General features: G+C 72.9%; 47 protein-coding genes and 1 pseudogene (1 of these 48 cut by a window edge). 26 read left to right on the forward strand and 22 right to left on the reverse strand.

Annotated features, from left to right (window positions below; genetic code table 11):
- From ACZ7N4_RS24570 to ACZ7N4_RS24580, 3 genes are all read right to left on the reverse strand, one after another.
- Positions 1-544, reverse strand: partial view of a S1 family peptidase gene (locus ACZ7N4_RS24570; protein ID WP_471361338.1) — the 5' portion only. It extends 248 nt beyond the left edge of the window; the window shows 544 of its 792 coding nt (coding positions 1-544); the start codon lies at positions 542-544; its stop codon lies off the left edge, out of view.
- A 193-nt stretch (positions 545-737) separates the two neighbouring features.
- A complete protein-coding gene (locus tag ACZ7N4_RS24575; protein ID WP_471361341.1) occupies positions 738-3,557 on the reverse strand; it encodes an ATP-binding protein in 2,820 nt (939 codons plus the stop codon).
- A gap of 153 nt (positions 3,558-3,710) precedes the next feature.
- Positions 3,711-4,541, reverse strand: coding sequence for a helix-turn-helix transcriptional regulator (locus ACZ7N4_RS24580; RefSeq protein ID WP_471361344.1), 831 nt, complete (start codon positions 4,539-4,541; stop codon positions 3,711-3,713).
- A gap of 132 nt (positions 4,542-4,673) precedes the next feature.
- On the opposite strand from ACZ7N4_RS24580, the gene ACZ7N4_RS24585 reads away from it, so the two are divergent.
- A complete protein-coding gene (locus ACZ7N4_RS24585; protein ID WP_471361346.1) occupies positions 4,674-6,347 on the forward strand; it encodes an AMP-binding protein in 1,674 nt (557 codons plus the stop codon).
- On the forward strand, positions 6,344-7,936 hold the full coding sequence (locus ACZ7N4_RS24590) for an AMP-binding protein (RefSeq protein ID WP_471361349.1): 1,593 nt from the start codon (positions 6,344-6,346) through the stop codon (positions 7,934-7,936). Before ACZ7N4_RS24585 ends, ACZ7N4_RS24590 begins: the two co-directional genes overlap by 4 nt.
- Before the next feature lie 151 nt (positions 7,937-8,087).
- Here ACZ7N4_RS24590 and ACZ7N4_RS24595 read toward each other — a convergent pair whose 3' ends face one another.
- Positions 8,088-8,825: a hypothetical protein gene (locus ACZ7N4_RS24595; RefSeq protein ID WP_471361352.1), complete on the reverse strand. Its 738-nt coding sequence runs from the start codon at positions 8,823-8,825 to the stop codon at positions 8,088-8,090.
- 234 nt (positions 8,826-9,059) lie between these two features.
- Here ACZ7N4_RS24595 and gcl point away from each other — a divergent pair, with 234 nt between their 5' ends.
- Positions 9,060-10,847 carry a glyoxylate carboligase gene (gene gcl, locus ACZ7N4_RS24600; RefSeq protein WP_471361355.1) on the forward strand — a complete coding sequence of 596 codons (1,788 nt, stop codon included), beginning with the start codon at positions 9,060-9,062 and terminating at the stop codon, positions 10,845-10,847.
- 803 nt (positions 10,848-11,650) lie between these two features.
- Here the strand turns inward: gcl and ACZ7N4_RS24605 are convergent.
- The 4 genes from ACZ7N4_RS24605 to ACZ7N4_RS24620 all read right to left on the reverse strand — a co-directional run bounded on the left by ACZ7N4_RS24605 (position 11,651) and on the right by ACZ7N4_RS24620 (position 15,696).
- Positions 11,651-11,884 carry a hypothetical protein gene (locus tag ACZ7N4_RS24605; protein WP_471361357.1) on the reverse strand — a complete coding sequence of 78 codons (234 nt, stop codon included), beginning with the start codon at positions 11,882-11,884 and terminating at the stop codon, positions 11,651-11,653.
- 403 nt (positions 11,885-12,287) lie between these two features.
- Complete coding sequence (locus ACZ7N4_RS24610) at positions 12,288-13,745, reverse strand: catalase (protein WP_471361360.1); 1,458 nt, start codon at positions 13,743-13,745, stop codon at positions 12,288-12,290.
- A gap of 195 nt (positions 13,746-13,940) precedes the next feature.
- Complete coding sequence (locus tag ACZ7N4_RS24615) at positions 13,941-14,828, reverse strand: 2-hydroxy-3-oxopropionate reductase (protein ID WP_471361363.1); 888 nt, start codon at positions 14,826-14,828, stop codon at positions 13,941-13,943.
- Positions 14,829-14,856: 28 nt separating this feature from the next.
- Complete coding sequence (locus tag ACZ7N4_RS24620; RefSeq protein WP_471361365.1) at positions 14,857-15,696, reverse strand: TIM barrel protein; 840 nt, start codon at positions 15,694-15,696, stop codon at positions 14,857-14,859.
- A gap of 147 nt (positions 15,697-15,843) precedes the next feature.
- Between ACZ7N4_RS24620 and ACZ7N4_RS24625 the strand changes: the two genes are divergently transcribed.
- From ACZ7N4_RS24625 to ACZ7N4_RS24660, 8 genes are all read left to right on the forward strand, one after another.
- The gene (locus tag ACZ7N4_RS24625) at positions 15,844-16,107 is read left to right on the forward strand and encodes a thiamine-binding protein (RefSeq protein WP_471361367.1); all 264 of its coding nucleotides are present in this window, start codon (positions 15,844-15,846) and stop codon (positions 16,105-16,107) included.
- Between the two features lie 47 nt (positions 16,108-16,154).
- A complete protein-coding gene (locus tag ACZ7N4_RS24630) occupies positions 16,155-16,466 on the forward strand; it encodes a helix-turn-helix domain-containing protein (protein ID WP_471361469.1) in 312 nt (103 codons plus the stop codon).
- Positions 16,467-16,659: 193 nt separating this feature from the next.
- Positions 16,660-17,172, forward strand: a complete 513-nt coding sequence (gene uraD, locus ACZ7N4_RS24635) for a 2-oxo-4-hydroxy-4-carboxy-5-ureidoimidazoline decarboxylase (RefSeq protein ID WP_471361369.1) — start codon at positions 16,660-16,662, stop codon at positions 17,170-17,172.
- 4 nt (positions 17,173-17,176) lie between these two features.
- Complete coding sequence (gene uraH, locus ACZ7N4_RS24640) at positions 17,177-17,605, forward strand: hydroxyisourate hydrolase (RefSeq protein WP_471361371.1); 429 nt, start codon at positions 17,177-17,179, stop codon at positions 17,603-17,605.
- Positions 17,606-17,609: 4 nt separating this feature from the next.
- The gene (pucL, locus tag ACZ7N4_RS24645; protein WP_471361374.1) at positions 17,610-18,557 is read left to right on the forward strand and encodes a factor-independent urate hydroxylase; all 948 of its coding nucleotides are present in this window, start codon (positions 17,610-17,612) and stop codon (positions 18,555-18,557) included.
- A gap of 64 nt (positions 18,558-18,621) precedes the next feature.
- Positions 18,622-20,034: a nucleobase:cation symporter-2 family protein gene (locus ACZ7N4_RS24650; RefSeq protein WP_471361377.1), complete on the forward strand. Its 1,413-nt coding sequence runs from the start codon at positions 18,622-18,624 to the stop codon at positions 20,032-20,034.
- 69 nt (positions 20,035-20,103) lie between these two features.
- Positions 20,104-21,489, forward strand: coding sequence for an 8-oxoguanine deaminase (locus tag ACZ7N4_RS24655; protein WP_471361380.1), 1,386 nt, complete (start codon positions 20,104-20,106; stop codon positions 21,487-21,489).
- 305 nt (positions 21,490-21,794) lie between these two features.
- Positions 21,795-23,162 carry a nucleobase:cation symporter-2 family protein gene (locus ACZ7N4_RS24660; RefSeq protein ID WP_471361471.1) on the forward strand — a complete coding sequence of 456 codons (1,368 nt, stop codon included), beginning with the start codon at positions 21,795-21,797 and terminating at the stop codon, positions 23,160-23,162.
- 25 nt (positions 23,163-23,187) lie between these two features.
- On the opposite strand, the gene ACZ7N4_RS24665 is transcribed toward ACZ7N4_RS24660, so the two are convergent.
- A complete protein-coding gene (locus ACZ7N4_RS24665) occupies positions 23,188-23,817 on the reverse strand; it encodes a 3'-5' exonuclease (protein WP_471361381.1) in 630 nt (209 codons plus the stop codon).
- A 91-nt stretch (positions 23,818-23,908) separates the two neighbouring features.
- A complete protein-coding gene (locus ACZ7N4_RS24670) occupies positions 23,909-24,535 on the reverse strand; it encodes a winged helix-turn-helix transcriptional regulator (RefSeq protein WP_471361384.1) in 627 nt (208 codons plus the stop codon).
- An 81-nt stretch (positions 24,536-24,616) separates the two neighbouring features.
- Between ACZ7N4_RS24670 and ACZ7N4_RS24675 the strand changes: the two genes are divergently transcribed.
- The 5 genes from ACZ7N4_RS24675 (at position 24,617) to ACZ7N4_RS24695 (ending at position 30,064) form a co-directional block, all read left to right on the forward strand.
- Positions 24,617-25,825 (forward strand): pyridoxal phosphate-dependent aminotransferase, encoded by a 1,209-nt coding sequence (locus tag ACZ7N4_RS24675; protein ID WP_471361386.1) that lies wholly within the window; start codon positions 24,617-24,619, stop codon positions 25,823-25,825.
- Positions 25,826-26,155: 330 nt separating this feature from the next.
- Positions 26,156-27,865, forward strand: coding sequence for a trypsin-like serine peptidase (locus ACZ7N4_RS24680; protein ID WP_471361389.1), 1,710 nt, complete (start codon positions 26,156-26,158; stop codon positions 27,863-27,865).
- Between the two features lie 315 nt (positions 27,866-28,180).
- Positions 28,181-28,780 (forward strand): histidine phosphatase family protein, encoded by a 600-nt coding sequence (locus ACZ7N4_RS24685; RefSeq protein ID WP_471361392.1) that lies wholly within the window; start codon positions 28,181-28,183, stop codon positions 28,778-28,780.
- 188 nt (positions 28,781-28,968) lie between these two features.
- Positions 28,969-29,589 carry a hypothetical protein gene (locus ACZ7N4_RS24690; protein ID WP_471361395.1) on the forward strand — a complete coding sequence of 207 codons (621 nt, stop codon included), beginning with the start codon at positions 28,969-28,971 and terminating at the stop codon, positions 29,587-29,589.
- Between the two features lie 52 nt (positions 29,590-29,641).
- Positions 29,642-30,064: an acyl-CoA thioesterase gene (locus tag ACZ7N4_RS24695; RefSeq protein WP_471361398.1), complete on the forward strand. Its 423-nt coding sequence runs from the start codon at positions 29,642-29,644 to the stop codon at positions 30,062-30,064.
- Positions 30,065-30,284: 220 nt separating this feature from the next.
- Here the strand turns inward: ACZ7N4_RS24695 and ACZ7N4_RS24700 are convergent, their stop codons facing one another.
- The 5 genes from ACZ7N4_RS24700 to ACZ7N4_RS24720 all read right to left on the reverse strand — a co-directional run bounded on the left by ACZ7N4_RS24700 (position 30,285) and on the right by ACZ7N4_RS24720 (position 36,390).
- Positions 30,285-31,085, reverse strand: coding sequence for a hypothetical protein (locus ACZ7N4_RS24700; RefSeq protein ID WP_471361401.1), 801 nt, complete (start codon positions 31,083-31,085; stop codon positions 30,285-30,287).
- Positions 31,085-32,347: a VWA domain-containing protein gene (locus ACZ7N4_RS24705; protein WP_471361402.1), complete on the reverse strand. Its 1,263-nt coding sequence runs from the start codon at positions 32,345-32,347 to the stop codon at positions 31,085-31,087. The genes ACZ7N4_RS24700 and ACZ7N4_RS24705 overlap by 1 nt, the downstream gene beginning before the upstream one ends.
- 87 nt (positions 32,348-32,434) lie before the next feature.
- Complete coding sequence (locus ACZ7N4_RS24710) at positions 32,435-33,166, reverse strand: NUDIX hydrolase (RefSeq protein WP_471361405.1); 732 nt, start codon at positions 33,164-33,166, stop codon at positions 32,435-32,437.
- A gap of 175 nt (positions 33,167-33,341) precedes the next feature.
- Positions 33,342-34,745, reverse strand: coding sequence for a hypothetical protein (locus tag ACZ7N4_RS24715; RefSeq protein ID WP_471361407.1), 1,404 nt, complete (start codon positions 34,743-34,745; stop codon positions 33,342-33,344).
- Positions 34,746-34,851: 106 nt separating this feature from the next.
- Positions 34,852-36,390 carry an IucA/IucC family protein gene (locus tag ACZ7N4_RS24720; RefSeq protein WP_471361410.1) on the reverse strand — a complete coding sequence of 513 codons (1,539 nt, stop codon included), beginning with the start codon at positions 36,388-36,390 and terminating at the stop codon, positions 34,852-34,854.
- A 128-nt stretch (positions 36,391-36,518) separates the two neighbouring features.
- Between ACZ7N4_RS24720 and ACZ7N4_RS24725 the strand changes: the two genes are divergently transcribed.
- Together ACZ7N4_RS24725 and ACZ7N4_RS24730 are read left to right on the forward strand one after the other, a co-directional pair.
- Positions 36,519-38,042, forward strand: a complete 1,524-nt coding sequence (locus ACZ7N4_RS24725) for an IucA/IucC family protein (protein WP_471361412.1) — start codon at positions 36,519-36,521, stop codon at positions 38,040-38,042.
- Between the two features lie 384 nt (positions 38,043-38,426).
- On the forward strand, positions 38,427-39,347 hold the full coding sequence (locus ACZ7N4_RS24730; protein WP_471361415.1) for a HipA family kinase: 921 nt from the start codon (positions 38,427-38,429) through the stop codon (positions 39,345-39,347).
- A 60-nt stretch (positions 39,348-39,407) separates the two neighbouring features.
- Here the strand turns inward: ACZ7N4_RS24730 and aceB are convergent, their stop codons facing one another.
- Together aceB and ACZ7N4_RS24740 are read right to left on the reverse strand one after the other, a co-directional pair.
- Positions 39,408-41,033, reverse strand: a complete 1,626-nt coding sequence (gene aceB, locus ACZ7N4_RS24735) for a malate synthase A (protein ID WP_471361418.1) — start codon at positions 41,031-41,033, stop codon at positions 39,408-39,410.
- A 184-nt stretch (positions 41,034-41,217) separates the two neighbouring features.
- Entirely contained in the window at positions 41,218-41,826 is a 609-nt protein-coding gene (locus ACZ7N4_RS24740; RefSeq protein WP_471361420.1) for a nucleotidyltransferase family protein, read from the reverse strand.
- Between the two features lie 144 nt (positions 41,827-41,970).
- Between ACZ7N4_RS24740 and ACZ7N4_RS24745 the strand changes: the two genes are divergently transcribed.
- Positions 41,971-42,285 (forward strand): DUF5955 family protein, encoded by a 315-nt coding sequence (locus ACZ7N4_RS24745; protein WP_471361423.1) that lies wholly within the window; start codon positions 41,971-41,973, stop codon positions 42,283-42,285.
- On the opposite strand, the gene ACZ7N4_RS24750 is transcribed toward ACZ7N4_RS24745, so the two are convergent.
- Both ACZ7N4_RS24750 and ACZ7N4_RS24755 read right to left on the reverse strand, forming a co-directional pair.
- The gene (locus ACZ7N4_RS24750) at positions 42,282-42,698 is read right to left on the reverse strand and encodes a DUF6234 family protein (RefSeq protein ID WP_471361426.1); all 417 of its coding nucleotides are present in this window, start codon (positions 42,696-42,698) and stop codon (positions 42,282-42,284) included. The genes ACZ7N4_RS24745 and ACZ7N4_RS24750 overlap by 4 nt on opposite strands.
- A 386-nt stretch (positions 42,699-43,084) precedes the next feature.
- Entirely contained in the window at positions 43,085-43,882 is a 798-nt protein-coding gene (locus ACZ7N4_RS24755; RefSeq protein ID WP_471361429.1) for an IclR family transcriptional regulator, read from the reverse strand.
- A gap of 273 nt (positions 43,883-44,155) precedes the next feature.
- Between ACZ7N4_RS24755 and allB the strand changes: the two genes are divergently transcribed.
- The 4 genes from allB (at position 44,156) to ACZ7N4_RS24775 (ending at position 48,361) form a co-directional block, all read left to right on the forward strand.
- A complete protein-coding gene (allB, locus tag ACZ7N4_RS24760; protein ID WP_471361432.1) occupies positions 44,156-45,493 on the forward strand; it encodes an allantoinase AllB in 1,338 nt (445 codons plus the stop codon).
- A gap of 52 nt (positions 45,494-45,545) precedes the next feature.
- Positions 45,546-46,661, forward strand: coding sequence for an allantoicase (alc, locus tag ACZ7N4_RS24765; protein WP_471361435.1), 1,116 nt, complete (start codon positions 45,546-45,548; stop codon positions 46,659-46,661).
- Positions 46,662-46,818: 157 nt separating this feature from the next.
- Positions 46,819-47,634, forward strand: a complete 816-nt coding sequence (locus ACZ7N4_RS24770; RefSeq protein ID WP_471361438.1) for an AIM24 family protein — start codon at positions 46,819-46,821, stop codon at positions 47,632-47,634.
- Positions 47,635-47,734: 100 nt separating this feature from the next.
- Entirely contained in the window at positions 47,735-48,361 is a 627-nt protein-coding gene (locus ACZ7N4_RS24775) for a dihydrofolate reductase family protein (RefSeq protein ID WP_471361440.1), read from the forward strand.
- 83 nt (positions 48,362-48,444) lie between these two features.
- On the opposite strand, the gene ACZ7N4_RS24780 is transcribed toward ACZ7N4_RS24775, so the two are convergent.
- The gene (locus tag ACZ7N4_RS24780) at positions 48,445-48,831 is read right to left on the reverse strand and encodes a guanyl-specific ribonuclease (RefSeq protein ID WP_471361443.1); all 387 of its coding nucleotides are present in this window, start codon (positions 48,829-48,831) and stop codon (positions 48,445-48,447) included.
- 136 nt (positions 48,832-48,967) lie between these two features.
- On the reverse strand, positions 48,968-49,171 hold the full coding sequence (locus ACZ7N4_RS24785) for a hypothetical protein (protein ID WP_471361445.1): 204 nt from the start codon (positions 49,169-49,171) through the stop codon (positions 48,968-48,970).
- Between the two features lie 199 nt (positions 49,172-49,370).
- Here ACZ7N4_RS24785 and ACZ7N4_RS24790 point away from each other — a divergent pair, with 199 nt between their 5' ends.
- From ACZ7N4_RS24790 to ACZ7N4_RS24800, 3 genes are all read left to right on the forward strand, one after another.
- Positions 49,371-50,624 carry a sensor histidine kinase gene (locus ACZ7N4_RS24790; RefSeq protein ID WP_471361448.1) on the forward strand — a complete coding sequence of 418 codons (1,254 nt, stop codon included), beginning with the start codon at positions 49,371-49,373 and terminating at the stop codon, positions 50,622-50,624.
- 156 nt (positions 50,625-50,780) lie between these two features.
- The gene (locus ACZ7N4_RS24795) at positions 50,781-51,461 is read left to right on the forward strand and encodes a response regulator (RefSeq protein ID WP_471361451.1); all 681 of its coding nucleotides are present in this window, start codon (positions 50,781-50,783) and stop codon (positions 51,459-51,461) included.
- A gap of 72 nt (positions 51,462-51,533) precedes the next feature.
- Positions 51,534-52,718: a cytochrome P450 family protein gene (locus tag ACZ7N4_RS24800; RefSeq protein ID WP_471361454.1), complete on the forward strand. Its 1,185-nt coding sequence runs from the start codon at positions 51,534-51,536 to the stop codon at positions 52,716-52,718.
- A gap of 705 nt (positions 52,719-53,423) precedes the next feature.
- On the opposite strand, the pseudogene ACZ7N4_RS24805 reads toward ACZ7N4_RS24800, so the two are convergent.
- Positions 53,424-53,633, reverse strand: a pseudogene (locus tag ACZ7N4_RS24805) (IS110 family transposase); the annotation flags it as partial.

Here is a 53,633-nt window from a genome sequence, read left to right on the forward strand (position 1 = left end):
TCGGTACGGTCGCGGTCCGCAGCTGGTTGGAGGAGCTGCCGTTCTCCGAGGTGGTTCCCCAGCCGAGGATGCGGGCCGTGGTGCCGGCCGCGTACACGCTCGTCTGGGAGGAGGTGACGTACTTCGCCGCGGTGTACGGCATCGACGTCGAGAGGGTCAGTACGGCCACGTCGTCGCCGTTGGTGGCGTCCGTGTACGTCGGGTTGACCCAGATCCTGCCGACCCGGCTCACCGTGCCGTTGGTGCCGTTCAGATACGTCCGGCCGCCCACCACCCGGACGCTGCCGGTGGTCTCGCCGACCATGCAGTGCGCGGCCGTCACCACCTTGGTGGCGGACACCAGGGTGCCGCCGCAGAACTGGTTCCCGGACGCGTCCGTGATCTGCATCATGAACGGGTACGCGGTCGTCGTGGTGGTCGTACCGCCGACGACGGGCTGGGGTGCGGCGCTCGCAGTGGGGGAGGCGAGCAGCGCGGTCGCCGCCGCGGCGGCGGTGGCCACCAGGGTCGCAACGGTCTGTCTTGCACGTGTGAGCCCGAACATGAGTCTCCTCAGTGGGGTTGCACCGGTGGGGGGTCGCGCGGGTATGGGGGTCGCGGGACCGACCCCCGTATGCCCGGGCGAGCGGCACGCCCTTTACGCTAGGACCCGGAACCCTCGGCTCCCAATGAGGGAACCCCCTAGGGGGTTGGGTGAGGGAAAACCCTCGGTCCGGTTCAGTTAACAAGAGCGTCCTTCACGGCGCGCGGCGACCTGCCGCCAATCGGACGATGTCGACCCGCGATCGGATCCCCAGCTTGCGGTAGACCCGGGTCAGGGTCGCCTCCACCGTCTTCACGCTGATGAACAGCCGGGCCGCGATCTCCCGGTTGGTGGCGCCCTCCATGACGAGTGCGGCGACCTGACGCTCCATCGCGGCAAGTACGCCCAGGGTGGCCGGCGCGTCGGGCGCGGCCGGTGCCCGCGACGGCTCGGGGGCGGTACGGGATTCCTCCACCTGGCGCAGCCAGGGCACCGCCCGGCAGCGCCGGAACATCCGGGCGGCCTCGTCGTAGGCCGCGGAGGCGGGGCAACCGCCGCGCAGCCCGGCCAGCGCGAACGCCGCCCGCGCCTCCTCCAGGCCGTAGCCGAGCTTGCCGAGCCGGTCCTGAGCGGACGTCAGCTGGGCGAGTGCGGCCTCCAGGTCGCCGTGGGCGGCCCGCACCAGCGCCTCGGACCGGTCCAGCACGGCGAGGACGCTCTCCCGGCCCAGCCGCAGCGCGTGGTCCCGGCTGACGTCGATGACGTCCTGCGCCTCGGCCGGTTCACCGGTCCGGACCAGTGCCTCGGCGAGGTCGCCCTGCCAGCGGCCCCGGGCCGGGTCGGTGATGCCGAGCCCCAGCTCCAGGCTGCGCACCCGGCGCAGCGAGCGCACGGTGCCCGCCGGGTCCCCGGCCACCAGCTGGGCGTACCCCAGCGCGCCCAGCGCCCGGGACAGGTACATCTGGTCGCCGTCCTCCTCGGCGTGGTCCACCGCCTCCCGGGCGAGCACCAGCGCCCGGCCGACATCGCCGCCGGAGGCCTCCGCGAGGGAGGTGAGCATCGCCGAGGCCGTCTCGCCTATCCCCGAGTCCCGGGCCAGCCGCAGGCTGTCGCGGGCCAGGTCGAGGGCGCGCCCGCAGTGCCCGGCGCGCAGTTCGGTCTCGGCGAGGCCGCGCAGGAAGTGCACCTCGCTCTCCACCGAGCCGCGCCGCCGGACCTCGCTCAGCAGCGCGGTGACGGTGGTCCGGGCCTCGGCCAGCTGGTCGCCCATGACCAGCCAGCGGAACCGGGCGCTGCCCGCACCGTTGTGATGCCAGGCCACCCGGGGGTCCTGGGGTTCGCGCAGGGCCCGTTTGATGGTGCGGGGCGCCTCCGGATGACCCATCAGGGTCTCGGTCTGCGCCTGGAAGGCGAGGGCGAGCAGCTCGGTGCGCCGGTCCTGGCCGCGCGCGGCCAGTTCGGCGGCGTGCGCGGCGGCCTCCCGGGCCTCGGTGAAGTCGCCCTCCACGATCAGCGCCCGCCAGGCCAGCTGGTAGTGGACGAGGGAGAGCAGCCGGGGGTCGTCGCCGGCGTCGGCGAGGGCCTGCGGGAAGACGGCGTCGACCTCGGCCATGGTGTGGCCGGCGGTGTCGATGACGACGATCCAGGCCCGTACCCGGTCGGCCGGTACGGTCGCCCGGGCCAGCACCTCCCGGGCGATGTCCCGGGCCAGGTCCACCTCGCCGGCGGTGATGGCGTCCTCGGCGGCCGTCAGCCGGCGCTCCTCCGGGCTCGGGGTGCCGTCGGCGGGGGTGTGCCGGGCGGCGAGCAGGCCCAGCTGGGCGGCGACCGAGGGCGCCCCCCGGTCCCGGGCGAGGGCGGCGGCCCCGGCGAGCCGGGCGGCGACCTCCGGGTCGGTGCCGGTGGTGGCGAGGGCCAGGTGCCGGGCCCGCTCTATCGGGTCGGAGGCGGCGGTGGACAGCGCCGCGTGCGCGGCCCGCCGTTCGTGCGCGGGGGCCTCCGCGTACAGCGCGGCGGAGATCAGCGGGTGGGCGAACCGTACGGCGGGCGCGTCGGGCTCGGGGGCCAGCAGCCCGAGTTCGGCGGCCTGGGCGCACTCGGCCTCGGCGTTCTCCCGGCCGGCCGCGTGCAGCAGCGCGAGGGTGGGGCGGGCGCCGGCGCTGGCCACCAGCAGGGTGCGGCGGGCCTCCACCGACAGCATGTCGAGGCGGCTGAGGACCAGGGCGCGCAGCGAGGTCGGGACGGGCAGCGGCTCGCCGGGCCGGGGCGGGGTGGGGCTGTCGGCGAGGGCGCGGCCCAGCTCCAGCGCGAACAGCGGGTTGCCGCCGCTGGTGCGGTGGATCTCGCGGAGCGTGGAGCGGGACAGGCCGCCGTGGCCGCGGTGGTCGAGCAGCTGGGCGACCTGGGTGCGGGTGAGCGGGCCCAGCCGGACCGCGAGGGTGCCCGGCGGGCAGGCGCGCAGCTGACGGTCGTACTCCTGGCTCTCCTGTCCCTCCGTGCGGACCGCGCACAGCAGTTGCACCGGGGTGCCCTCCAGGCGGCGGGCGGCGAAACCGAGGAGTTCGGCGCTGGCCGGGTCCAGCCACTGCAGGTCATCGGCGACGACCAGGACCGGGCCGTCGACGGCGAGGGCACGCAGCGCGGAGAGCACCGCGAGGCGCAGGGCGAGGCCGTCGCGCTGGAGGCTGGACTCGCCGCGGCCGGTGAGCGCCGACTCCAGGGCGGTGCGCTGGGCGGCGGGCAGCCGGGGGGAGACCTGGTCGAGGACGAGACCGAGGAGGTCGGCGAGGGCGAGGAACGGAAGGTGGGATTCGGACTCGGTGGCCGAGCAGCGCAGGACCGTGCGCGCGGTGGCGCCGTATTCCTCGGCCAATGCCCGCAGGACCGTGGATTTCCCTATTCCGGCGGGGCCGTGGAGCAGCACGCTGCCGCCCGAGGCGAGTTGCTCGCGAGCGCCGGCGAACAGCTCCTCGCGGCCGATGACCAGGTCGGGGCGGCACCTGGCAGGCTCCTGGAAGTCCCGTCGCACGGTCACCGCTCCCCTCGTGTGTCGTGTCCGGGCCAAATTCTAGGCAACGATCCTTGAAATTCGGACGGAAGCCGTGGTGAGGGAAATAACAAACGGTCAAGCAGAGGGAAATTCAAAGCGACGCCGGATGAATGGGCAGGTTTCCTTACCGCCTTCGCGCTACGGCAGCAGCCCCGCCCTGCGGGCCGCGGTCACCGCCTCCCCTCGTGTGTGCGCGCCCAGCTTCCGCATCGCCGAACGCAGATAACCCTTCACCGTCTCCGGGCGCAGCCCCAGCCGCTCGGCCACCGCCGCGTTGGTGGCCCCCGCCGCCACCCAGGACAACACGTCCAGCTCCCGTGGCGCCAGGGTCACGCCCCCGGCTTGTGGCGGCGCGGTCAGCAGGCCGCACGCGGCCAGCAGTTCGGCCCGCAGCCCCGGGTCGGCGATCCGCGGCGCCAGCGCCCGCAGCGCCGCGTGCGCCTCGCGCACCTGTTCCCACGCTCCCCCCTGCCCGGCGCCGGTCCGCTCCGGCCGGGCCGCGGCCAGCAGCCCCCCGGCCTCGTCCCGCACCACCAGCGCCTGCTCCACGTCCCGCGCCGCCGCCACCGCGGCGCCCAGCGTGCGGTCGCCGAGCGGCTGGGCCGAGCGCAGCGCGCCGTACAGCACCCCGCGCACCCGCCGTCGCACCACCACCGGCACCGCGAGCACCGCGCGGATGCCCTCGGCGGCCACCGGCACGTCGTACTCGTGGCTGATCTGCCGGGAACTGGAGTAGTCGGTCACCGCGCACGGCCGGGCCAGCGCCACCGCCTTGCCGCCGAGCCCGCTGCCGGAGGTCACCGCGAGCGAGCGCAGCGCGACCGTGGTCGTGCCGCTCAGCTCGCTGATCCGGATCTGCGGCCGGCCGGACTCCACCAGGCCGCCGAAGGCGACGGGAAGCCCCGTCGCGCGCCGCAGCCGGGCCAGCGCGCCCCCGATCTCCACCGCCCCCACCGCGTCTGCCGTCACGAAAACGCCCCTTCGGCCGCCCACACCCCCGTTCGGGGGTAGTGAGACCTGCATCACGGATTAGACGATGCCAGAGAGCCGCCCGGCAATGGTCCGGAAGAGCCGGAGTGAACCGTCAGCAAGGAGTGTGCGATGACCACGGCGACCGAGTCGTTCCGCAGGGCCCGGGACTTCCTGCTGGAGCACCGCGAGGACTACGCCACGGCCTACGAGGGCTTCCGCTGGCCCCGGCCCGGCCACTTCAACTGGGCGCTGGACTGGTTCGACGTGATCGCCGACGGCAACGACCGCACCGCGCTGCACATCGTCGAGGAGGACGGCACCGAGACCCGGCTGTCCTTCGCCGAGCTGGCCGAACGGTCCAACCGTCTCGCCCGGTGGCTGCGCGAGCGGGGGGTCGCCGCGGAGGACCGCGTCCTCGTCATGCTCGGCAACCAGGCCGAGCTGTGGGAGACCGCGCTGGCCGCGATGAAGCTGCGCGCGGTGGTCATCCCGGCCACGGTCCTGCTCGGCCCGGCCGACCTGCGCGACCGCGTGGAGCGCGGCCGGGTGAAGCATGTGATCGCGCGCGCCGAGGACACGGCGAAGTTCGCCGACGTGCCCGGCACCTACACCCGGATCTCGGTCGGCGGCCTGCCGGAGGAGGGCTGGGAGCCGTACGAGGACGCGTACACGGCCCCCGCCGAGTTCCTCCCCGACGGCCCGACGCTGGCCGACGACCCCCTGATGCTCTACTTCACCTCCGGTACGACCGCCCACCCCAAGCTGGTCGAGCACACCCACACCTCGTACCCGGTCGGGCACCTGGCCACCATGTACTGGATCGGCCTCAAGCCCGGCGATGTCCACCTGAACATCTCCTCGCCCGGCTGGGCCAAGCACGCCTGGTCCAACCTGTTCGCACCGTGGAACGCGGAGGCGACCGTCTTCGTCTTCAACTACACCCGCTTCGACGCGGCCCGGCTGATGGCCGAGATGGACCGGGCGGGCGTGACCACGTTCTGCGCACCGCCGACCGTGTGGCGGATGCTCATCCAGGCCGACCTGGGTCAGCTGCGCACCCCGCCCCGCGAGATCGTGGCCGCCGGCGAGCCGCTCAACCCGGAGGTCATCGAGCAGGTCCGGCGGGCCTGGGGGGTGACCGTCCGGGACGGGTTCGGGCAGACCGAGACCGCCGTGCAGGTCTCCAACAGCCCAGGCCAGCCGCTGAAGACCGGCTCCATGGGCCGCCCCAGCCCCGGTTTCCGGGTGGAGCTCCTCGACCCGGTCTCCGGCGCGCCCGGCGCCGACGAGGGCGAGATCGCGCTCGACCTCGCCGAGCGCCCGGTCGGCCTGATGACCTGCTACCACGGCGACCCCGACCGCACCGCGGAGGCCATGGCGGGCGGCTACTACCGCACCGGGGACATCGCCACCCGGGACGAGGAGGGATATCTCACCTATATCGGGCGCAGTGACGACGTGTTCAAGTCCTCGGATTACAAGGTGAGTCCGTTCGAGCTGGAGAGCGCGCTGCTGGAGCACGAGGCGGTGGCCGAGGCGGCCGTCGTGCCCGCCCCGGACGAGCTGCGGCTCTCCGTGCCCAAGGCGTACGTCGTCCTCGCCGAGGGCTGGCAGCCCGGCCCCGACACCGCGAAGGCCGTCTTCGAGCACTCGCGCGAGGTGCTCGCGCCGTACAAGCGCATCCGCCGGCTGGAGTTCGGCGCGCTGCCCAAGACCGTCTCCGGCAAGATCCGCCGGATCGAGCTGCGCGAGGCCACGGCGGCCGGCTCGCGGAACGAGTACCGCGAGGAGGACTTCCGGTGACCGCACCGCTGTCGTACACGCACGGGACGAGCCCGACGGCCCTGCTCGGCGACACCATCGGCGCCAGCCTGGACCGGGCGGTGGCGGCCTGGCCGGACCGGGAGGCCCTGGTCGACGTGCCCTCCGGACGGCGCTGGACGTACGCGGAGTTCGGCGCGGCCGTCGAGGAGCTGGCGCGGGCGCTGGCCGTGAGCGGCGTCGCCAAGGGCGACCGGGTGGGCATCTGGGCGGTCAACTGCCCGGAGTGGGTCCTGGTCCAGTACGCCACCGCCCGCATCGGCGCGATCATGGTCAACATCAACCCGGCCTACCGCACCCACGAGGTCGAGTACGTCCTCAAGCAGTCGGGTGTCTCCCTGCTGGTGGCCTCCCTGAGCCACAAGACGAGCGACTACCGGGCGATGGCCGAGCAGGTGCGCGGCAACTGCCCCGAGCTGCGCGAGATCGTGTACATCGGCGACCCGGGCTGGGAGGCGCTGCTCCGCCGCGCGCGGCCCGACGTGTCGTACGAGGACCTGTCCTGCGACGACCCCATCAACATCCAGTACACCTCCGGTACGACCGGCTTCCCGAAGGGCGCCACGCTCTCCCACCACAACATCCTGAACAACGGTTACTTCGTGGGGGAGTTGATCGACTACAGCGAGCAGGACCGGGTCTGCGTCCCGGTGCCCTTCTACCACTGCTTCGGCATGGTGATGGGCAATCTGGCGGCCACTTCCCACGGCGCCTGCGTGGTCATCCCGGCGCCCTCCTTCGACCCGAAGGCCACGCTGGAGGCGGTGCAGCGGGAGCGGTGCACGTCCCTGTACGGCGTCCCGACCATGTTCATCGCGGAACTGAACCTCCCGGACTTCGCCGACCACGACCTGTCCTCCCTGCGCACCGGCATCATGGCGGGCTCGCCGTGTCCGGTGGAGGTGATGAAGCGGGTGGTGGCCGAGATGCACATGGAGCAGGTCTCCATCTGCTACGGCATGACGGAGACGTCCCCGGTGTCCCTGCAGACGCGGATCGAGGACGACCTGGAGCACCGCACCGCCACGGTCGGGCGGGTCCTGCCCCACCTGGAGGTCAAGGTCGTCGACCCGGCCACCGGGGCGACCCGGCCGCGGGGCACGGCGGGCGAGCTGTGCACCCGCGGCTACAGCGTGATGCTCGGCTACTGGAACGAGCCGGACAGGACGGCCGAGGTGATCGACGCGGGCCGCTGGATGCACACCGGGGACCTGGCGGTGATGCGCGAGGACGGGTACGTCGAGATCGTCGGCCGGATCAAGGACATGATCATCCGGGGCGGCGAGAACATCTACCCGCGCGAGATCGAGGAGTTCCTCCACGCCCACCCGAAGATCCGGGACGTCCAGGTCGTCGGGGTGCCGCACGAGCGCTACGGCGAGGAGGTCCTGGCCTGTGTCATCCCGGACGACCCGGCGGACCCGCTCACCCTGGAGGAGGTGCGGGAGTTCTGCGCGGGCCGGCTCGCGCACTACAAGATCCCCAGTCGGCTCCGCGTCCTCGACTCCTTCCCGATGACGGTGTCCGGAAAGGTCCGCAAGGTGGAACTGCGGGAGAAGTACGCCGTGTGAAACGGCGGCGGCCGAGCATCCGCTGAAGGGTGTAGGCGGTCCCGGGCCGAGCGCGCTGTCGGCGGCGTACCCGGCCCGGGACTCGTCCGGCGGGCGCGGAGGCCGGGGCGGCCCGTTCCGCGTCCGGAGCCGGGTCTGATCGGTCCTCCCGTCAGGCGTGCCCGTCCCGGGTCCTCGTCGCCGGTTGGGGGGCGCCCGTGGTGTGCAGGGTCCCGGCGGGGCCGTTCACCGGCTGCGGGGCGCCCGCGAGGTCGAGCACGAACAGCGGGACGCCGAGCGCGTCGGCGCCGGCGCGGGCGGCGCCGGTGTAGCCGGCGAGGGAGAAGTACACACACCGCGCGGACTCGGTCATCGCCGTCAGCCACAGGCACTCCACGTCCCTCGGCCCGGCCGGCCGCACGGTGGGGTCCACTTGGGCGAGCAGTCCGCGGGCGGCGAGCCCGATGCCGTTCGGGGGCCGCTGGTCGGCGCGGCGGACGTCACCGTAGCCGAGCCAGCCCAGATAGAGCGCGGCGGTCGTGACGGCGTCGCGGGCGGTGCGGATGGCGCGGGGCCGGAAGGGCGGACGCCGCCGTTCGGGTCCCCGGGTGCCGTCGGCGCCGGCCGGGCCCGGCTCCGGTGCCGTCGGGCCCTCGGCCACCGGGACGCGCAGGACCGTGCCGCACGGGCAGCCCAGTTCCGGGCGGGGCCAGTGGTTGCCGCGTCCGCAGGCGGCGCACGGCACGGTGAGCCACTCGTCGTCCCAGGCGCGGTGCGGCGCCACGGCCGGCTCGGCCGCCGGATCCGGTCGCGGCGCGGTCGGCGCTCCGCACGCGCACGGATATGCCGGCGCGGTGTAGAGGTGCGTGCGCCGGCAGACCGGACAGCGCACCGGAACGCTCTCGGGCATGGCCCACCCCCAGGCGTCGCGTAGGCGTCGCGCCCATGGTCCTCCTCTCCGGCCGTTCCTGTCCGGCGCTTTCCGCTGTCCGGACCACTCTTGACGACCTTGCCCCTCCCACTTACATTGCTTCCAGATAGTAGAAGTCAGTTTCCGTAATGCGGAAAAAATTGCGGAAGATGTTGGTGCTCACCGCGGGGCGCGACGGGAGTACGCATCCGACAGCCGAAGCAGGAGTACTCGATGGCTCGTATGACCGCTGCCCGCGCGGCAGTTGAGATCCTCAAGCGCGAGGGCGTCACCGACGCCTTCGGTGTGCCGGGCGCGGCGATCAACCCGTTCTACAAGGCACTCGAAGAGGGTGGCGGCATCCACCACACCCTCGCCCGCCACGTCGAGGGTGCCTCGCACATGGCCGAGGGCTACACCCGCACCAAGCCGGGCAACATCGGTGTCTGCATCGGCACCTCCGGTCCGGCCGGCACCGACATGATCACCGGCCTGTACTCCGCCATCGGCGACTCCGTCCCGATCCTGTGCATCACCGGACAGGCGCCCACGAGCGTCATCCACAAGGAGGACTTCCAGGCCGTCGACATCGCCTCGATCGCCGGACCGGTCACCAAGATGGCGGTCACCGTCCTGGAGGCCGCGCAGGTGCCCGGCGTCTTCCAGCAGGCGTTCCACCTGATGCGCTCCGGCCGGCCCGGCCCGGTCCTGATCGACCTGCCGATCGACGTGCAGCTCACCGAGATCGAGTTCGATCCGGAGACCTACGAGCCGCTCCCGGTCTACAAGCCGGCCGCGACCCGCGCGCAGATCGAGAAGGCGCTCTCCTTCCTGCTCGCCGCCGAGCGCCCGGTCATCGTGGCCGGCGGCGGCATCATCGGCGCCGACGCCTCCGACCTGTTGGTGGAGTTCGCCGAGCTGACCCGGACCCCGGTCGTCCCGACGCTGATGGGCTGGGGCGCGCTCCCCGACGACCACGAGCTGAACGCCGGCATGGTCGGCGTCCAGACCTCGCACCGGTACGGCAACGCCAACTTCCTGGAGTCGGACGTCGTCCTCGGCATCGGCAACCGCTGGGCCAACCGCCACACCGGCTACAAGCTCGACGTCTACCGGGGCGAGCGCAAGTTCGTCCACGTCGACATCGAACCCACCCAGATCGGCAAGATCTTCCCGCCGGACTACGGGGTCGTCTCCGACGCCAAGGCCGCGCTGGAGCTGTTCGTCGAGGTCGCGAAGGAGCTGAAGGCCGCCGGCAGGCTCCCCGACCGCTCCGGCTGGGTGGCCTCGACGCAGGAGCGCAAGGCGACCCTTCTGCGCCGTACGCACTTCGACAACGTGCCCATGAAGCCGCAGCGCGTGTACGAGGAGATGAACAAGGCCTTCGGCCCGGACACCCGGTACGTCACCACGATCGGCCTCTCCCAGATCGCCGGCGCGCAGATGCTGCACGTCTACAAGCCCCGCCACTGGATCAACTGCGGCCAGGCCGGCCCGCTCGGCTGGACCATCCCGGCCGCGATCGGCGTGGCCAAGGCCGACCCGGACGCCCCGGTCGTCGCGCTCTCCGGCGACTACGACTTCCAGTTCCTGATCGAGGAACTGGCGGTCGCCGCCCAGCACCGGATCCCCTACGTCCACGTGCTGGTGAACAACGCCTACCTGGGCCTCATCCGCCAGGCGCAGATCGGCCTGGACATCAACTTCCAGGTCAACCTGGAGTTCGAGAACATCAACAGTCCCGAGCTGGGCGTCTACGGCGTGGACCACGTCAAGGTCGCCGAGGGCCTCGGCTGCAAGGCGATCCGGGTCACCGAGCCGGACCAGCTGGGCGCCGCCTTCGAGCAGGCGAAGAAGCTGGCCGCCGAGTACCGGGTGCCGGTCGTCGTGGAGGCGATCCTGGAGCGGATCACCAACATCTCGATGAGCCGCACGATGGACATCAGCGACATCAGCGAGTTCGAGGACCTGGCCACCGAGCCCGGCCACGCGCCGACGTCGATCAGGCCGCTGAAGGTCTGACACGTCCGGCACACACACGAGGGGCGGCCCGTCCAGGGGAGACGGGCCGCCCCTTCGCCGTACCCGCCGGCCGACGCTCAGTCGAAGCCCTCACCCCGCAGCCCCCGCCCCCGTAGTCGTGCCCGCCGTGACCGTGCCCGCCGTGGCCGTGACCACCCGTGCGTTCCGCCGCTCCGGTCCTCGCCGCCCCGGTCGTCCAGGTCGCCGTACGGACCCCCGTCAGCGGCGACGTGGCGCAGGCCGGCGCCTCGGCCGGACGGGCGGCGGCTCTCGTCCGCGAGGGCGCCCCGCCCGTCAGCCCGGCCTCGCGGACGAACCGCGGCACGAGCACGGTCAGGGGCCGCTCGCCGTACAGCGCCACCGCGAGCAGCACCTCCTCCTCCGGCAGCCCGCCGGGGCCCTCGGGCAGCGGACGGCGCTCGCGCAGCTCCGCCGGCAGACGGCAGACGGCGGGCGCGTCCGGGCGGCTCCCGCACTCCGGCGGGCCGGTGGAGGCCGGTATGGACGGCCTTCTCCCGGGAATACCGGAAGGCGTCGGCGCCGCCCGCCCCGGTCCTGCGCAGCGTGCCCGGCCGGCCCGCGCGGCAGCGCGACCGCGTACGGATCCGGCCCGGCCGTCGGAGTCGATGTCGTACGGCCGCCCACGAGACACCCCCCGACCGGGGCCCGCCGCCCCCGTGCCGGCGGGCCCCTGTGCTCTGATGTGCCCTGGCCCAGGGGTGGTTGAAGCCTCCGCCGCGGTCTTCAGAGGTTCATTTGAGGGTTGCGCACCCGGCCTACGACCCTTGCCGTACGCGCCGCCGTCACCGTTCGTGCTCCGACAGCCCCGGCCAGTCGTCCGGGCCGCCGCCCTGCCATTCGATCAGGTCGCTCTCCTCCACCTCGATCCGGTCCAGGTCGGCCAGCCGCAGGATCTCCACGACGTCGTCCAGATGCGAGGCGATCCCCAGCGTCACGTCCCCCTCGGTCACCCGCCGGGAGCCGTCCAGAGCCGGGGCATGCACCACGATGTGCGGAAAGTGAGTCGCGTTCGCCATGCCTTCAGCCTGCTGCGGAAGCGGTGCGGGCGCACGCCGGGCCGGAACGCGCGAGAGCGCCCCCTGGAGCAGGGGGCGCTCTCGGCACCGTGTGGTTGCCGTCCGACGGCGCGAGGCTGGGCGCGACAGGTCGTTCGCGCCGCCGGACGGGGTGGGCGGGCCCCGGAGACGGGGCTGGGTGGGACCGCGGTGACTGCGACGGAGCCGGGTGCCCTTCCCTCTGGTCGAGAAGGGGACTCGGTCCTTCACCACCGCACTGGCTCGCAGGCCGCCGCGGTCCTCGCCCTGCCCGCGCCCTCCGCCCGCGGCCACCCCTCATCCGGGCCGCCGGGCGTACTGCGCGGGCCGCGTACGGGACCATGACCTCCCGTCAGGTCCCGTACGCCGCTTGTGTTCCTGGTGCTCAGTCCTCGCGCAGGGCGCGGACCGCCTCCTCCACGCGCTTGCCGTACTCGGGGTCGGCGGCGTGGAAGTGGGCCAGGTTCTTCTCGATCACGTCGTCGCGGGAGACCTGCGAGAGGCCGCCGGCGATGTTCGCGATCAGGCGGGACTTCTCCTCCTCCGACATCAGCCGGTACAGCTCGCCGGCCTGGAAGAAGTCGTCGTCCTTGGTGTGGAGCGGGGCCTCGTGGGTGCCCGTGTGGCCGTGCACCGCGAGCGGGGCCGCGAGCGGACGGCCGGTCTCGGCCGGGCCGTCGTAGGAGTTCGGCTCGTAGTTCTTGGCGTGGCGGCCCTGGGCGTTGGTGGCCATGAGGCCGTCGCGGCCGTAGTTCTGCACGGTCGTCGCCTTCGGGGCGTTGACCGGCAGCTGGGTGTGGTTGACGCCGAGGCGGTAGCGGTGGGCGTCGGCGTAGGCGAACAGGCGGCCCTGGAGCATCTTGTCCGGGGACGGGCCGATGCCGGGCACGAAGTTGTTCGGGGAGAACGCGGCCTGTTCGACCTCGGCGAACACGTTGTCCGGGTTGCGGTCGAGGACCAGGCGGCCCACGCGCCGCAGCGGGTAGTCCCGGTGCGGCCAGACCTTGGTCAGGTCGAACGGGTTGAAGCGGTATTCGGCCGCCTCGGCCGCCGGCATGATCTGGACGTAGAGGGTCCAGGACGGGTGGACGCCCCGCTCGATGGCCTGGAGCAGGTCCGTCTGGTGGGAGTCGGGGTCCTTGCCGGCCAGCTCCTGCGCCTGCTCGGTGGACAGGCAGCGGATGCCCTGGTTCGTCTTGAAGTGGTACTTGACGAAGAAGGCCTCGCCCTGGTCGTTCGTCCACTGGTAGGTGTGCGAGCCGAAACCGTTCATGTGCCGGTACGACGCCGGGATGCCGCGGTCGCCCATCAGCCAGGTGATCTGGTGCGTGGCCTCGGGGGAGTGCGCCCAGAAGTCCCAGACGTTGTCCGGCTCCTGCTTGCCGGTGAACGGGTCCCGCTTCTGCGAGTGGATGAAGTCGGGGAACTTGATCGGGTCCTTGATGAAGAACACCGGGGTGTTGTTGCCGACGAGGTCGTAGTTGCCCTCCTCGGTGTAGAACTTCACCGCGAAGCCGCGCGGGTCACGGACCGCGTCGGCGCCGCCGAGGGAGTCGGCGACCGTGGAGAAGCGCAGGAAGACCTCGGTGCGCTTGCCGATCTCGCCCAGGAAGGCGGCGTGGGTGTAGCCGGTGACGTCGTCCGTCACCTCGAAGTGGCCGTACGCGCCGGAGCCACGGGCGTGCACCACGCGCTCCGGGATCCGCTCGCGGTTGAAGCGCGCGAGCTTCTCCAGGAGGTGCTGGTCCTGGATCAGGAGCGGGCCGCCGACGCCGGCGGAGGCGGAATTCTGGTTGTCGGCGACCGGGGCGCCGGACTCTGTGGTGAGCACGCGCTGCGACATCGTGGACCTTCCGTGCGGGTGTCAGCGGAAACCTGTTTCCGCTTTGTGGAGCCTAGAAGTGGGGCATCTGGGCGTCAACAGTTTGTTGAAGAGAAATCAACGACTTGTTGAAGGCGATTCCGGGCCGCGGCGCCGCCTGGGCGCGACAGGACAGGTGTCAGCGGCGCCGCGGCCCGGAAGTCCGGGGGAGGGCGGTCAGACCTGGGCGCCGGAGAGGCGCTCCACCGCCCGCAGCAGCGCCGAGTGGTCCAGGCCGCCGTCGCCCTGGGCGCGCAGCGAGGCGACCAGCTGGGCCACCACGGCACCGACCGGGAGGGCGGCGCCGACGTTGCGGGCGGCGTCGGTGACGATGCCCATGTCCTTGTGGTGCAGGTCGATGCGGAAGCCCGGCTTGAAGTCGCGCTTCAGGAAGTTGTCCTTCTTGCGCGTCAGCACGGTGGAACCCGCGAGGCCGCCGTTGAGTACGTCCAGCGCGGCCGCCAGGTCCACGCCCGACTTCTCCAGGAAGACCACGGCCTCGGCGCACGCCTGGATGTTCACGGCGACGATCAGCTGGTTGGCGGCCTTCACGGTCTGACCGGAGCCGTGCGGACCGCACAGCACGATGGTCTTGCCGAGGGCCTCGAAGATCGGCTTGGCCTGCTCGAAGTCGGCCCGCTCACCGCCGACCATGATCGACAGTACGGCCTCGACGGCGCCGGCCTCGCCGCCGGACACCGGGGCGTCCAGCACCCGGACGCCCTTGTCCTTGGCGGCCTTGGCCAGGTCCACGGAGGTCTGCGGGGTGATCGAGGACATGTCGATCAGCAGGGCGCCCTGCTTGGCGTTCTCCAGGATGCCGTCCGGCCCGTAGGCGATGGCCTCGACCTGCGGGGAGGCGGGGACCATGGTGATCACCACGTCGGCGTCCCGCACGGCCTCGGCGATCGAGGCGGCGGCCGTACCGCCGGCGGCGGCCAGCCGGTCCAGCTTCTCCTGCTCCAGCGTGAAGCCGGTGACCTGGTAACCCGCCTTGATCAGGTTCTCGGACATGGGGGAGCCCATGATGCCGAGGCCGATCCAGGCGATCTTGGGAAGACTCATCGGGGGTGCCTTTCTCAGTACAGGATGATCAGCGGGCCGCGCGGGCCTCGGCGGGCAGCCAGTCGAAGGCCTCGGCGCTCGGGCGGTCGCCGGGCTTGTACTCCAGGCCGACCCAGCCGTCGTAACCGGCCTTGCGGAGCTGGTCGAGCAGCTCCTCCACGGGGAGCGAGCCCGTGCCCGGGGCGCCGCGGCCGGGGTTGTCGGCGATCTGGACGTGGCCGGTCCTCGCCGCGTACCGCTCGATGACCGAGGGCAGGTCCTCGCCGTTCATGGACAGGTGGTACAGGTCCATGAGGAACTTGGCGTTGCCGAGTCCCGTCGCCGCGTTCACCTTGTCGACGATCCCGATCGCGGCCGGCGCCGACACCAGCGGGTACAGCGGCGACTCGGGCCGGTTGAGGGCCTCGATCAGGAGGATCGCGCCGATCCGGTCGGCCGCCCGGGCCGCGAGGGCCAGGTTCTCCAGGGCGAGCGCGTCCTGCTCGGCCGGGTCCGTGCCGTCGACGCGGTTGCCGTAGAGCGCGTTGAGCGCCGTGCAGCCGAGCGAGGCCGCGAAGTCCGCGGCGACGTCGATGTTGGCGCGGAACCGTTCCGACTCCTCACCGGGGACCGAGAGGGCGCCGCGGTCGGGGCCGGGCAGCTGCCCGGCGTAGAAGTTCAGGCCCGTGAGCTGGACTCCGGCGTCCTCGACGGCCTTCTTGAGGGCGTCCAGCTCCGACTGGGCGGGGGTGGGCGAGTCGATCCAGGGCCACCACAGCTCGACCGCGGAGAAGCCCGCCGCGGCAGCGGCCGCGGGGCGCTCCAGGAGCGGGAGTTCCGTGAAGAGGATCGACAGGTTGACGTTGAAGCGCTGGTCTGCGAATCCCATTCGGGCCGCGCTCCCTTCCGTGTCGTTATTCCGTATTACGGAAGTTCGTTTCTGCGTAATGGAAGATTGCCGTCGTGTGTCGCCGCTTGTCAAGGGGGGTCCGCCACCGGCCGCCCCAAAGGCCCGGCCGGGCGTTAGGTTGAGCGCGTGCGATTGAGAGTGGAGTTCACGACCGAACCCTTCGACCTGGACGAGGCCCCCGCGCACGCCCTGGTGGCGCGGGAGGTCATCGAGGCGGCGGAGCTGGACGCCGTCGACGTCGGTCCGTTCGGCAACACGGCCGAGGGCGGTGCCGACCGTGTGCTGTCCGCGGTGGGCGCGCTGCTGCGCAAGACCCTGGAGGCCGGTGCCACGCGGGTCTCGATGCAGGTCAACGTGATCGACGACGGGATCGGGGAGGGCGATAGGTGACCGGGGAAGAGCCCTTCATCGCGGCCGTGAAGCCGCTGGTCGACGCGATGGGCGCGGCGCTGCTGCCGCCCGACGAGGCCGGCCCCGAGGACGTCGTCCTCGCCTGGGAGGGTGTCGACGTCGTCGCCGTGCGCCTGCCCCAGCTCGCCGACTCCCTCGACCACATCCTCGCCGCCATGGAGCGCAGGCAGGGCCGGCCGCTGGCCGACCTGGACCGCCGGGCCAAGCAGGAACTCGTACGGAGCCTGGAGGCGCGCGGCGCGTTCGCCGTGCGCCACGGCGTGGAGACCGTGGCGAGCGCGCTCGGCGTCAGCCGCTTCACGGTCTACAACTACCTCAACCGGGAGAAGGGGGCGTAGCGCCCGGCGCGGGGTCCGGCGCCGGGGATGCCGTGGCTGTCATCGCGGCTGGTCGCGCGGTTCCCCGCGCCGTTGCGGGGCACTCTGCTTGTTACGCGGAATTTTCAACAAAGTGTTGACGTGATGTTTCCGAGGGCGTTAGCTATCGGCAGCCCGTTCAGCACGACGGCCCATCGTGGCCACGGAGGCTCCCGTGACGTCGACTTCCACGCCCCCGGGCCTGGCCCGGTTCAACGATCTCGGGGAGAGCGCGGCCCTCGCCGCCCTCCACGAGGCGTGCGCCTCCACCGAGTGGGCCCGGCGGCTGCTCGCCGGCCGCCCGTACGCCACCGTGGAGGCCCTGTACACCGCCAGCGACGCCGCCATGGCCGAGCTGACCACCGTGGACCTCCGGGAGGCGATGGCCGGCCACCCGCCGATCGGGCGCCCCAAGCCCGGCGACCCGGCCTCCGCCCGCGAACAGCGCGGCATGGCCGGAGCCTCCGAGACACTCAAGGCCGAGATGCTCGAACTCAACCTGGCCTACCAGGAGAAGTTCGGCCATGTCTTCCTCATCTGCGCCACCGGCCGGACCGGCGAGCAGATGCGGGACGCGGTCAAGGAGCGGATCGGGAACGCGCCGGAGCAGGAGCGGGAGATCGTCCGCACCGAGCTGGGCAAGATCAACCGCATCCGACTGGCCCGACTCGTCGAAGAGGACGCCTGACACCATGAGCACCAGCACCACCGCCTCCGTGTCCACGCACATCCTGGACACCTCGATCGGCCGCCCCGCCGAGGGCGTCGCCGTCCACCTCTCCGCCCGAGGCGGCGGGTCCGCCCCGTACGGGCAGGGAGGGGACTGGCAGGCGCTGGGCGGCTCCGCGACCGACGCCGACGGCCGGTGCAAGGACCTGCCGGCACTGCCGGAGGGGACCACCCACGTACGGCTCGACTTCGCCGTGGAGCCGTACTTCGAAGGAAAAACTGCGAAGAAGCAAGCCGATGCGCAGCAGGACGCCCCCGCGACTCGGGACAGCGGTGCGTCGTCCGTGTTCTTCCCGGAGGTGGCGATCACGTTCGCCGTCGTACCGGGCGAGCACTACCACGTGCCGCTGCTGCTCAACCCGTTCGGCTACTCCGTTTACCGAGGGAGCTAGCTAAATGACCGTCAATTCCCGCCCTGCCCGCCCGGTCATCCTGGGACAGAACCAGTACGGCAAGGCCGAGAACCGAGTCGTCAAGATCACGCGGGACGGCGCCACCCACCACATCAAGGACCTCAACGTCTCCGTCGCGCTGAGCGGCGACATGGAGGAGGTCCACTACTCCGGCTCCAACGCCAACGTCCTGCCGACCGACACCACCAAGAACACGGTGTTCGCGTTCGCCAAGGAGCACGGCATCGAGTCCGCCGAGCAGTTCGGCATCCACCTCGCCCGGCACTTCGTCACCAGCCAGGAGCCGATCCACCAGGCGCGCATCCGGATCGAGGAGTACTCCTGGGAGCGGATCGAGACCTCCGACGCCAACAGCAGGTTCATCGGCGCCGACGAGGTCAAGCACTCCTTCGTCCGCAAGGGCCAGGAGACCCGCCTCACCCAGATCACCTACGACGGTGAGAAGTGGGAGGTCGTCTCGGGCCTGAAGGACCTGGTCGTCATGAACTCGACCAACTCCGAGTTCTGGGGCTACGTCAAGGACAAGTACACCACCCTCCAGGAGGCGTACGACCGCATCCTGGCCACCCAGGTCTCCGGCCGCTGGCGGTTCAACTGGACCGACGACGAGCAGAAGATGCCCAACTGGGAGAAGTCCTACGAGCAGACCAGGAAGCACATGCTCCAGGCCTTCGCCGAGACCTACTCCCTCTCGCTGCAGCAGACGCTGTACCAGATGGGCGCGCGCATCATCAACAACCGCAGCGAGATCGACGAGGTCCGCTTCTCGCTGCCGAACAAGCACCACTTCCTGGTGGACCTGGAACCGTTCGGTCTCAAGAACGACAACGAGGTCTACTTCGCCGCCGACCGCCCCTACGGCCTCATCGAGGGCACGATCCTGCGGGACGGCTGTGAGGCCCGTATCCCGGTCGACATGACCAACCTCTGACGCGGGACGCGCGCCCCCGGCCCCGCCACCCGGGCCGGGGGCCCGCGACACCGGAGGGAACAAAATGGCACAGCCTGCGAAGGGGCCCGACACAGCCCCCTGTTCCACCCCGCCGGAGCACACCGAGGACGCCGTCACGTCCGTGCACCCGGTCGACGAGAAGCTCCACCTCTCGCGGCTCGTCCCCGCCGCGCTCCAGCACATCGCCGCGATGTACGCGGGCGTTGTCACTCCTCCGCTCATCATCGGCCAGGCCTGCGGACTCGACATCGCGGCCCGCACCCGGCTCATCGCGGCGAGCCTGCTCATCGCGGGCGTCGCGACCGTCCTGCAGACCATCGGCGTCAGGGGCCTCGTCGGCAACCGGCTGCCCTTCGTCAACGCCGCCTCCTCCGCCGGCATCGCCCCGATCCTCGCGATCGCCGAGACCAACGGCCGGGGCCACCAACTCCCCGCCGTCTACGGTGCGGTGATGGTCGCCGGCGCCTTCTGCCTGGCCCTCGGCCCGTTCTTCGGCCGGCTGCTGCGCTTCTTCCCGCCCCTGGTCACCGGCGTCGTCATCACCCTGATCGGCGTCACCCTGATGCCCGTCCCGGTCGGCTGGGCACAGGGCGGCGACACGACCGCCGCCGACTTCGGCGCCATGCGGCACCTCGCGCTCGCCGGGTTCACCCTCGCCGTCATCCTGCTGATCCAGCGCTTCGGCAAGGGCTTCGTCAAGCAGATCGCCCTGCTGTTCGGACTGCTCGTCGGCACCCTCGCCGCGATCCCCTTCGGCATGGCCGACTTCAGCGGCCTGAAGTCCGCGCCCGTCGCCGCCCTGCCCGCCCCCTTCGCCTTCGGCGCCCCCGAGTTCCAGCCCGCGGCCATCCTCTCGCTGTGCATCGTGATGCTGGTGCTGATGACCGAGTCCAGCGCCGGCATGCTCGCCCTCGGCGAGATCTGCGGCCGCCGCGCCGACGCCCGGACCATCACCCGCGGCCTGCGCACCGACGGCATCGCCACCCTGTTCGGTCCCGTCTTCGGCGGCTTCCCCACCTCGGCCTTCGCCCAGAACGTCGGCGTCGTCTCCCTCACCCGGGTGCGCAGCCGGTACGTCGTCGCCGTCGCCGGTGCCACCCTGCTGGTCCTCGGTGCCTTCCCGGTCCTCGGCGCGGTCGTCTCCCTGGTCCCCATGCCGGTCCTCGGCGGCGCGGGCATCGTCCTCTTCGGCTCCATCGCGGTCAGCGGCATCCGTACGCTGTCCGAGGCGGGCCTGGACGACAGCTCCAACATCATCCTGGTGGCCGTGGCGCTCGGTGCCGGCATCATCCCGCTGGCCGCGCCGACCTTCTACGCGGGCTTCCCGGCGTGGGCGCAGACCGTGCTCGGCTCCGGCATCAGCGCGGGCGCGCTCGTCGCGGTCCTGCTGAACCTGTTCTTCCACCATCTCGGCACCCGGAGCGGTCAACCGGCTCCGGCACTCAAATCCTCCTAGGGTCCTGCCGTGCCCTCCCCGTGGACACCCTCCCGTTCGCGGGCCGCCACTGAAAGACAAGGAAGCACCATGGCGCCATCGGCAGCCGAGCGCATCGTCATCGAGAACTGTGCCATCGCCACGGTGGACGCGGGCGACACGGAGTACGCCTCCGGACACCTCGTCCTCGCCGGCAACCGCATCGAGTCGGTCGGCGCGGGCAAGGCCCCCGAGGGCCTGGAGAACGTGGTGCGCCGGATCGACGCGAGCGGCCATCTGGCCACCCCCGGTCTGGTCAACACCCACCATCACTTCTACCAGTGGATCACCCGGGGCCTGGCCACCGACCACAACCTGTTCAACTGGCTGGTCGCGCTCTACCCCACCTGGGCGCGCATCGACGAGCGGATGACGTACGCCGCCGCGCAGGGGTCCCTCGCCATGATGGCCCGCGGCGGCGTCACCACCGCCATGGACCACCACTACGTCTACCCGCACGGCTCCGGCGACCTGTCCGGCTCCATCATCCGGGCCGCCGCCGAGACGGGCGTGCGCTTCACGCTGGCCCGCGGCTCGATGGACCGCAGCGAGAAGGACGGCGGCCTGCCCCCGGACTTCGCCGTCGAGACGCTGGACGGCGCCCTCGCCGCCACCGAGGAGACCGTCCGCAAGCACCACGACGCCTCCTTCGACGCGATGACCCAGGTGGCCGTCGCGCCCTGTTCGCCGTTCTCGGTCTCCACCGAACTCATGCGCCAGGGGGCCGAGCTGGCCCGCCGCCTCGGCGTCCGGCTGCACACCCACGGCTCGGAGACCGTGGAGGAGGAGAAGTTCTGCCACGAGCTGTTCGGCATGGGCCCGACCGACTACTTCGAGTCCACCGGCTGGCTCGGTGAGGACGTGTGGATGGCGCACTGCGTCCACATGAACGACTCCGACATCGCCGCCTTCGCCCGCACGAAGACCGGTGTCGCCCACTGCCCGTCCTCCAACGCCCGCCTCGCCGCCGGCATCGCCCGCGTCCCCGACATGCTGAAGTCGGGCGTCCCGGTCGGTCTCGGCGTCGACGGCACCGCCTCCAACGAGTCCGGTGAACTCCACACCGAGCTGCGCAACGCCCTGCTGATCAACCGCCTCGGCGCCCACCGCGAGGCCGCCCTGAACGCCCGCCAGGCGCTCAGGCTCGGCACCCACGGCGGCGCCCGGGTCCTCGGCCGGGCGGAGCAGATCGGCTCGCTGGAGCCCGGGAAGCTCGCCGACCTGGTGCTGTGGAAGATGGACACCCTCGCCCACGCCTCCATCGCCGACCCGGTGACCGCGCTGGTCTTCGGCGCGGCGGCCCCGGTCACCGCGTCCTTCGTGAACGGCCGGCAGATCGTCGAGAACGGCCGCCTGCTCACCGTCGACGAGGACGCCGTCGCCGCCTCCACCCGCGCGGAGGCCCAGCGCCTGGCCCGGATCACCGCACAGGCCTGACCCCGGGTACCCACAGACTCCGGCCGGGAGGGACGGCTCACGGCCGGGACCGTGGATCCGAGCGGGATCCGCGGCACGCCGTCTCCGGGTCGCGTGTGGACGCACGCGGCCCGGAGACGGTCACCCCCACACCGTCCGGTCAACCGCTCGACCGTTCAGCGCTCAACCGTTCAGCTGCCACCCCCCGACGGTCCCTCCCCCGAGCTCTCGGCCTCGCCCGAGCAGGGAGGTGCCCCATGCCCACACGCACCACCTCCATGAAACCCACGTCGAAGACGACGTGTTACCCGTCCGGAGGACCCGCCGTGGCCGCCCATCCCGTAGACGAGAAACTCCCCGCCCTGAAAATGGCGACCAGCGGCCTGCAGCACGTGGCCGCCATGTACGCGGGAGTCGTCGCCCCACCCCTGATCGTCGGCGCGGCCATCGGCCTGAGCGCGACCGATCTGACCTTTCTCACCGGTGCCTGCCTGTTCACCGCGGGCCTCGCCACCTTCCTCCAGACGCTCGGCGTCTGGAAGATCGGCGCCCGCCTGCCCTTCGTCAACGGCGTCACCTTCGCCGGTGTCGCCCCCATGACCGCGGTCGTCGCCTCCACCGAGGACAAGTCCGACGCCCTGCCGGTCATCTTCGGCGCGGTCATCGTCGCCGGCCTCCTCGGCTTCCTCGCCGCCCCGGTCTTCTGCAAGGCGGTCCGCTTCTTCCCGCCCGTCGTCACCGGCTCGGTCATCACCCTGATCGGCGTCTCCCTCCTCCCGGTCGCGTTCGGCTGGGCGCAGGGCCCCGACCCCCGGGCGGACGACTACGGATCGACCACCTACCTCACCCTCGCCGGCATCACCCTGCTGATCGTCCTGCTGCTGCGCCGCTTCACCCGCGGCTTCGTCAAGCAGATCGCCGTCCTGCTCGGCCTGATCGCGGGCACGCTCATCGCCATGCCGTTCGGCGTCACGGACTTCAGCCCCGTCGGCGAGGCCGACGTCGTGGGCTTCCCGACCCCGTTCCACTTCGGCGCCCCCCAGTTCCAGCTCGCCGCGATCCTCTCCCTGTGCGTGGTGATGGTGGTGTCGATGACCGAGTCGACCGCCGACATGCTGGCCCTCGGCGAGATCGTGGAGCGCCCGGCGGACGAGCGGACCATCGCGGCGGGCCTGCGCGCCGACACCCTTGGCTCGGCGATCAGCCCGCTGTTCAACGGCTTCATGTGCAGCGCCTTCGCCCAGAACATCGGTCTGGTCGCGATGACGAGGATCCGCAGCCGCTATGTCGTCGCGACAGGCGGCGGCTTCCTGGTCCTGATGGGCCTGTGCCCGATGGCGGCCTCGCTCATCGCCGTCGTGCCCCGCCCGGTCCTCGGCGGCGCCGGTGTCGTGCTCTTCGGCTCGGTCGCCGCGAGCGGCATCCAGACGCTGGTCCGGGCCGGCCTCGACAAGGACAACAACGTCCTGATCGTCGCCGTGTCGCTCGCGGTCGGCATCATCCCGATCACCGCGCCGGAGTTCTACCACGCGTTCCCCGAGACCGCGAGGATCGTCCTGGACTCGGGCATCTCCACGGGCTGCGTCACCGCCGTGGTGCTCAACCTGCTCTTCAACCACCTCGGCAGGGGACACGAGGCCCAGGACGTCACCCACCCGATGGAGTCGGGTGAGGAGATCGCCGCCGTGCACTGAGACCGACGGCCGGGGCGTGACCGGCTCAACCGGCCGGGGGAGACGGGGGCACCGTCACCCCCGGCCAGCGCATGAGGTGGGCGAACAGCTCGGCCTGCTCGATCGCGTCGTCCAAGGCGTGGTGCGTGTGCCGGCGCCGGGACAGCAGCTCGCGCGGCATGGTGCCCTTGGCCACCGCCCGCAGCGGAAGCCGGGCCTTCGTCGCGTACAGCGTCTTCATGTCCAGGCAGCCGGAGTGCCCGAAGGGGCTGGAGCCGGTGAAGCGGATCAGGTACCAGTACAGGAACATCCAGTCGTACGACGCCGGGTAGCCGCACATCACCGGCTGCGCGCCCGCGCTCACCTCCCGCACCCACGCGGCGAACTCCGCGAGGGCCACCTCCGGTGCGGCGCCCTCGGCGATCAGCCGGTCCCGGTCCAGTCCGCTCACCGCCAGCGCCTCCGGCACGAACGCCTCGCCGACCGGCCGCAGTTCACGGTAGAAGGTCCGCTCCTCCGGGTCGGCGGCCGTGAAGCCGGCACCGTCCTGCACCCCGGCGACCGCGGCCCCGAGGCTGAGCATGGAGTACGGCCCGGGGATCGGGCCGTCGGCCTCGATGTCGACGGAGATGTACACACTGGGCTTGACGCGGCGAGCGGACACGACCGGCAGCATCCCACCCGCACCGCGCACCCGCACCCGCATTACGGCGGCACCGGCCCGCCTGACGCGGCGCCGGCCGCGGCGGAGGCCGTGCGGGAGCGGTTCAGGCCTCGCGCAGCGCCTTCGCCAGGGTCCCGTCGCCGGTCACCGTCACCCGCCCGGCCCGTACCGCGTCCGGCAGGCGGGTCTCGCCGCGGGCGATGGCCTCGCAGGTCGCCGCGTCCATCACCAGCCGGGCGTCCGCCTCGCCGGGCGCGGGGCCGTCACCGTAGACCGGGCCGTCCTCGGTGCCCACGTGGAGGTGGAAGTCGCCTTCCTCCAGGGCGACTTCCACGATGCCCTCCCCGTCCAGCGCCCGCAGCAGCGGCAGGGCGAACCAGTGGGCGCGGACGGCGTCCGTGGGACGGCGCCCGCCCAGCTCCCCCTCGCCCCAGGTGCCCAGTGCCTGGAGGACCGGGAGCAGTCCGCGTCCGCGTGCGGTGAGTTCGTAGACGTAGGCCGCGCCCGGCGGGGGGAGCCGGCGCCTGGTGGTGAGGCCGTCGCGTTCCATGTCCTTCAGCCGTGAGGCGAGTACGTCCGTGCTGACGCCGGGCAGGTCCGCGTGCAGGTCCGTGTAGCGGCGGGGGCCGGCCAGCAGCTCCCGGACGATCAGCAGGGTCCAGCGGTCGCCGACGAGGTCGAGCGCGCGGGCTGCGGAGCAGTACTGGTCGTAGCTTCGGCGAGGTGACATGCGACGCAGTGTAGACGCGTTGTTGGACTTTCCAAGCTCGCACTTGGTAAAACCAAGTAACACGAGTTTCCGGAGGGGCGCATGGAGTTCCGGCAGTCCAACAAGCTCAGCGAGGTGTGCTACGAGATCCGCGGCCCGGTGATCGAGCACGCGAACGCGCTGGAGGAGGCGGGGCACAGCGTGCTGCGCCTGAACACCGGCAATCCCGCGGCCTTCGGGTTCGAGGCGCCGGAGGAGATCCTCCAGGACATGATCCGGATGCTTCCGCGGGCGCACGGCTACACGGACTCCCGTGGCGTCCTCTCCGCCCGCCGCGCGGTCGCCCAGCGCTACCAGAACCTCGGTCTCGACGTCACCGTGGACGACGTCTTCCTGGGCAACGGCGTCTCGGAGCTGGTCTCCATGGCCGTACAGGCGCTGGTCGAGGACGGTGACGAGATCCTCATCCCGGCACCGGACTTCCCCCTCTGGACGGCCGTCACCACGCTGGCCGGCGGCAAGGCCGTCCACTACCTGTGTGACGAGCAGGCCGACTGGACCCCGGACCTGGCCGACATGGCGTCGAAGATCACCGACCGCACCAAGGCCGTGGTCATCATCAACCCCAACAACCCCACGGGCGCGGTGTATCCGAAGGAGGTCGTCGAGGGCATCCTCGACCTGGCCCGCCGGCACGGCCTGATGGTCTTCGCCGACGAGATCTACGACCAGATCCTCTACGACGACGCCGTCCACCACTCGGCCGCCTCGCTCGCCCCCGACCTGGTCGTCCTCACCTTCTGCGGCCTGTCCAAGACCTACCGGGTGGCGGGTTTCCGCTCCGGCTGGCTGGTGGTCACCGGTCCGAAGCAGCACGCCAGGAACTACCTGGAGGGCCTGACCATGCTGGCCTCCATGCGGCTGTGCGCCAACGCGCCCGCCCAGTACGCCATCCAGGCCGCGCTCGGCGGACGCCAGTCCATCCGCGACCTCACCCTGCCCGGCGGCCGGCTGCACGAGCAGCGGAACGTCGCCTGGGAGAAGCTCAACGAGATCCCCGGGGTGACCTGCGTCAAACCCAAGGGCGCGCTCTACGCCTTCCCGCGCATCGACCCCAAGGTGCACCCGATCCACGACGACGAGAAGTTCGTCCTGGACCTGCTGCTGCGCGAGAAGATCCAGGTGGTCCAGGGCACCGGCTTCAACTGGCCCGCCCCCGACCACTTCCGCATCCTGACCCTGCCGCACGCGGACGACCTGGAGGCGGCGATCGGCCGGATCGGCAGGTTCCTCAGCGGGTACCGGCAGTAGGCGCCTGGCCCGTTTCGCTCGTCTGTGCGAAGATCACCCCCGTTGCCGACCGGGGGCCACGCGCGAAACGGGCCCGACCGCCGTGGTGTGCGCGCCCGACCAGCGCCATGCACCGCCCGCCCCTTGGTCCGGTTCCGGCAGACCACGAGATCAGGGGGACCAGCAGTGTTCTCGTACGGACCACGCCGTACGCCCGGAAGCGGCACTACGCCCAGCAGCCCCCGTACCCCCGCGAGACGCCGTACGCCCGCGGGGCGCCGCCCCGCCGTCGCCCTGCTGTGCGCGGCGCTGTTCGGCGTCGCCGTCCCGGCCGCGGGGCCCGCTCACGCCGTGCCGTCCGCATCCGCCGCCGGGCAGGAGGCACGGCAGGCCGCGCGGTTCTGGACCGCACAGCGCATGGCCGACGCACGGCCGCTGGACGCGGCACGCCAGACCCCGGCGGCGCCGGGCGCGTCGGCCGCCGCGGCGGCCCGGCCGAAGGGCACCCTCTTCAAGGGAACCCGGTTGGTCGGCACGTTCTTCGGCTCCGACGGGCCGGGCGGCACCACCTGGCACTGCACCGGCAGCGTGATCGACACCAAGGCCCGGAACGTCGTCCTCACCGCGGCCCACTGCGCGCTGAACATGAAGAGCGACTACGTCTTCGTCCCCAAGTTCGTGAAGGGCGCCGCCCCCGACCGGCAGCCGTACGGCATCTTCCACATCCGGCGGGTCTTCATCGACCCCCGCTACGTCCCCGACCGGGGCTCGGCCACCAGCAAGAAGGCCGCGTCCGACCTGGACACCGCCTTCGCCCGGGTCTCGGCCAACCAGTGGGGCACGTCCCTCCAGGACGCGGTCGGCGGCGGGCTCACCTTCACCCGTCCGGCCGGCTACAGCCTGCGGAACGTCACCGTCACCGGATACCCCTCCTACCGGCACAACAGCGCCGGACGCGCCGTCAAGTGCACGGTCCCCACCCGGCAACTGCGCGGTTACCGGCAGCTGGCGATGACCTGCGGCGGCTACTACGGCGGCGTGTCCGGCAGCCCCTGGATCACCGACTACAAGGACGACGCCCGCACCGGACACGTCATCGGCAACCTCGGCGGCTACAACGGCGGCGGCAACGACGCCAACGTCGACTACATCAGCTACGGCACCGCGTTCGGCGCCGACGCCGCCAACCTCCTCGCCGACGCCGTCGCCGACCAGGCCCCGCCCACCGACCTGCCCCCGTACCGGGGCCTGAAGGGCACCCTGCCCGGCGGCGCGGCACGCTGGCGGGGGGCCGCGCTCATGGCCTGCGGCGACTACACGGGCGACCGGCACGGGGACCTGCTCGTGGTCTGGTCCGACGGCGGGGTCACCCTGCACCCGGGCGACGGCAAGGGCGGGTTCGGCGCCGAGAAGCGCCTGCGGCAGGCCAACTCCACGTGGACCCACGCCCGGACCGTGGCGGGCGGCACCTTCACCGGCGACCGGTCCGGGCTGCTGGTCCGCTGGTCCGACGGCGAGGTCACCCTCTACCCGCAGCCCGGCCCCTCCGGCCTGGGCCGGGAGATCCGGATGGCGGCGCCCGGCCCCGCATGGAAGAACGCCGTCCAGTTCACCACCGGGGCGTTCGCGGACGGAGGCCGCACCGGACTGCTGGTGCGCCGGGCCGACGGCTCCCTCACCCTCCACCCCACGATCGGGACCGGCGGCCTCGGCACCGGCACAAAGATCCTCGCGGCGAACGGCACCTGGACCAAGGCCGCCCTGCTGGCCGGCGGCGACTTCGACGGCACGGCCGGCGGGGACCTGCTGGTGCGCTGGGCGGACGGCACCCTCGACACGTACGCCGGCACCTCGGCCGCCGGGCTCGGCACCAGAACCAGGATGCGCGGCCCGAACGGCCTGTGGACACACGCGCGGGTGCTCACCGCCGGCGCCTTCCGTCACGGCCGCACCGGTAACGACCTGGTCGTGCGCTGGTCCGACGGGGAGACCACGCTCTACGCCGACACCGGCACCAAGTCCCTGGGCACCGAACACACGCTGGTCCACCCCGGCACCTGACCGCGGCGGCCTCCGCGTGCCTCCGGTCCGGCGCGCGGCGCCCGCCGTCCAAAGCGGGCGCGCGGTGCACGACACGCTCCCCTCACGCCGCGACGCGCCCGGCATCGGCGCCGGGCCGCAGCCGCCGGGCCGGCGCCGTCACCGTACGGCAGATCTGCGGGGGCGTGTGCGGGCCGGTGACGACCCCGTGACCGGCCCGCAGCCCCGGCCCCTGCTCTTCGTGACGTGACGGCGCACGCCCCGCGTGTTCACCGCCGACGCCGTATGGCGCAGTCCGTCCTGCGGGTGGGGACGGCGGTGTGCCACCGTGCCGTCATGGGTGACCTCCTTCTCGTCCGGCACGGTGAGACCGAGTGGTCGCGGTCCGGGCGGCACACCGGCTGCACCGACGTCCCTCTCACCGAGCACGGCCGGGAGGAGGCGCGCCGGCTGGTGCCGCTGATCCGTTCGCACCGGATCGGCGCGGCCTTCGTCAGCCCCCTCCGGCGGGCCCGGGAGACCGCCCGGCTCATCGGGATCCCGGACGCGCGGGTCGACGCCGACCTGCGCGAGTGGGACTACGGCGGGTACGAGGGCGTGACCACCCCGGAGATCCAGCGGAGCCGGCCCGGCTGGTTCCTCTTCACGGACGGCGTCGCACCCGGGCCGCCGGACCACCCGGGCGAGACTCCGGAACAGGTCGGGGAGCGCGCCGACCGGGTGCTGGCCAGGGTCGACGCCGCACTCGCCGACACCGAGGGCGTCGTCGTGCTGATCGCCCACGGTCACTTCCTCCGCGTCCTCACCGCCCGCCGTCTGGGTCTGCCGCCCCGGCACGGGGCCCTCTTCCAACTGGCGACGGGCACGCTGTGCCGCCTCGGCACGGAGCACGGACGCCCGGTGGTGGCGGGCTGGAACATCCGGCCCCCGCGGTAGCGACGCGCACCGGCGCCGGCCCGCCGGGCGACACCGCGACCGGCGCCCGGGTTCGCGCCCGCGGTGACACCGGGTGGTCCGCCGTGGCCCCGCCGCGGGCCGGGGCGTTGTCAGACCCGGGTCGTACTCTGCGAAGTGGCCGCTCTCCCGGCGGCCCGCGCAGCGACGGCGCCGGAAGGAGCAGTCCCGTGACCCGACCGCCGACCGCCGCGCAACGGCGGGTGATCGAGGGCGCCGACCCGGTCACCGGCCGGCTGCGCGGTACGGAGGCCCAGCTCGCGGCGCTGGTGAAGCGGGGGCTGGCCTTCCGGCACCCGCGGCCGCCGCACGACCACTTCCTCACTCCGGCGGGCCACCGGATACGGGAGGCGGTGCCCGAGGCGCCCGCGCGGAGCGCGCCGGACACCGGGGTGTTCGCGGCCCGTGTCGGCGGCGAGGAGGAGCCGCCCGCCTCCGGTCCGGCCCGCCGGCGCGAGGTGCACAGCGCCTGGCAGGGCCTGGTGGAGCTGCGCCGGATGACGAACCCCGACGGTGCCGTGGACCGGCCCTGCGGATGGGAGCGGACGCATCTCGTGCGGGCCGCGGCGCTCGCGCTGGAGGCGGCCGGGCACCCTCCGGCCGGCGGGGACGCGGACGGGTACCGGGTGCGGGCCACCCCGCAGCCGGAGGCGGTCGCGGTGTACGCACCGGACGCGCCGACCCTGGCGGCCTGCGCGGCCACGCTGGAGCGGGCCGGCTGGCAGGCGGGCGAGTACACCGAGCCCCGGACGAGGGCCCGGTATCTGCTCGCCTCCCCCCGCCGGGTGTGAACGGCGTGTCAAGATCGGGCGACCGCAGATCCGTACACGAGGAGGGCATGCAGTGGCCGAACCGTTTTCCGTCCGGGTGACCGTCCGCGGCTACGAGACGGACACCCAGGGCCATCTCAACCAGGCGGTGTACCTCAACTACGCCGAGCACGCCCGCTGGTCCCTCCTCCAGGCGGCCGGGATCAGCCAGACCCGGCTCGTGGGCCGGGGTGTGGGGCCGGTGGCGCTGGAGACGAACATCCGCTACCTGCGGGAGCTCCTCGCCGGTGACGAGACCGACGTGACCTGCGCGTTCGAGTGGGGCGAGGGCAAGACCTTCCGGATCCGGCAGGAGATCCGCAAGACCGACGGCACGCTCGCCGCCGAGGTCACCGCGGTGGGCGGCCTGCTCGACCTCGAACGGCGCAAGCTGATAGCCGATCCGCGGGAGGTGTTCAAGGAACTGGCCGTGGATCCCGGCCTGTTCGGCCTGTAGGCGGCCCTGTCCGGTGGGTGGGCGTCCCGTGGCCGGAGCACGGCGCGCGCTCGGGGCCGTCGGCGTGCGGGCCCCTGACGGGTGCCCGGCCGCGGCTCGTTCACGCCCGGCCGGGGGCCCTGGCCCGCACGACGCGGGGCCCGGCCGAGGAAACCGCCCCGGCCGGGCCCCGCGCTGTTTCTTTCGCGGCGTCGGCCCGCTCAGGGGCCCCCGTTGCCGCTCAGGCGCCCGGCGGCACCCGCGACGGCCGTCCCGAGCCGCGCGTCAGGGCGTATCCGCCGATGCCGGCGAGGGCGGCCAGGATGCCGCCGATGCCCGTCCACACCCAGCGGTCGGACCACCAGCCGGACGACCAGCCGTCGTCCTGGCCGAAGCTGGAGAGCACGGCCTGCTTCGAACCGCTGTCGGCAGTCTCCGACTTGGCGGCGATGCCGGGGACGAGCGGCTTGCCCAGGGAGCCGTCGACCGCCGCCGCGCCGCCGATGTCCTTGGAGTCGACGCGCACCTCGGCGTTCACCGGCTGCCCGAGGTCGGCGGCGGCGAGGTCCACCACCGTCAGCCGGACGTAGTAGGTGCCCGGCAGCGGGTCGTTCGCCCACGGCTCCGACCAGCCGCGCACCGTGCGCAGCACACAGGCCAGTTCGACCGAGGAGGCGCCCTGCGCGGCGGTGCGGGTCTGGGCGCCGTACTGGCAGGCCTGGCGGCGCCGCAGGCCGTCGTACACGTCGAGCTGCCAGGTCTCCCTGCCGTGCGTGCCGGGGAGCTTCACCGTCGCCTTGACGGTGGGGCGCTGCCCGGTGTCGGCGGGGAACGACCAGTACAGGTAGTCGCCGGTGGAGCCGGAGGCGGTGGCCTGCTGCCCCTGCTCGATCTCGGTCGCCGTACGGAAGGAGGTGCCCGCCTGGGTGGGCGCGTCACCGTCGGCGGAGGCGCTCGGGGAGGGCGAGGAGTCGGCGGCGGCCGGCCCGGCGGCCAGTCCCAGCGCCAGCAGCGCGGCGCCCAGCACACGTGTGATCCGCATCAGTTCGTCCTCCAGACGGCGACCCGCCAGCGCGACAGCCAGCCCCACAGCAGACCGGCGAGGAAGCCGACCAGCACCAGCAGACCGAGCAGCCACCAGCCGCGGCCGAGACCGAAGGCGGCCACGTCATGGTGGCCCGACGGGCCGTCCACGACGTCGACGGTCAGCTCCAGCGGCAGGCCGGGGCTGGTCTTGACGCCGGCGGCGGCCGAGAAGGAGCTGGTGACCTGGAGGCACACCGTCTCCGCGGGCGCCGCGTCGTCGTCGCTGTCCGGCTTGGGATAGCGCAGGCCGGTGGAGACGACGTCGGTACGGCCGGTGCCGGCGGCCTCACCGCGCACGATCTCCCGGCCGTGCACGGTCACCGCCCGCAGCAGCACACCGTAGTCCGGCCGGACGGCCCGGTCGTCCGCGACGCTCACCGAGGCCCGCAGCTCCTGGCCGGGCTCGACGTCCACCTTGTACCAGCGCTGCTGCCCGAACTCCGCGCGGTCGGTGTACAGCCCCGACTTCAGCGCCGGCGCCTTCTCGCACCGGTCCGCGCCCTCGGTGGCCACCGGTGTCACCACCGGATCGGCCGCCCGCTCGACCAACTGGCCGACCCGGTCGGACAGTTCCTCCTTGTGCCGTACGTCGGTGTACGTACCGCCGGTCGCGTCCGCGATGCAGCTGAGCTGGTCGCGGGTCTTGGCGTCCGGCACCAGGCCGAGGGTGTCGATGGTCAGCCCGATGCCCTTGGCGGCTATCTCCCGGGCCACCTCGCACGGGTCGAGCGGCTGGCAGGTGTCCTCGCCGTCGCTGATCAGGACGATGCGGCGGGTGCCGTCACCGCCGTTCAGGTCGTCCGCCGCCTTCAGCAGCGCGGGCCCGATCGGGGTCCAGCCGGTCGGCGCCAGCGTGGCCACGGCCGTCTTCGCGTCGGTCCGGTCCAGTGGGCCGACCGGGTAGAGCTGCTCGGTGTCCTTGCAGCCCTCCTTGCGGTCGTTGCCGCGGTAGTTGGCGCCCAGCGTGCGGATACCGAGCCGGACCTCCTCCGGTGTCGCGTCCAGCACCTCGTTGAACGCCTGTTTCGCCGCGGCCATCCGGGTGCCGCCGTCCATGTCGCGGGTGCGCATGGAACCGCTGACGTCCAGCACCAGTTCGACCTTCGGAGCGGCCTGCTCCGTCTCGTCGGCGACCGCTCCGGCGGGGAACGCGATCCCGGCCGTCAGGGCGGCGAGCAGCGCACACACGCCCGCCGCCAGCCGTTGTCTTCTGATCATCGCCGGATCTTATTGATCAGACGGGCCGTCCTCCAAAACGACCGTCGCCCGCCGGCCCGGGGCGCCGGGACCGGACCTCACGTGTCGTCACCCGGCGCCGGGGTCGCGAACAGGCCCGCCAGGCGGGCCCGGTACAGCGCGGCGACGGTGAAGCCGTCGGTGATCCGTCCGTCGGCCACCATCTCCTGCCTCGGCCGGCGTCACCGTGATGGCCCGGTCGATCGCCTCGCCCCTCTCCACCGCGCCGATGCCGTCCACGCACGCCGCGTAGAGGAGGACCTTGTGGGCGAGCAGACCGGTGTCGGGGTGCAACTCGCCGAGCGGGACCACCGTCGACGGCGTGGCCGCGATCTCCTCCCGCAGCTCCCGGGTGACGTTCTCGGTGGGCGTGGCACCCGGGTCCCCGGAGCCGCGTACCACCTCCCAGTGCCGGCTCCGGGTGGCGTGCCGGTGGTGCTCGATCAGGACCACTCTGCGCTCGGGACCGAGCAGCGGCAGGACGACCACGCCGGGGGAGGCGGCCGGGGGCGGCAGGATCCGGTCGTACAGGCCCAGACGGCCGTCGGGGAAGCGCACCGGGTCGCGCAGGTACCACAGGTAGCGGCCGGCCGACACCACACCCGCCGGGACCGGCCGCAGCACGGCCCGCAGCCGTGCCCACAGGCCTCCGAACGGGCCGCCGCGGCCGCGTCGCCCGGCCGCGGCCGCCTGGCGGCGCGCGTCGCGGACCAGCGCCGGGTCCGTGAGGATCCGGATGCCCCCCGGATCGTCGCGGAACCACTCCGGGACGATGCGGCGCAGCGCCTCGTAACGGTTCATCGGGGCCTCGGCGGGGTCGGCACAGGTGTACTCCGGCTCATCGGTCGATCAGTAGTCGGGCAGGTCTTCGTTGTCCTGGGTGGTCGTCGAGGCCGTGCCCGTCGGAGCCCGGCCCGCCGTGTCCCGGTAGCCGGGCAGGCGGCGTACCAGGTCGTGGAACTGCGACCATTCTCGTTCACTGGCCAGTCGTACCGCGGCGATCTCGCGGGCGAACCTCTGTTCCTGGCGTCCGGCGACGTGGTTGCGGAGCACCAGTTGCACCGAGCCGGTCAGTGAGCCGCTCACCGTGAGCGGCAGGACCGCACCGGCCACCTGCCAGACGTCGTTGCCGCTGACGGCGGTGAACACGGCCGCGCCTACGGTGACGACGACCTCGACCACCGGGCGCCAGGGGGCCGGCCGGGCCCGCCGGCGTTCCCGGGCGAGCCGGAGGATCTCCGCGTTGAGCCGGACGTAGGAGTCGAAGACCTGCCCGACACCGTCGCGGAACGCCTCCGGTGCGGCGGTCAGAGCCCCGAAGGCCTTGATGTAGGAGTTCCAGGCGGGGGTCTGCCGCAGCCGCCAGCGTCAGGTCGTTCACCGCCTGCGGGGTCAGATGGTCCTGCACGGCGGCGAAGGTCTGCCGCCGCAGGAACGTCAGCAGCTGTTCCGGGTCCTGTACGACACCCACGATGGCGGACGTGGCCTCGCGGGCCTCCTGCAACACCACGCGCCGCAGGCTGCCGACCGGTGTGAGGGGGTAACGCCCCAGCGCGTCGGCCAGGTTGACGTTGTAGATGAGGTCGAGGAGCTGCTTTATCTCCGCCGCGAAGGGCTTGCCGCGGTCGTACCTGCCCTCGGCCACGTTCGTGCCCGGGACGGTCACGAACTCCTCGTACAGGGTGTTGCGCACGACCGGCTGTCTGCGCACGCTGAGACCGTTGCTGAACGCGACCACTTCGCCGAGCCGTTCGCCGAACCGGTCCGTGTCCTCGCGCGCCACACCGACCTGCGCGGCGAGGATGTCGATGTCCTTGGCCGTGAGTCCCTGGACCTTCTCGGTGAACGGCTGGTAGAGGCGTATCCGGGTGCGGTCCCTGTTCTCCTGGTCGCCCCCGGAGTCGTCCCAGGACATGCGCACACAGCGCACCCGGTCGCTCGCGGCCATGCCGGCCAGCGTCTCCTGCCAGGCGGTGAACCCGTCGCGCCGCAGGTGAAGATGGCCGGGCGGTTCCTCCGCCGGGTGGCGTTCGCGCAGCAGGAAGGGGACGATCGCGCCCGAGGCGAGCAGCTTCCGGTGTGCCTCGCGGGTCTCGCCCTCCTCGACGAGATCACGGCTGATCGCGTCGTTGTTGTAGAAGTAGGCACGGTTGATCACGACTTGGCTGGCGTTGATGAGGCTGCGGAAGTACTCGGCCCGCACCTCCCGCACGCGTCGGCGGTCGACCTGGTCCAGGGACTCGCCGCGCTCGATCATCTCCCTGGTGAGCTGCGCGGGCACCCATTGGTTGTCCAGCGACTGGGCGATCACGGCCCCCGGATCCAGCTGTTCGGGCCGGATCGGCGACATCAGGCTGTCACTGCGGTCGTCGTCAGTCATCTGCTGCTCTCGGAGGTCTCGTGTCCTGGCTGGCTCATCAGGGGTACACCGCCGGACGGCGACACGGACGGCAACGGTGTTTTCGGCCAGGGAACATGACGCGAAATCAGCTCTGGGCCGGGGACGGTACGGCGCAGGGGTGGGGAAGACACGTCCACAGGTCCCCGCTCCGGCCGGGCGACAGGCGCATCAGCGTCAGCGCCTTCGCCGGGAGCGGTCCCTCGCGCAGCGCGTCCAGGTCCGGGCCGGGCGGCAGAGCGGGCAGCGCGGCCCGCAGCGCCGCGGCCAGCGCCGGCCCCGAGCCCGCCGTGGCCCCCAGCGCCCCCGCCACCAGGGAGCCGAACAGCTTGCGGCGCAGGTCGGTCACGTCGTCGGTGACCAGGCGGCCCGAGAGGGCGGGCGGGGTGATGCCGTGGCGGGCCAGACGCGCGGGGCTGATACGGATGTCGGCCAGATCGCGGTAGACCAGGCGCAGCGGGGTGCCGTCGGCCGACAGCACGGCCAGGAGGTTCTGGCCGTGGGCCTCCAGGGCCACACCGAGGTTCAGCAGGCGCAGGCCCACGGTGAGCGCCAGCCGGGTGAACGCGGCCAGCCAGGCGGGGGAGCCGGGCAGGGAGGTGGTGGCGAGGGCGGCCACGGGCACGACGTGCTCGTCCGGTCCCGCGTACACCTCCGGCGGCTCCCGCAGCAGGGCGGCCAGGTCGGGGGAGTCGGCCGTGGCCGCGCCCAGGGTGCGGGTGACGTGCAGCAGGCCGTCGGTGCGCGCCGCCAGTTCCCTGGCGAAGTCGGACAGGGTCGCGGCGGATCGTACCGAGTACACGGAGATGTCCCGCACGGAGGAGGTCAGCCGGGCGCTGAGCGCCGTCTTCACGTGCGGACCGCCGGGCAGCGCCAGGGTGCGCAGGGACATCAGCGGACGGGCCGCGCGCCAGGGGTCGGACGCGTGCCTCAGCACGTGCTCGGCCTGCCAGGGGTGGACCGGCAGCAGGAGGCGGTCGCCGTCACGGAGCTCGGCCGGCCAGTCGCCGGTCAGCAGGCAGCCGGCCGCCGGCACCGGTACGGTCCGCAGCTCCACCACCGGGCCGTGCTCGGGGCCGTACGCCAGTTGGTCCGCGACCGAGAAGCCGGGCCTGGAGCGGCAGTTCGGGTGGTACGGGTGCCCGTCGGCCACCCGCTGCTCCCACTCCCAGTCCGTCCGCCGGCCTTCGGCCGGGGAGCCCCCCACCGGCCACTCCTTCGGGTGATCCGCGCCGGCCCGGGACAGCGCCAGCGAGGCCGTGCTGTGCGCCAGTTCCGCCGCGAAGGCGGACCCGTGCGGCACCCCGAGCGCCGTCATCAGCCGCGCCGGGTCGTCGTACCGTTCCCGGTCCAGTCGTACGGTGGTGACGTAGGCGCTCGTGGCGTACGGGTCCGCGTGCGGACCGTGCAGGGTCCGGCCGTCGGCCAGGCGCAGGGCGAGGGAGTGCGCCCCGGGCACGCGGCCGGTGAGCCAGGGCAGCGGCTCATGGGCCAGCGCCCGCCACAGCCGGGTCAGTACGGCGGCGCGGGCACCGGGCAGCTCGGCCGTGTACCGGGACAGCATTCCGGGCCGGACGGCGGCCAGTTCCTCGGCGATCTCGGCCTCGGCGGCGGGGGGACGGTGCACGGTCGGCTCCTCGGGTACACGGGGACGACACGATTGTCCGGGACGGCAGCCATACTGATCGTCACCGGCTCCCGCGGAGCGCACCCGGTGTGCGCGGGGAAGACCGCGGGCCCCTGGACGAAGAACGAATGGATCGCGTGGACCTCACACCCCCCACCGGCGCCGGCCGCGCCCCTTCCACCGGCGCGGTCGGCCGCCGCGCCGACGCCTACGCGGCCGCCCCCCTGCTCAACTGCCTCCTGCGGGAGGTGGCCGAGCCGCTCCCGGACACCGGGGACCGCCGCGTCCACCGGCTGCCGGACGGCCGGCTGCTGCGGGTGCGCGCCGGGCGGCGCCCCACCGACCCGGAGGTGTACACGGACGGCGCCTGGCGCCGGATCGGCCACCCGGAGCTGGTGAAACTGGTCGCCGAGGAGCTGCGCCGGCACACCGGGCTGCCCGGCGGCGACCTGCCCGCCGAGATGATCGACAGCAGGGAGGCGATCGCCGCCCTGCTCACCGCCCGCGCCCGCGCCACCGCACCCGACGACCCGTACCTGCGCTCCGAGCAGTCCCTGCTCACGGGCCACCCCCACCACCCGGCCCCCAAGGCACGCGGCGGCGGCCCGGCCGCGTCCTGGCTCCCGTACGCCCCCGAGGCGCACGCCCGCTTCCCGCTGGTGCTGCTCGGCGTCCGCGAGGACCAGGTGGCCGAGGAGGGCGACACCCGGGCCCTGGACGCCCTCGGCACCGCCCCGCCCGGCTACCGGCTGCTGCCCGCCCACCCCTGGCAGCTCGATCTCGTCGCTCGCGACCTCGCGCCCGCGTTCGCCGACGGCCGGCTGCTGCGGCTCGGTACGACCGGGTTCGACACCTGGCCGACGGCCGCCGTCCGCACGGTGTACGAGCCGCGCCGCGACCTGTTCCTGAAGTTCAGCCTGGACGTCCGCATCACCAACGACATCCGCCGGCTCTGGCGGCACGACCTGCGCAGACTCCGCCGTACCGACACGGCCGCCGCAGCCGCCTTCGCCGCGATGGGGCCGGCCGCGGGCTGGCTCAGCGACCGGGGCTACCGCACCGCCGCCTTCGCCTTCGAGGAACTGGCGGTCCTGGTCCGCGACGGCCTGCGCGGCCACCTGCTGCCGGGCGCCACCCCGCTGCTCGCCGCGGGGCTCGCCGAGGGCTTCGAGGGCAGCCCGCTGTCCGCCGCGACCGACCCGGCCGGCTGGTGGGAGGCGTACCTGCGGCAGGTCGTGCCGCCCGCCCTGACCGCGTTCGACGCCCACGGGGTGGTGCTGGAGGCCCACCTGCAGAACACCCTCGTCGCGGTGGACGCGGCCGGTACGCCCGTCCAGGCGCTGTTCCGGGACGCCGAAGGCGCCAAGCTGCTCCCGGACGTGACCCGGGCCGCCGGCTGGGAGCGGCTGGTGTACTGCCTGGTCGTCAACCACCTCACCGAGATCGCCGGCGCCCTCGCCGACCACCACCCCGGGCTGGACCCGTGGCCCGCCGCCCGCCGTGAACTCGCCCGGCACGAGCTGCCCGAGATCCCCGCGCTGCTCGGCGCGCCCACCCTGCCCGGCAAGACCAACCTGCTGCTGCGCTGGACCGGGGCGGACGGTGCGGACGCGCGCTACCTCCCGCTGCCGAACCCGCTGGCCGGAGCCTGAGCCGTACGCCGGGTGGCATGGACACGGGTGCGGACCGGGCGTGGACGGCGGGCGGCCTCAGGGTGCCGCGGCGGCCGTCCCGGACCGGCTCGTGGACGAACTCCTCGTTCACGGCAGACCGCCGGTGCCCTGGTCGGGCGGCCCGCCGTCTCGCCCGCCCGGCGTCGCCTACTTCGTCCCCACGGAGCAGCACGGGCTCATCGCCGCCGCGCAGGCCGCGGTGGCGCGGGTGAACGCCGGGCTCGGCCCGGGGCGGACGCCACCGGCCCCGGCGGCCCGTGGTGACCCCGGCCCCAAGGCCCGCGCGCCCCGCGCACCCCGCGACCGTCGTCACACGCGGTTACTATGCTCACTTGGGGCTGCTCGGAAGGGACGGGGATCGGCATGGCACCGCTGAGGGAGGTCACCGCGGTCCGCTACGTCGCCCCCCTGCACTCCGGCGGCTCCGTCCCGGGCGTCGTCGAGGCCGACGACCTGGGCACGTACGTCGTCAAGTTCACGGGCTCGGCGCAGGGCCACAAGGCACTGGTCGCCGAGATCATCGTCGGGGAACTCGCCCGCGCGCTCGGCCTGCGCTTCCCGGAACTGGTCCTGGTCCACTTCGACCCGGACATCGCCGCCGCCGAACCGCACCAGGAGGTGCGCGAGCTGCACGGCGCCAGCGCGGGCGTCAACCTCGGCATGGACCACCTGCCCGGCGCCCGGGACTTCACTCCGGAGATCGCCCGGGTCTTCCCGGTGGACCCGCTGGAGGCCGGCCGGATCGTCTGGCTGGACGCGCTGACCGTCAACGTCGACCGTACGGTGCACAGCTCCAACCTGATGGTCTGGCCCACGTTCGGCACCGCGCCGCCGCGGCTGTGGCTGATCGACCACGGCGCCGCCCTCGTCTTCCACCACCGCTGGGACACCACGGCCCCGGGCCGCAGGTACGACTTCCGGCACCACGCCCTCGGTCACTACGGCCCCGACGTGCGCGCCGCCGACGCGGAACTCGCGCCCCGGGTGACGGAGGAGCTGCTGCGCGCGATCGTCGCCGAGGTGCCGGACGCCTGGCTGGCCGAGGACGCCGCCTTCGCCACCCCCGACGACGTCCGGGACGCCTACGTCGGCTATCTGCTGGACCGGCTGCGGCTCTCGGCCGAGTGGCTGCCCACCGACTTCCCGAGCCGTGAGCAGCTCGCGGACGAGGAGGCCGCCCGCGCGGCGAAGACCCGGGCGGGCCGCCCGGACTGGCTCAAGCGGGTCCCCGACCTGCACGGCAAGCCGGCGGCGGAACAGGACTGGTCGGCGCACCTGGGCTGAACGCGCGAGCGGCCCCGGGGCGCTCCCCGGAGCCGCTCGGCGCCCTGTGCGCCCGGTGGGTCAGCCCTTGAGCTGCTCGTACGCCGGCAGCGTGAGGAAGTCGGCGTAGTCCTCGTCCAGGGACACCCTCAGCAGCAGGTCGTGCGCCTCCTGCCAGTGCCCGGCCGCGAAGGCCTCCTCGCCGATCTCCTTGCGGATGGCGTCCAGTTCCTCGGCGGCGACCTTGCGGGCCAGCTCCGGCGTGGCCTTGTCGCCGTTCTCGAACGCGACACCGGCGTTGATCCACTGCCAGATCTGCGAGCGGGAGATCTCGGCGGTGGCCGCGTCCTCCATCAGGTTGAAGATGGCGACCGCGCCGAGCCCGCGCAGCCAGGCCTCGATGTAACGGATGCCGACCTGGACGGCGTTGACGAGACCGTTGTACGTCGGCTTCGCGTCCAGCGAGTCGACCGCGATCAGGTCGGCCGCCTCGACGTGGACGTCCTCGCGCAGCCGGTCCTTCTGGTTGGGCTTGTCGCCGAGGACCTTGTCGAAGGACTCCATGGCGATCGGCACGAGGTCGGGGTGGGCGACCCAGGAGCCGTCGAAGCCGTCGTTCGCCTCGCGGTCCTTGTCGGCGCGGACCTTCTCGAAGGCGACCTTGTTGACCTCGGCGTCCTTGCGGGACGGGATGAAGGCCGCCATGCCGCCGATGGCGTGCGCGCCGCGCTTGTGACAGGTGCGGACGAGGAGTTCGGTGTACGCCCGCATGAACGGGGCCGTCATCGTGACCGCGTTGCGGTCCGGGAGGACGAACCTGGCACCGCCGTCACGGAAGTTCTTGACGATGGAGAACAGGTAGTCCCAGCGTCCGGCGTTCAGCCCGGCGGCGTGGTCGCGCAGTTCGTAGAGGATCTCCTCCATCTCGTACGCGGCCGTGATGGTCTCGATCAGGACGGTGGCGCGGATGGTGCCCTGCGGGATGCCGACGTGGTCCTGGGCGAAGACGAACACCTCGTTCCACAGGCGGGCTTCGAGGTGGGACTCGGTCTTCGGCAGGTAGAAGTAGGGGCCCTTGCCGAGGTCGAGCAGCCGCTGGGCGTTGTGGAAGAAGTACAGGCCGAAGTCGACGAGGGCACCGGGGACGGCCCGGCCGTCGGTGTCGGTGAGGTGCCGCTCGTCCAAGTGCCAGCCGCGCGGGCGCATGACGACGGTCGCCAGCTCCTCGTTCGGCCGCAGGGCGTACGACTTGCCGGTGCGCTCGTCGGTGAAGTCGATGTTCCGGGTGTAGGCGTCGATCAGGTTGAGCTGGCCGAGGACCACGTTCTCCCAGGTGGGCGCGGAGGCGTCCTCGAAGTCGGCGAGCCAGACGCGCGCGCCCGAGTTGAGCGCGTTGATGGTCATCTTGCGGTCGGTGGGGCCGGTGATCTCGACGCGCCGGTCGTTCAGCGCGGCCGGGGCCGGGGCGACCTTCCAGGACTCGTCCGCGCGGATCGCGGCCGTCTCGGGCAGGAAGTCGAGCGTGGAGGTGCGGGCGATCTCGGCGCGGCGCTCGGCCCGGCGGGCCAGGAGTTCGTCACGGCGCGGGGTGAACCGCCGGTGCAGCTCCGCCACGAAGGCGAGCGCCGCGTCCGTGAGGACCTCTTCCTGCCGGGGCAGGGGCTCGGCGTCGACGATGGCCAGCGGGGACGGCGCTGGTGCGGACATGAGCTGTCACTTCCTTCAGCGGTGGCACCTAGTGCCAAGTGGCACGAATAGGACAGTGAGCGCCCACTGTGCGGTCGGACGCTTCTGATCAGTGGATAGTAGTTTCCTCATCGTGGAAGTTCAATGGTTTGTTGATGTCGAGATTCTCTGGTTCGAGGCAAGGTGGCGCTCGGTGCCACCCCGTTCACTCAAGGTGGCTCAGGTCGGCCTCGGTGTCGATGTCGTACGGCTCGGCGACGTCCGCGCACTCCACGAGCCGGATCCGCCCGGCGTGCGCCTTCAGGTAGTCCCGCGCCCCGCGGTCCCCGGTGGCCGTTGCGGCGATGCCCGCCCAGTGCGCCGACCCGAACAGCACCGGATGCCCGCGCACCCCGTCGTAGGCGGCCGAGACGAGCGATGTCCCGTCCTCGTACGCGCCCAGCACGCGGGCCGCCGCGGCCGGTCCGATGCCGGGCTGGTCGACCAGGCTCACCAGGGCCGCCCGCGCCCCCGTACCGGCCAGTGAGGCGAGGCCCGCGCGCAGCGAGGAGCCCATCCCCTCCGCCCAGTCCGGGTTGTCCACCAGCACGCAGCCGCCCAGCTCGGCGCGGGCCCGTACCTCGGCCGCCGAGGCGCCCAGCACCACGTGGACCCGCCCGCACCCGGCCGCGCGCAGCACCCCGACCGCGTGCTCGACCAGGGGGCGTCCCCGGTACGGCAGCAGTGCCTTGGGGCGTCCGCCGAGCCGTCTGCCGCCGCCGGCGGCGAGCAGCAGCCCGGCGACCTCCCCCTGAAGATCCCTGTTGTCCGTCATGGGTCCTGCATACCCGACGACGCCGGAGCCGGCCGGTTTTCCCGGCGCCGATGCCGATGGGCTGAATTTCGGTGCGCGCTGTGGCGCTCCCGCACCCGGTGGCGTTTACTGGCCCGCGCACGAGGGCGTGCCAGGGGGAGGGCTGTGTTGCGGAGCTTGGGGCAGAGGCCAGTGACCGGCAGCGACGAGGACGCGAGGGTGGCGGAACTGCGGACCGCGGTGTCCCGGCTGCGCCGCCAACTCGCCGCGTTACCGGCGGACTTCCCCGACCGGGCGATAGCCGAGGACGAACTCGCGGCCCTGGCGGCGATGGCCGCGGGCGGCCTGCCGGAGATCCCGCGCCTGCGCAGCTCCCTGTTGCTGGTCGCCGGCGCGATCGGCTCGATGAGCGCCCTGGCCCGGGGTCTGTCGCAGGTGCGCGACGCCGTCGACCTGTTCGGCGAGCCGCCCCGGACCTAACGCTCCGCCGGGCAGCCCGACGCCGACGGGGTCTCCCGGCACACGCCGTCCTGGTGGGACTGGGCCGCCGCCCCGCCGAAGACGAGGAGGCAGACCAGAACCGCCACGACGGTCTGGCCGACGACGGTCACGAAGGCCCCGGCCCGCGCGGCGACCACCGCCGCGGTGACGGCGAGGACCCCGACCGCGCCGGCCGCGGTCAGATAACCCCACAGCGAGTCGGCGCGGACGGTCCCGGCCGGATCGAGGCCGAACCCGGACCGCCACCAGAGCCCGAAGACCACCACCAGGGCGATCAGCTCCAGCACCACCAGTGCGCACCCGGCCCCGATGTCGGCCCCCAGGTCGGCGCGGCGGTGCGGCCCGGGACCCTCGGTGGCGTCGAAGGCCGGCGGCGCGGCGGGCAGATCCATACCCGCCACCTTGCCCACGCGGGCGTGACGGGCGCATGAGTACGGGTACTTAGTTGGGTCGGGGGACCCGAAGCCCTCCGGGGCCGGGCGGTCGCCCGGGTTCCGGTCCCCGCGGGCCCGGATCGGTCACCAGGGATGCCGATCTCCTGGGACCCGGGCCCCGGGCCGATCAGCCGGGGCTCTGCCCCAGGGGGCCGGACCGGCCGCCAGGGGCACCGGTCCCCGGGGATCCGAACCGTCACCCGGGATCGCGGCGTCCCGGGGGTGCGATGCCGTCACCCGGGATGACGGCCCTGTCGGGGGTGCGAAGCCGTCACCCGGGATCGTGGTTGCCCGGAGGCGAAGCCGTCACCCGGAGTTCTGTCGCTCCCGGGGACCCGGGCCGGTCACCCGGGGTTCTGGCTGGCCAGTGCCGCGGAGAGTTCGCGGGCGATCTGCTGGAGCATCGGCACGATCTTCTCCGTGGCCGCCTCCGTGACCCGTCCCGCAGGGCCGGAGATGGAGATCGCCGCGGCGGTGGGGGAGTCGGGCACGCAGACCGCGAGGCAGCGCACCCCGATCTCCTGCTCGTTGTCGTCGACGGCGTACCCCAGCTGTCGTACGTCCTTCAGCGCCGCCAGGAAGCCCTCCGGCGTGGTGATCGTCTTCTCCGTGGCGGCCGGCATGCCCGTCCGGGCCAGCAGTGCCCGCACCTCGTCGTCCGGCACGTCGGCCAGCAGCGCCTTGCCCACGCCGGTGGAGTGCGGCAGCACCCGCCGCCCGACCTCGGTGAACATCCGCATCGAGTGCTTCGAGGGCACCTGTGCCACGTACACGATCTCGTCCCCGTCGAGCAGCGCCATGTTCGCCGTCTCGCCGGTCTCCTCCACCAGCCGGGCCAGATACGGCCGCGCCCAGGTGCCGAGCAGTCGGGACGCGGACTCGCCGAGCCGGATCAGCCGGGGGCCGAGCGCGTACCGCCGGTTGGTCTGCTGGCGGACGTAGCCACAGGCGACCAGGGTGCGCATCAGCCGGTGGATGGTGGGCAGCGGCAGCCCGCTGGCCGCGGACAGCTCGCTCAGACCCACCTCGCCGCCCGCGTCCGCCATCCGCTCAAGCAGGTCGAAGGCGCGCTCCAGGGACTGCACCCCGCCTGCGGCGGAGGGCTTGGCGGAGTCGGTGGTGCTGGCGCTGGACGTCGGCACGGCGCGTTCCTTTCGGGACTGGCGGGAGGGCAGAAGCCTACCCGGCAGCCGGTTGACTCCCCGCTTGTACATAGCTACGTTCTGCCTGCTGGAATTCTAATTCCGCCTTGTGGAAACGTCCAGAGTGCGCGCTCCCTCCGTCCCGCCCGGAAGTGTGCCTCTTGACGGAGGAGGAGCGGGAGGGAAGACTCCTTCAACAGAACGTTGAAATCCGTTACGTGGGTGTACATCCCGTTTCCTGGACGTAAAACGGCGGTAGAGAGAGGGGTTCGGGTGTCCGACGCTGAACTGGTGCTGCGCTCCACACGCGTGATCACTCCGGAGGGGACGCGGGCCGCCACCGTCACCGTGTCCGCCGGGAAGATCACGGCGGTCCTGCCCTACGACGCCGAGGTCCCGGCCGCGGCCCGGCTGGAGGACCTCGGCGACCACGTCCTGCTGCCCGGCCTGGTCGACACCCACGTGCACGTCAACGACCCGGGCCGTACCGACTGGGAGGGCTTCTGGACCGCCACCCGCGCGGCGGCGGCCGGCGGCATCACCACCCTGATCGACATGCCGCTCAACTCCCTGCCGCCGACCACGACCGTCGACCACCTGCGGGTCAAGCGGCAGGTCGCCGCCGACAAGGCGCACATCGACGTCGGCTTCTGGGGCGGCGCCCTGCCCGACAACGTCAAGGACCTGCGCCCGCTGCACGACGCCGGCGTCTTCGGCTTCAAGGCCTTCCTCTCCCCGTCCGGCGTGGACGAGTTCCCGCACCTCGACCAGGACCAGCTCGCCCAGTCCCTGGCGGAGATCGCCGGCTTCGACGGGCTGCTGATCGTGCACGCCGAGGACCCGCACCACCTCGCCGCCGCCCCGCAGCACGGCGGCCCCAGGTACGCCGACTTCCTCGCCTCCCGCCCGCGTGACGCCGAGGACACCGCCATCGCGAACCTCGTCGCCCAGGCCCGGCGGCTGAACGCGCGCGTGCACGTGCTGCACCTGTCGTCCGGCGACGCCCTGCCCCTGATCCGCGCAGCCCGCGCCGAGGGCGTCCGCGTCACCGTGGAGACCTGCCCGCACTACCTGACCCTGACCGCCGAGGAAGTCCCCGACGGCGCCAGCGAGTTCAAGTGCTGCCCGCCCATCCGCGAGGCCGCCAACCAGGACCTCCTGTGGGAGGCCCTCGCCGACGGCACCATCGACTGCGTGGTCACCGACCACTCGCCGTCCACGGCCGACCTGAAGACGAACGACTTCGCCACCGCGTGGGGCGGCATCTCCGGGCTCCAGCTCAGCCTGTCCGCCGTGTGGACCGAGGCCCGCAGGCGCGGTCACACCCTGGAGGACGTCGTCCGCTGGATGTCCACGCGGACCGCCGGCCTCGCCGGCCTGACCCGGAAGGGGGCCATCGAGGCCGGCCGCGACGCCGACTTCGCCGTCCTCGCCCCCGACGAGACCTTCACCGTCGACCCGGCCGGCCTCCAGCACCGCAACCGGGTCACCGCCTACGCCGGCAGGACCCTGCACGGCGTGGTCAAGTCCACCTGGCTGCGCGGCGAACGCATCGTCGCCGACGGCACCTTCACCGAGCCGAAGGGCACGCTGCTCAGCCGCTCCCAGTGAGCCACCCCCGCACCCGCACCCGGCCGACTCCCGAAAGGACCCCCTGATCACCGTGACGGCGATACCCAGCTTCACCGGCGACGCGAACCCCTACGGAGGCGGCGACCCGTACGCGGACTACCGCACCGCCGACTTCCCCTTCACCCAGTACGCCAACCTCGCCGACCGGCAGCTCGGCGCCGGTGTCATCGCCGCCAACGACGAGTTCTTCGCCCAGCGGGAGAACCTGCTGGTGCCCGAGCGGGCCGAGTTCGACCCCGAGCACTTCGGCCACAAGGGCAAGATCATGGACGGCTGGGAGACCCGCCGCCGGCGCGGAGTCTCCGCCGGGCACCCGTGGCCGACCGCCGAGGACCACGACTGGGCGCTGGTCCGGCTCGGCGCCCCGGGCGTCGTCCGCGGGGTCGTCGTCGACACCGCCCACTTCCGCGGCAACTACCCGCAGGCGGTCTCGATCGAGGGCACCTCCGTACCGGGCTCGCCGTCCCCGGAGGAGCTGCTCGGGGACGACGTGAAGTGGACCACCCTGGTCCCGCGCACGGCCGTCGGCGGTCACGCGGCGAACGGTTTCGCCGTCTCCGTCGAGCAGCGCTTCACGCACCTGCGCGTCCATCAGCACCCCGACGGCGGCATCGCCCGCCTGCGCGTCCACGGCGAGGTCGTCCCGGACCCCGAGTGGCTCGCGGTCCTCGGCACCTTCGACGTGGTCGCCCTGGAGAACGGCGGCCAGGTCGAGGACGCGTCGGACCTCTTCTACTCGCCGGCGACCAACACCATCCAGCCGGGCCGCTCCCGCAAGATGGACGACGGCTGGGAGACCCGCCGCCGCCGCGACCAGGGCAACGACTGGATCCGCTACCGGCTCGCCGCCCAGTCCCGGATCCGCGCCATCGAGATCGACACCGCCTACCTGAAGGGGAACAGCGCCGGGTGGGCGTCGGTGTCGGTCAAGGACGGCGAGAGCGGCGCGTGGACCGAGGTCCTCCCGCGCACCCGCCTCCAGCCCGACACGAACCACCGGTTCGTCCTGCCCGAGCCGGCGGTCGGCACGCACGCGCGGGTGGACATCTTCCCCGACGGCGGCATCTCCCGGCTGCGCCTGTTCGGCTCGCTGACCGAGCCGGGCGCGAGCGGCCTCGCCGCCCGCCACCAGGAGCTGGGCGGCTGATCCCCGTCCACGCGCGCGTGGGGCGCCCCGGCCGGACAGCACCGGGGCGCCCCACGCGTCACCCGCAGGGATCCGGGTCCCACCCGTACGGACCCGTCTCCCACCCGGACGGACCCGGTGCGGAACTCTTCCGTCCACCTCCCGCGTTGTCTCCCATGTGACCCTTCAGCAAGAGATCGTCGGCAACGCCATGCAGATGGCGGTCGTCAACCTGCGCCCCGGCCAGACCGTGTACTGCGAGGCCGGGAAGTTCCTGTTCAAGACGGTGAACGTCACCATGGAGACGCGTCTGTCCGGCCCGTCGAACGGCGGCGGGCAGCAGCAGAGCGGCTCGGGCGGCGGCATGGGCGGCCTGCTCCGCCAGGCCATGGGCACCGCCATGCAGGTCGGCCAGCGCATGCTCGCGGGCGAGTCGCTCGCCTTCCAGTACTTCACCGCCCAGAGCGGCGAGGGCACCGTCGGCTTCGCGGGCGTCCTCCCGGGCGAGATGCGCGCCCTGGAGCTGGACGGCACGCGCGCGTGGTTCGCCGAGAAGGACGCGTTCGTGGCCGCCGAGTCCACCGTCGACTTCGGCATCGCCTTCGCCGGCGGCCGGACCGGCATGAGCGGCGGCGAGGGCTTCGTCCTGGAGAAGTTCACCGGGCACGGCACGGTGATCATCGCCGGCGCGGGCAACTTCATCGACCTGAACCCGGCCGACTTCGGCGGGCGGATCGAGGTCGACACCGGCTGCGTGGTCGCCTTCGAGGAGGGCATCCAGTACGGCGTTCAGCGCGTCGGCGGCCTCAACCGCCAGGGGATCATGAACGCCGTGTTCGGCGGCGAGGGCCTGTCCCTGGCCACTCTGGAGGGCAACGGCCGGGTGATCCTGCAGTCCCTCACCATCGAGAGCCTCGCCAACGCCCTGAAGAAGGCCCAGGGCGGCGACAAGCAGGGCCCGACCGGCGGGCTGTTCTCCACCCACGCGGGCTGAGCCGGACTCCCACGGACTCGCGCCGGACCGATGAGTCACGGGCGGACGCGGGGTCTGCACCCCTGACAGCAGACCCCGCACCCGGAAGAAGGCACCCGCCATGGGCACGCTCGTCTCCACGATCTTCGTCACCCTCGACGGTGTCTACCAGGCCCCCGGCGGCCCCGAGGAGGACACCCGCGACGGCTTCGCACAGGGCGGCTGGAGCTTCCCGCACGCCGACGGCGACTCCGGACGGTTCGTCACCGAGGTCTTCGCCCGCGCGGGCGGCTTCCTGCTCGGCCGCCGTACGTACGACATCTTCGCCTCCTACTGGCCGAGGGTGACCGACCCCGCCCACCCCGTCGCGGGCCCGCTCAACTCCCTCCCCAAGTACGTCGTCTCCTCGTCCCTCCCGGCACCCGGCTGGTCCGGCACCAGCGTCGTCCCGGGCGACCTCGCCAAGGAGGTCGCGGCCCTGAAGGAGCGCACGGACGGCGAACTGCAGACCCACGGCAGCGGTGTCCTGCTCCGCTCGCTGCTGGACCTGGGGCTCGTCGACACCCTGCACGTGCTGACGTTCCCGGTCGTCCTCGGCGCCGGCCGCCGCCTGTTCCCGGACGGCACGGTCCCCACCCGTTTCACCCACCGCTCCGGCCGCGTCACCGGCTCGGGCGTCTCCGTCCAGACGTACGAACCGGCGGGCAGCCCGGAGTACGGCACCTTCGGCCTGCCCGAGGACGCCTGAACCGGCACCGCGTCCCGCGACGGCCCCGCCCCGCGTTCCGTGAGAGCTGTGGGGGAACGCGGGGCGGGGCGACGGGGCCGGGCTCAGCAGCCGAAGTCGACGAGCCGGAACGTGGCGTAGTGATCGGAGGTGTAGTAGTCCTCCTCGTACGTCCGGCCGGTGACGATGCGGCGCGCTCCGCGCGTGGAGGAGCCCGGCGTGATCACGGTGTACTCGTGGTAGTAGCCGCCGGACTGCCGGGGGAGGACGCCTTCGCGGTTCTGGAAGACGGAGCCGTCCTGGGAGTAGGGGAAGGGACCGCCCTGGTCGATCAGGTCGAGGGTGTCGTGCGCCTGCGAGGGCAGCGCACCGTAGCAGACGCTGCCGATCGCGGCGTCCGCCGTGGTGGCGGAGACGGTGCCGCCGACGAGGAGAGCGGACAGGGCGGCGGCCACGGCGCCGGTCCGGGCGAGGACGTGGGGGATTCTCATGACGTCATGGTGACGCGCGGCAAGAATGGCATGTCAATGACAACCGGGGAGTGTTCGCCGGAACGTCCGACGAGTTCCCGGGACGTTAACCCGGCGGCCGACGGCTCCACGGATCCCCCACGGACCAGCCCCGCGTTCAGCCGGACTTCCGGCTCTCGGCGGCGGCGAACAGGGCCGACGCCAGCACGATCAGCGCGATGCTCGCGTAGAGCTCGTAGCCGTCGAGGACACTCCACTGCCGGGCGACCCCCCAGCCCACCTTGCCCGTGATCTCGTACACCAGACCGCCCGTGCCCTGCACCAGGGCCAGAAACCCGAGGAACTCCAGCAGACGCTTCATGGCACGACTCTCGTCCCGCCATCCGCCCCCGCGCATCGGCCGCGGGGCGAACGCGCGGCGCCGAAAGACCGCGCCCGCGTCGACCGCCGGCGCCGAAAGTCCGCAGGGGTGCGACTTTGGTCGATGATCCCGGGTCGTCCGGTGACGATCGCGGCACGAGAGGACGGCACGGCGCCCCCGGTGCGTAGATTTGCCGACCGTGAGCACTGACGAGAGGGCGCGGACGCCGCAGCGGATCACGGGCCGCCGGTGGCTGTTCCCCTCCGCGCTGATCCACGAACTGGACCCGGACGCCGGCGCTTCCGGCGGCCGGCCCCGGCGCACGGCGCGCGACTGGGTGGTCGACTTCCTCTGCTTCCTGCTGGCCGTGCTCATCGGCCTGCTGAGCGCGGACAGCCTGCGGCACGAGGACCTCCCGTACGGCTATGCCGCCCTCGACCAGGTGCTGGGCGCCCTGGCCTGCGCCGCCGTGTGGCTGCGGCGCCGGTGGCCGGTGGGGCTCGCCGTGGCGATGGTGCCGGTCGCCTTCCTGTCGAACACCGCGGGCGGCGCGGGCGTGGTCGCCCTGTTCACGCTCGCCGTGCACCGGCCCTTCCGGTACGTGGCCTGGGCGGGCGGGGTGTCCGCCGCGCTGCTCCCGGTCTTCTACTGGCTGCGGCCCGACCCCGACGTGCCGTACGCGGGGGCGGTCGCCTCGGGCGTGCTGCTCACCGCCTCGATGGTCGGCTGGGGGATGTTCGTACGGTCCAAACGGCAGCTCATGCTGAGCCTGCGCGACCGCGCCCGGCACGCCGAGACGGAGGCGCGGCTGCGGGCCGAGCAGGCGCAACGGCTGGCCCGCGAGGCCATCGCCCGGGAGATGCACGACGTGCTCGCCCACCGGCTCACCCTGCTCAGCGTGCACGCGGGCGCCCTGGAGTTCCGGCCGGACGCGCCCCGTGAGGAGATCGCGCGGGCCGCCGGGGTGATCCGGGAGAGCGCCCACGAGGCCCTCCAGGACCTGCGGGAGATCATCGGCGTGCTGCGGGCCGGCGAGGGCGAGGAACCCTCCGGCGGACGCCCCCAGCCGACGCTGGCCGCAGTGGACGCCCTCGTCGCCGAGTGCCGGGAGGCCGGCATGAAGGTCACCCTGGACCACCGCGTCGCCGACCCGGGCACCGTACCCGCGTCCGTCGGCCGCACCGCCTACCGCATCGCCCAGGAGGCTCTGACCAACGCCCGCAAGCACGCCCCCGGCACGGAGGTGACGGTCCGTCTCGCCGGCACCCCCGGCGACGGCCTGACGGTCACGGTCGCCAACCCCGCCCCGCCCGCCGACGTACCCCCCGTCCCCGGCTCCGGCCAGGGCCTGATCGGCCTCACGGAACGCGCCACGCTCGCCGGCGGCCACCTGCGCCACGGCGTGCTGCCCGACGGGGGGTTCGAGGTGCGGGGGTGGCTGCCGTGGCCGTGACCCCGCGGACTCCCGAGGACCCTGGGGCCGCCGTCACCGGACACCGCCCGTCGCGGACACCGCACGCGGGCGTGCCCGCCCGCCGGCGCGGTCCGGCCGTAACCCCGTCCCGCACGCGCGTGTGTGCCACGCCCCACCCGTGATTACGTAACCCTCATGACTGCGACGCCGATCAGACTCCTCCTCGTCGACGACGACCCCCTCGTCCGCGCCGGTCTGGCGCTGATGATCGGCGGGGCAGAGGGCATCGAGATCGTGGGGGAGGCGGCCGACGGGGCGGAGGCCGAGGACGTCGTGCGGCGGGTCCGGCCGGACGTCGTGCTGATGGACATCCGGATGCCCGCGGTGGACGGCATCACCGCGACACGGCGGCTGCGCGCGCGGCCGGACGCCCCGCAGATCGTGGTGCTCACCACCTTCCACGCCGACGAACAGGTGCTGCACGCCCTGCGCGCCGGAGCCGCCGGTTTCGTACTGAAGGACACCCCGCCCGCCGAGATCGTCGACGCCGTGCGCCGCGTCGCCGCCGGCGACCCGGTCCTGTCGCCCGCCGTCACCCGGCAGTTGATGCGGCACGCGGCCGGCACCGCCGCCGACTCCCGGCAGACCCGCGCGCGCGAGCGGCTCGCCGTCCTCAACGAGCGCGAACGCGAGGTCGCCGTCGCCGTCGGCCGGGGGCTGGCCAACGCGGGGATCGCCGCCGAACTCTTCGTCAGCGTGGCCACCGTCAAGGCCCACGTCTCGCGTATCCTCGCCAAGCTCGGCCTCGACAACCGGGTCCAGATCGCTCTGCTCGCCTACGACGCGGGGCTGTTGGACGGCGACGCCGGGCACTAGCCGGGCGCCGTGCGCGTTGTCCGGGTACCGGCGGCCGTCCGGGACCTCGGGGCTGTCCGTAAGGGGGAGGACATGGAACCAGTGATCGACCTGACGGAGTGCGGCGACGCACTCCGCCGGGACCCGCACCCGGTCTACGCGCGACTGCGTGAACAGGGGCCCGTCCACCGGGTCCGGCTCGCCACGCCGGGCGGATCCTGGGAGACCTGGCTGGTCGTGGGGTACGAGGAGGCGCGGGCCGCCCTCGCCGACGCCCGGCTGGCCAAGGACACCGCCAAGATCGGCGAGGTGCCGCTGGACGAGCAGCTGATCGGCAAGTACCTGCTGACGGCCGACCCTCCGCAGCACACGCGCCTGCGCGGCCTGGTCGCGCGCGCCTTCACCATGCGCCGGGTCGAGCAACTGCGCCCGCGCGTCCGGCGGATCACCGACGAGCTGCTCGACGAGATGCTGCCGCACGGCCGCGCCGACCTCATCGACGCCCTCGCCTACCCCCTGCCGATCACGGTCATCTGCGAGCTGCTCGGCGTCCCCGAGATGGACCGCGCGGAGTTCCGCAAGCTCTCCACGGAGGTCGTCGCGCCGACCGGCGAGGACAGCGAGCGGGACGCGACCGTCCGCCTCGCCGAGTACCTCACCGAGCTGATCGAGGACAAGCGCCGGGCCGGGCCCACGGGCGATCTGCTGAGCGACCTGATCCGCACCACCGCCGAGGACGGCGACCGGCTCTCCGCGCAGGAGCTGCGGGGCCTGGCCTACCTGCTGCTCATCGCCGGCCACGAGACCACGGTCAACCTCATCGGCAACGCCGTCCTCGCCCTGCTCACCCACCCCGCACAGCTCGCGGCCCTGCGCGCCGACACGACCCTCCTCGACGCGGCGGTCGAGGAGACGCTGCGCTGGGAGGGCCCGGTGCAGAACGCCACCTACCGGTACGCCGCCGAACCGCTGGAGATCGCCGGCGCCCGGATAGGGCGGGGCCAGGGCGTGCTGGTGGGCCTCACCGCCGCCCACCGCGACACCGGGCGGTACGCCGAGCCGAACCGCTTCGACATCCGCCGCGACACCCGCGGCCACCTCGCCTTCGGCCACGGCATCCACTACTGCCTGGGCGCGCCCCTGGCCCGCCTGGAGGCCAGGATCGCGCTCGGCACCCTCCTGGACCGCGCTCCCGGCCTCACCCTGGACGGCGAACCGGGGGAGTGGCTGCCGGGCCTGCTCATGCGGGGCGTCAGAAGCCTGCCGGTGCGCTGGTAGCGGACGACCCGGGCCCGGGCCTGCGGGGTACGGAGCCCCTCCCGCTGTGACGGCGGACGGTCCGGGCCCTGTGCCGCGGGGGCGGCGGAACCCCGCTCGTGCGCTGGCAGCGGACGGACCGGGCACCGATAGCGGGGGCCGGGAACCCGCCGGCGCGGCGGCAGCGGCCGCACCGGATCCGGGGCGGCGTCCGACGGGGCCCCCGGAGCGTCCGGCGGGGGCCTGGGCGCGTACTGGATTCCGGGGCCGTCCGACGGGGGTCGGGGGCGGACCGGATTCGGGCGGCGACCGTCGGACCCCGGGGGCGTCCGACGGGGGCCGGGGGCGGACTGCATCCCGGGGGTGTTTGACGGGGGCCGGGGGCGGACTGGATGCCGGGGGTGTTTGACCGGGTCTTGGGGGCGTCCGACGGAGGCCTGGGGGCGACCCGGTCCTGACCGGACCCTGGGGGGCGTCCGGCGGGGGCCTGGGGCGCGATCGGATCACCGTGCGGGGTCCGGACCGGACCCCGGGGGGCGTCCGACGGGCCTGGGCGCGCAGCGGATCCGGGGGGCGTCCGACGGGGCCTGGGAGCGACCCGGCTCGACCGGACCCTGGGGAGCGTCCGACGGGCCTGGGCGCGCAGCGGGTCCCGGAGGCGTCCGACGGGGCCTGGGAGCGACCCGGTCCCGACCGGACCGCGGGGGGGTGCCTCTATGTCCTTCGTCAAGCGAGGCGTGGGGTTCGGGGTTCGTAGAAGGTTCCGTCGCGGAGCATGGCGAACAGGACGCTGATGCGGTGGCGGGCGAGGCGGAGGAGGGCCTGGGTGTGGGTTTTGCCCCGGGCTCGGCAGCGGTCGTAGTAGGTGCGGGAGGGGGGATCGTGGAGGGCGGCGAACGCGGAGAGGAACATCGCGCGTTTGAGCTGGCGGTTCCC

It is taken from the genome of Streptomyces sp. NPDC107654, assembly GCF_055639035.1.

Coding starts and splice junctions, on each gene's coding strand:
- ACZ7N4_RS24725 (WP_471361412.1), top strand. CDS start 36,519: ATGGATCGCGTGGACCTCACACCCCCCACCGGCGCCGGCCGCGCCCCT.
- ACZ7N4_RS24685 (WP_471361392.1), top strand. CDS start 28,181: ATGGGTGACCTCCTTCTCGTCCGGCACGGTGAGACCGAGTGGTCGCGG.
- ACZ7N4_RS24585 (WP_471361346.1), top strand. CDS start 4,674: ATGACCACGGCGACCGAGTCGTTCCGCAGGGCCCGGGACTTCCTGCTG.
- ACZ7N4_RS24650 (WP_471361377.1), top strand. CDS start 18,622: ATGGCACAGCCTGCGAAGGGGCCCGACACAGCCCCCTGTTCCACCCCG.
- ACZ7N4_RS24710 (WP_471361405.1), bottom strand. CDS start 33,166: ATGAACCGTTACGAGGCGCTGCGCCGCATCGTCCCGGAGTGGTTCCGC.
- gcl (WP_471361355.1), top strand. CDS start 9,060: ATGGCTCGTATGACCGCTGCCCGCGCGGCAGTTGAGATCCTCAAGCGC.
- ACZ7N4_RS24730 (WP_471361415.1), top strand. CDS start 38,427: ATGGCACCGCTGAGGGAGGTCACCGCGGTCCGCTACGTCGCCCCCCTG.
- ACZ7N4_RS24655 (WP_471361380.1), top strand. CDS start 20,104: ATGGCGCCATCGGCAGCCGAGCGCATCGTCATCGAGAACTGTGCCATC.
- ACZ7N4_RS24780 (WP_471361443.1), bottom strand. CDS start 48,831: ATGAGAATCCCCCACGTCCTCGCCCGGACCGGCGCCGTGGCCGCCGCC.
- ACZ7N4_RS24595 (WP_471361352.1), bottom strand. CDS start 8,825: ATGCCCGAGAGCGTTCCGGTGCGCTGTCCGGTCTGCCGGCGCACGCAC.
- ACZ7N4_RS24705 (WP_471361402.1), bottom strand. CDS start 32,347: ATGATCAGAAGACAACGGCTGGCGGCGGGCGTGTGTGCGCTGCTCGCC.
- ACZ7N4_RS24610 (WP_471361360.1), bottom strand. CDS start 13,745: ATGTCGCAGCGCGTGCTCACCACAGAGTCCGGCGCCCCGGTCGCCGAC.
- aceB (WP_471361418.1), bottom strand. CDS start 41,033: ATGTCCGCACCAGCGCCGTCCCCGCTGGCCATCGTCGACGCCGAGCCC.
- ACZ7N4_RS24775 (WP_471361440.1), top strand. CDS start 47,735: ATGGGCACGCTCGTCTCCACGATCTTCGTCACCCTCGACGGTGTCTAC.
- ACZ7N4_RS24665 (WP_471361381.1), bottom strand. CDS start 23,817: ATGCTGCCGGTCGTGTCCGCTCGCCGCGTCAAGCCCAGTGTGTACATC.
- ACZ7N4_RS24785 (WP_471361445.1), bottom strand. CDS start 49,171: ATGAAGCGTCTGCTGGAGTTCCTCGGGTTTCTGGCCCTGGTGCAGGGC.
- ACZ7N4_RS24605 (WP_471361357.1), bottom strand. CDS start 11,884: ATGGCGAACGCGACTCACTTTCCGCACATCGTGGTGCATGCCCCGGCT.
- ACZ7N4_RS24750 (WP_471361426.1), bottom strand. CDS start 42,698: ATGGATCTGCCCGCCGCGCCGCCGGCCTTCGACGCCACCGAGGGTCCC.
- uraH (WP_471361371.1), top strand. CDS start 17,177: ATGAGCACCAGCACCACCGCCTCCGTGTCCACGCACATCCTGGACACC.
- ACZ7N4_RS24615 (WP_471361363.1), bottom strand. CDS start 14,828: ATGAGTCTTCCCAAGATCGCCTGGATCGGCCTCGGCATCATGGGCTCC.
- ACZ7N4_RS24620 (WP_471361365.1), bottom strand. CDS start 15,696: ATGGGATTCGCAGACCAGCGCTTCAACGTCAACCTGTCGATCCTCTTC.
- ACZ7N4_RS24800 (WP_471361454.1), top strand. CDS start 51,534: ATGGAACCAGTGATCGACCTGACGGAGTGCGGCGACGCACTCCGCCGG.
- ACZ7N4_RS24670 (WP_471361384.1), bottom strand. CDS start 24,535: ATGTCACCTCGCCGAAGCTACGACCAGTACTGCTCCGCAGCCCGCGCG.
- ACZ7N4_RS24675 (WP_471361386.1), top strand. CDS start 24,617: ATGGAGTTCCGGCAGTCCAACAAGCTCAGCGAGGTGTGCTACGAGATC.
- ACZ7N4_RS24795 (WP_471361451.1), top strand. CDS start 50,781: ATGACTGCGACGCCGATCAGACTCCTCCTCGTCGACGACGACCCCCTC.
- ACZ7N4_RS24700 (WP_471361401.1), bottom strand. CDS start 31,085: ATGCGGATCACACGTGTGCTGGGCGCCGCGCTGCTGGCGCTGGGACTG.
- ACZ7N4_RS24740 (WP_471361420.1), bottom strand. CDS start 41,826: ATGACGGACAACAGGGATCTTCAGGGGGAGGTCGCCGGGCTGCTGCTC.
- ACZ7N4_RS24715 (WP_471361407.1), bottom strand. CDS start 34,745: ATGACTGACGACGACCGCAGTGACAGCCTGATGTCGCCGATCCGGCCC.
- pucL (WP_471361374.1), top strand. CDS start 17,610: ATGACCGTCAATTCCCGCCCTGCCCGCCCGGTCATCCTGGGACAGAAC.
- ACZ7N4_RS24630 (WP_471361469.1), top strand. CDS start 16,155: ATGGGCGCGGCGCTGCTGCCGCCCGACGAGGCCGGCCCCGAGGACGTC.